37 protein-coding genes and 1 pseudogene are annotated in these 42,199 nt (G+C 60.4%); 14 read left to right on the forward strand and 24 right to left on the reverse strand.

What is annotated here, in order from left to right:
- On the reverse strand, nucleotides 1–661 hold a 661-nt coding region (locus GSQ77_RS13355; RefSeq protein ID WP_158902783.1), incomplete at its 3' end, for a TetR/AcrR family transcriptional regulator.
- 238 nt (nucleotides 662–899) lie between these two features.
- On the opposite strand from GSQ77_RS13355, the gene GSQ77_RS13360 reads away from it, so the two are divergent.
- Nucleotides 900–1,442, forward strand: a complete 543-nt coding sequence (locus GSQ77_RS13360) for a hypothetical protein (protein WP_158902785.1) — start codon at nucleotides 900–902, stop codon at nucleotides 1,440–1,442.
- On the opposite strand, the pseudogene GSQ77_RS13365 reads toward GSQ77_RS13360, so the two are convergent.
- From GSQ77_RS13365 to GSQ77_RS13395, 7 genes and pseudogenes are all read right to left on the reverse strand, one after another.
- Nucleotides 1,405–1,608, reverse strand: a pseudogene (locus tag GSQ77_RS13365) (EamA/RhaT family transporter); the annotation flags it as partial. The gene GSQ77_RS13360 and the pseudogene GSQ77_RS13365 sit on opposite strands and share 38 nt — an antisense overlap.
- 13 nt (nucleotides 1,609–1,621) lie before the next feature.
- On the reverse strand, nucleotides 1,622–2,434 hold the full coding sequence (locus tag GSQ77_RS13370; RefSeq protein ID WP_216854890.1) for a transporter substrate-binding domain-containing protein: 813 nt from the start codon (nucleotides 2,432–2,434) through the stop codon (nucleotides 1,622–1,624).
- A gap of 174 nt (nucleotides 2,435–2,608) precedes the next feature.
- Nucleotides 2,609–3,322, reverse strand: a complete 714-nt coding sequence (locus GSQ77_RS13375; protein ID WP_158902787.1) for an aspartate/glutamate racemase family protein — start codon at nucleotides 3,320–3,322, stop codon at nucleotides 2,609–2,611.
- 87 nt (nucleotides 3,323–3,409) lie between these two features.
- A complete protein-coding gene (locus GSQ77_RS13380; RefSeq protein ID WP_158902789.1) occupies nucleotides 3,410–4,522 on the reverse strand; it encodes a porin in 1,113 nt (370 codons plus the stop codon).
- A 104-nt stretch (nucleotides 4,523–4,626) separates the two neighbouring features.
- Nucleotides 4,627–5,523, reverse strand: a complete 897-nt coding sequence (locus GSQ77_RS13385; RefSeq protein ID WP_158902791.1) for a polysaccharide deacetylase — start codon at nucleotides 5,521–5,523, stop codon at nucleotides 4,627–4,629.
- A gap of 33 nt (nucleotides 5,524–5,556) precedes the next feature.
- Nucleotides 5,557–6,873, reverse strand: coding sequence for an MFS transporter (locus tag GSQ77_RS13390; protein WP_158902793.1), 1,317 nt, complete (start codon nucleotides 6,871–6,873; stop codon nucleotides 5,557–5,559).
- A gap of 73 nt (nucleotides 6,874–6,946) precedes the next feature.
- On the reverse strand, nucleotides 6,947–8,083 hold the full coding sequence (locus GSQ77_RS13395; RefSeq protein WP_158902795.1) for a M20 family metallopeptidase: 1,137 nt from the start codon (nucleotides 8,081–8,083) through the stop codon (nucleotides 6,947–6,949).
- A 143-nt stretch (nucleotides 8,084–8,226) separates the two neighbouring features.
- Here GSQ77_RS13395 and GSQ77_RS13400 point away from each other — a divergent pair, with 143 nt between their 5' ends.
- The gene (locus GSQ77_RS13400) at nucleotides 8,227–9,171 is read left to right on the forward strand and encodes a LysR family transcriptional regulator (protein WP_158902797.1); all 945 of its coding nucleotides are present in this window, start codon (nucleotides 8,227–8,229) and stop codon (nucleotides 9,169–9,171) included.
- Between the two features lie 89 nt (nucleotides 9,172–9,260).
- On the opposite strand, the gene GSQ77_RS13405 is transcribed toward GSQ77_RS13400, so the two are convergent.
- The 10 genes from GSQ77_RS13405 to GSQ77_RS13450 all read right to left on the reverse strand — a co-directional run bounded on the left by GSQ77_RS13405 (nucleotide 9,261) and on the right by GSQ77_RS13450 (nucleotide 22,990).
- Entirely contained in the window at nucleotides 9,261–11,882 is a 2,622-nt protein-coding gene (locus tag GSQ77_RS13405) for an EAL domain-containing protein (RefSeq protein WP_158902799.1), read from the reverse strand.
- 57 nt (nucleotides 11,883–11,939) lie between these two features.
- Complete coding sequence (locus GSQ77_RS13410; protein WP_158902801.1) at nucleotides 11,940–12,380, reverse strand: response regulator; 441 nt, start codon at nucleotides 12,378–12,380, stop codon at nucleotides 11,940–11,942.
- Between the two features lie 7 nt (nucleotides 12,381–12,387).
- Entirely contained in the window at nucleotides 12,388–13,791 is a 1,404-nt protein-coding gene (locus tag GSQ77_RS13415) for a CHASE3 domain-containing protein (protein WP_158902803.1), read from the reverse strand.
- Nucleotides 13,792–14,173: 382 nt separating this feature from the next.
- Entirely contained in the window at nucleotides 14,174–15,427 is a 1,254-nt protein-coding gene (locus tag GSQ77_RS13420; protein ID WP_158903043.1) for an MFS transporter, read from the reverse strand.
- A gap of 134 nt (nucleotides 15,428–15,561) precedes the next feature.
- Entirely contained in the window at nucleotides 15,562–16,308 is a 747-nt protein-coding gene (locus GSQ77_RS13425; RefSeq protein ID WP_158902805.1) for a ribonuclease activity regulator RraA, read from the reverse strand.
- A 49-nt stretch (nucleotides 16,309–16,357) separates the two neighbouring features.
- Nucleotides 16,358–18,160, reverse strand: a complete 1,803-nt coding sequence (gene araD / locus GSQ77_RS13430) for an L-arabinonate dehydratase (protein ID WP_158902807.1) — start codon at nucleotides 18,158–18,160, stop codon at nucleotides 16,358–16,360.
- 246 nt (nucleotides 18,161–18,406) lie between these two features.
- On the reverse strand, nucleotides 18,407–19,444 hold the full coding sequence (locus GSQ77_RS13435) for a LacI family DNA-binding transcriptional regulator (protein ID WP_158902809.1): 1,038 nt from the start codon (nucleotides 19,442–19,444) through the stop codon (nucleotides 18,407–18,409).
- Nucleotides 19,444–21,024, reverse strand: coding sequence for an aldehyde dehydrogenase (NADP(+)) (locus GSQ77_RS13440; RefSeq protein ID WP_158902811.1), 1,581 nt, complete (start codon nucleotides 21,022–21,024; stop codon nucleotides 19,444–19,446). The genes GSQ77_RS13435 and GSQ77_RS13440 overlap by 1 nt, the downstream gene beginning before the upstream one ends.
- A 349-nt stretch (nucleotides 21,025–21,373) precedes the next feature.
- A complete protein-coding gene (locus GSQ77_RS13445) occupies nucleotides 21,374–21,886 on the reverse strand; it encodes a DUF1269 domain-containing protein (protein ID WP_158902813.1) in 513 nt (170 codons plus the stop codon).
- Between the two features lie 93 nt (nucleotides 21,887–21,979).
- Nucleotides 21,980–22,990, reverse strand: a complete 1,011-nt coding sequence (locus tag GSQ77_RS13450; RefSeq protein WP_158902815.1) for a LacI family DNA-binding transcriptional regulator — start codon at nucleotides 22,988–22,990, stop codon at nucleotides 21,980–21,982.
- Nucleotides 22,991–23,170: 180 nt separating this feature from the next.
- On the opposite strand from GSQ77_RS13450, the gene GSQ77_RS13455 reads away from it, so the two are divergent.
- The 8 genes from GSQ77_RS13455 to GSQ77_RS13490 all read left to right on the forward strand — a co-directional run bounded on the left by GSQ77_RS13455 (nucleotide 23,171) and on the right by GSQ77_RS13490 (nucleotide 30,694).
- Entirely contained in the window at nucleotides 23,171–23,953 is a 783-nt protein-coding gene (locus GSQ77_RS13455; protein ID WP_254067581.1) for an ABC transporter permease, read from the forward strand.
- A complete protein-coding gene (locus GSQ77_RS13460) occupies nucleotides 23,950–24,819 on the forward strand; it encodes an ABC transporter permease (RefSeq protein WP_254067582.1) in 870 nt (289 codons plus the stop codon). The genes GSQ77_RS13455 and GSQ77_RS13460 overlap by 4 nt, the downstream gene beginning before the upstream one ends.
- Nucleotides 24,820–24,898: 79 nt before the next feature.
- On the forward strand, nucleotides 24,899–25,696 hold the full coding sequence (locus GSQ77_RS13465; protein ID WP_158902819.1) for an ABC transporter ATP-binding protein: 798 nt from the start codon (nucleotides 24,899–24,901) through the stop codon (nucleotides 25,694–25,696).
- Nucleotides 25,697–25,774: 78 nt separating this feature from the next.
- Nucleotides 25,775–26,842 carry an ABC transporter substrate-binding protein gene (locus GSQ77_RS13470; RefSeq protein WP_158902821.1) on the forward strand — a complete coding sequence of 356 codons (1,068 nt, stop codon included), beginning with the start codon at nucleotides 25,775–25,777 and terminating at the stop codon, nucleotides 26,840–26,842.
- A gap of 199 nt (nucleotides 26,843–27,041) precedes the next feature.
- On the forward strand, nucleotides 27,042–28,355 hold the full coding sequence (gene hisD, locus GSQ77_RS13475; RefSeq protein ID WP_158902823.1) for a histidinol dehydrogenase: 1,314 nt from the start codon (nucleotides 27,042–27,044) through the stop codon (nucleotides 28,353–28,355).
- A 40-nt stretch (nucleotides 28,356–28,395) separates the two neighbouring features.
- The gene (locus tag GSQ77_RS13480; RefSeq protein WP_158902825.1) at nucleotides 28,396–29,163 is read left to right on the forward strand and encodes an SDR family NAD(P)-dependent oxidoreductase; all 768 of its coding nucleotides are present in this window, start codon (nucleotides 28,396–28,398) and stop codon (nucleotides 29,161–29,163) included.
- Between the two features lie 26 nt (nucleotides 29,164–29,189).
- A complete protein-coding gene (locus GSQ77_RS13485; protein ID WP_158903048.1) occupies nucleotides 29,190–30,197 on the forward strand; it encodes an alcohol dehydrogenase catalytic domain-containing protein in 1,008 nt (335 codons plus the stop codon).
- A 170-nt stretch (nucleotides 30,198–30,367) separates the two neighbouring features.
- On the forward strand, nucleotides 30,368–30,694 hold the full coding sequence (locus GSQ77_RS13490) for a DUF4148 domain-containing protein (protein WP_158902827.1): 327 nt from the start codon (nucleotides 30,368–30,370) through the stop codon (nucleotides 30,692–30,694).
- Between the two features lie 60 nt (nucleotides 30,695–30,754).
- On the opposite strand, the gene GSQ77_RS13495 is transcribed toward GSQ77_RS13490, so the two are convergent.
- Both GSQ77_RS13495 and GSQ77_RS13500 read right to left on the reverse strand, forming a co-directional pair.
- On the reverse strand, nucleotides 30,755–32,164 hold the full coding sequence (locus GSQ77_RS13495; protein ID WP_158902829.1) for an MFS transporter: 1,410 nt from the start codon (nucleotides 32,162–32,164) through the stop codon (nucleotides 30,755–30,757).
- Between the two features lie 147 nt (nucleotides 32,165–32,311).
- Nucleotides 32,312–33,595, reverse strand: coding sequence for a DUF2242 domain-containing protein (locus GSQ77_RS13500; protein ID WP_158902831.1), 1,284 nt, complete (start codon nucleotides 33,593–33,595; stop codon nucleotides 32,312–32,314).
- Nucleotides 33,596–34,269: 674 nt separating this feature from the next.
- Here GSQ77_RS13500 and GSQ77_RS13505 point away from each other — a divergent pair.
- Nucleotides 34,270–34,902: a DUF1007 family protein gene (locus tag GSQ77_RS13505; RefSeq protein ID WP_158902833.1), complete on the forward strand. Its 633-nt coding sequence runs from the start codon at nucleotides 34,270–34,272 to the stop codon at nucleotides 34,900–34,902.
- Nucleotides 34,899–36,086, forward strand: a complete 1,188-nt coding sequence (locus tag GSQ77_RS13510; protein ID WP_158902835.1) for a nickel/cobalt transporter — start codon at nucleotides 34,899–34,901, stop codon at nucleotides 36,084–36,086. The genes GSQ77_RS13505 and GSQ77_RS13510 overlap by 4 nt, the downstream gene beginning before the upstream one ends.
- Nucleotides 36,087–36,089: 3 nt before the next feature.
- Here GSQ77_RS13510 and GSQ77_RS13515 read toward each other — a convergent pair whose 3' ends face one another.
- From GSQ77_RS13515 to GSQ77_RS13530, 4 genes are all read right to left on the reverse strand, one after another.
- Entirely contained in the window at nucleotides 36,090–36,881 is a 792-nt protein-coding gene (locus GSQ77_RS13515) for an energy transducer TonB (protein WP_158902837.1), read from the reverse strand.
- Nucleotides 36,871–37,272 (reverse strand): biopolymer transporter ExbD, encoded by a 402-nt coding sequence (locus tag GSQ77_RS13520; RefSeq protein ID WP_158902839.1) that lies wholly within the window; start codon nucleotides 37,270–37,272, stop codon nucleotides 36,871–36,873. Before GSQ77_RS13520 ends, GSQ77_RS13515 begins: the two co-directional genes overlap by 11 nt.
- Nucleotides 37,269–37,877 carry a MotA/TolQ/ExbB proton channel family protein gene (locus GSQ77_RS13525; protein WP_158902841.1) on the reverse strand — a complete coding sequence of 203 codons (609 nt, stop codon included), beginning with the start codon at nucleotides 37,875–37,877 and terminating at the stop codon, nucleotides 37,269–37,271. The genes GSQ77_RS13520 and GSQ77_RS13525 overlap by 4 nt, the downstream gene beginning before the upstream one ends.
- 119 nt (nucleotides 37,878–37,996) lie before the next feature.
- The gene (locus GSQ77_RS13530; RefSeq protein WP_158902842.1) at nucleotides 37,997–40,204 is read right to left on the reverse strand and encodes a TonB-dependent receptor; all 2,208 of its coding nucleotides are present in this window, start codon (nucleotides 40,202–40,204) and stop codon (nucleotides 37,997–37,999) included.
- A gap of 322 nt (nucleotides 40,205–40,526) precedes the next feature.
- On the opposite strand from GSQ77_RS13530, the gene GSQ77_RS13535 reads away from it, so the two are divergent.
- Nucleotides 40,527–41,330: an alpha/beta hydrolase gene (locus GSQ77_RS13535; RefSeq protein WP_158902843.1), complete on the forward strand. Its 804-nt coding sequence runs from the start codon at nucleotides 40,527–40,529 to the stop codon at nucleotides 41,328–41,330.
- A gap of 27 nt (nucleotides 41,331–41,357) precedes the next feature.
- Nucleotides 41,358–42,199, forward strand: an 842-nt coding sequence (locus GSQ77_RS13540) for an efflux RND transporter periplasmic adaptor subunit (RefSeq protein WP_158902844.1), incomplete at its 3' end; no start/stop codon positions are given.

A 42,199-nucleotide genomic window follows, 5' to 3' on the forward strand; every position in this document is an offset into this window, starting at 1 on the left:
CAGCCTCCACCAACGCGTAGGTATCGCTAAACGTGCCGGTGGCTTGCGCGATACGCTCCAGGCGATTATCCACCAGCAACGCCGTGAGGCCGTGCACATAAGCCCACGCCGCAGTAATCGCGACAGCGTGTGGTGCGCTCAATGCCGAAAAGGCGTCGGCATCGCGAGGCTCGCTGCTTGCGGCCTTCTGGCCGAACACGCCCGCGAGCGCCGATGAAGACACTTGGAGGGCCTCGGCCAGCGAGGGTTTTTTGAAGTCGAGCAGCTCATTGCGCGACATCAACCGGAACAGGTCCGGATTCTTGCGCCCGAAATCGACATAGCCCATCGCGATGGCCTTGCGACGCGCTTTGGCCGGTTCGACGCCGCGCGCGCGCTCAGCCATTTCGGCCGCCAGCCGCAAGTGGCCGATCGCGGCCAGCTCGCTGAATATGGCCGCGGTGTCGCCAAAATGGTGTTTAGGCGCGGTATGGGAAACGCCGGCTTCGCGGGCGATGGCTCGCAGTGTCAGGCCCGGCAGTCCGTCGCGCCGCAAGACTCGCTCAGCCGCTTCGAGCAACGCGGAGGGCAGCGAGCCATGGTGATACGGACGGCTGGCAACGGCGACGCCAGTGCCGCGGGGTTTGCGGCTGACCGGCTTGGGGATTACGGATTGCGTCATATAGGGTCCGGCAGCCGGGAAGTCTTGAGAGATATCGTGGCATGCTCGTTTGAATGTTTCCAGTGTAAAAATATGTTGACGAAGTTTTGTCCTTAAGTCAAAATCTTTCCATCGTAAAGATTGACTGAGAAAAATGGTGAACGCCGTATCGGGTGCCCGACGGTTTTCACAGCGACAGGATCGCGGCTGCAGATTGAGCGTCGCGCGCGGGCATAACAAGGAAGCGAGGGAGTGAAAGATGGGAATCTTATTGGCGTTCGCACCGTTTATCGTCTTCGTGATCGTGGAACGATTGTTCGGCGTATCGGCCGGTCTTGCCGCCGGCGCTGTCGTCTCGGCGGGCATGTTGTTGCGCGATTGGCTTACGCCGGGGCGCACCGTGAAGATATTGGAAGTGGGCACCGTGATTCTGTTTGGCGGTCTCACGGTCTATGCGTTCATGACCGACGCGAACTGGTCGATCGCAGCGGTGAGGTTACGCGTGGACGCCGGCTTGTTGATCATCGTTCTGGCGTCCATCGCGCTGCGTCGTCCGTTCACACTGCAATATGCGAAGGAGGAGGTTGCGCGCGATTTGTGGCAAACCCCGCGGTTCGTGCATGTCAACTACGTGATCACGACGGTGTGGGCCGCCGCGTTCGCAGCGATGGTGATCGCGGATCTGGTGATGACCTACGCAACTACACTGCCGCATTCGGTCGGAATCGTGGCGACCATCGTGGCGCTATACGCGGCGGTGAAATTCACCGCATGGTATCCGCAGCGCGCACAGGCGACTTGATCGTCATGGCGGCAACGCCCGCGACCACGCAGGCCAGTCCGATCCAGGCCGTCGCCGATAGCGATTCATCAAGAAAAACCACCTCGATTGCAACGCTGATGGGCACGCGAAGATAGGCCTGCGCTGTCGTTCCTATCGAGCCCAGCGTTTGTACCAATCGAACCCAGAATGGACGGCGCTTATTGGCTTGCAGCGGCGATCGGTTCATCCTGCAGACCTGCCGCGTCGAACGCGCGACGCACCGCGCCCGAAGTTTTGGCGTGTTCCAGGAACGTGCTGACGTAAGCCAGGGCTGCAGGACGACCTGGAGGAACGGCGATCGAAATACTGGTTTGCTGAAACCCGCCGGGCACGATGCGTGAACCCGGCAGTTGCGCCATGATCGGTTTGAGCGTGTCCCGCCCCAGGGCGAGCGCATCGGCTTGACCCGAGCGCATAGCCTCAACCGCCGCCTGGACCGAATCGATCGGTTTGGGCACCGTATGGTGCAGCGTACGCGCCGAGGCACGGATCGTCGTGGTATTGGAAATGCCGACCACGCGCACGCCGGGTTGGTCTACGCCAGCCAGATCGGTGATCTTCGATTGGCCCGAGACCAAGTAGGTACTTTCCACCTGGTAATAGGCGGGTCCAAAGACAACCTGCTGGCGTCGCAACGCATCGACAGGCATGAACGCGACATCGACCGCGCCGGAGTGGGTGGCTTCAGTGCATGCGCCCGAATTCGGAAACACCACATAGGTCACAGGAACGCCAAGCTCGTGTGCAAGGTCCGCGCCAAGATCGACCGTGACGCCATGAACCGCATGGGTCGTAGGATCCTTCGCGACGAAGAACGTGCCAGCATCGGGGGCTTCGACCACGCCGACTCTCAAGGTTCCCGTCGGCGCTATCTCTTTCAGAGGGGCTGCTGCGACGCACAAACTCGTGACGCCCAGCAGGCTGATCATCGTAACGGCACTCGCAACTACACGCGTAACGGGTTTCTTCATCGCAGTTCCTTATCCATTTTGTACGCCAGGCGGCGCGATTTTTTTTCTGGTCGGATAATTGGCGGCTTCGTTCGCCGACCCAGGCTCCTCGCTGCTCAGATACTACACGAGCAAACTTGCACGCAGGCCATCGCTATCGGGTCGGCTCGGACTGCGCTTTGGGGTCGCTTTACTTCACGCGTCATGACCCGCTTGCAACCAGTACGCGACACACGCGCGCGCGAGCGCGCGGTTCGGATCCACCGCTATCGGCAGCAGTGCCGAGGCGATGCGCTTAAGTCCAATCGGGACCTCCGTGCAAGCGAGCACAAGTTTGGTCGCGCCTCTATCGACCAAGCGTTGGGCCGCAGCGTCCAGCAAGCGACCGCCGACGTCAAATTCGCCTCGCTTGATCGCATAACACCCAGGCGTGAACAGCGCGTCCATTTCATCGTCGGTATTGCCCAGCGTGCGCATGCCATGGGCTTCGAAGCGGGCTTGATACAACCCTGCTTCGAGCGTGCCGCGTGTCGCGATCAAACCGACAGGGCCATCGTGGGAGGCGGATTGCGTCAGGACATCCAGTGTTGCGTCGGCGATATGAATGATAGTCGCCGCACTGGCAGCACTCAACGCATCGAACCAGAAGTGCGCGGTATTGCACGCGATGACGATGCGCGTGGCGCCTACCGCGTTCAGTTGAGCGATGCCTTCTAGCATGGCCGGCAGTGGCGATACACCTGTGGCCGCCAGCGCCTGTTGTCGATCGGGAATTTGCGGCACGTTCCAGGCGACCACGGGCACGTGATCCTGATCACGCGAAGCGACCGTTTCCTCGATAATTTTTTCCATCAGATCCACTGTTGCCAGTGGCCCCATGCCGCCCAGGATTCCAATCAAAGGTTTCATTCAGTTAACTATCCATTCTTTCGGTCGCAAACACATACCAAGCGATAGCCAAACAGGCCAGCGCAAACGCCAGTATGCATCAGCGCTTCAGAATGCGTGAAATATGCCTAACTCGACGCCAAGCTGATTCTGACCCGGCAGGGTATTTCCGCCGGAGTCTACCGCGAGAGTGCTATTTGCCGAATTCTTCACATAGCTGCCGTTCGCATATAGGAACGTGCTTTTGGATAACAAATACTTCACCTCCACTACGGAGCTGAATGGCTTGACATCTTTGCCCGGTACCACGGTCTGGTAAAGCGCTCCGACCAAAACCCATTGCGTGGAAACTTGTTGCCGGAAACCAGTCCAGAAGAGGTTGGCATTGATGGAACTGCCGGCGTAGTTGACCTTCAGAAGACGATAGCCGGCGTAGAGGGTGGTTCTGTCGAACCTATAGCTGCCGGTGGCGATATAGCGCTGTGCCCGGTCTGCGGTCGTGGACGGCTGTGCCGTCAGCGCGGTGTCGATCGCGGTCAAGCCCGTGCCGGCTGCGGCTAGCGGGCCATGCAAATTGTCGTACAGGAACTCGTAGCCGATCGCCGGGCCGGCGTAGTGCACCGCAAATGCCAAGTCCTTGGATTGGCTCGACGCGCCCGACACGCCGCCGACCGGCGCCCCGAGCGTGTCGTAGCCGAGGCTATAGAATGCGTCCACAGTGAACTGGCCGATGATACGTTGATAGCGGATCGCATTGTCGCCCCGGGCCGACACACCCGGATCCTGTGTCGGCAGCGAATACAAGCCATAGGAGGCCGGGTCGAACAGGTTCCCCATCTGGTACATCGGGTTGTATTCCCGGCCTACCCATAGTTCGTTGCCATTTCCGCGAAAGCCCACGGTCGCTTGCCGCCCGTATTCGCGTCCGTTGAGCGCCAACGTGCCGTTGCTGGGGCTGATACCGGCCTCCAACGTGAAGGTCGTGGCGTACCCGCCGCCGATATCCTCGACACCTTTGATGCCCCAGCGTGATGCCTGGATGTTGCCCGATGACGACTGAATCAACGTTTTATTGGTCTTGTTCGCGTTGGTCAAGTACTCGACCCCGGTATCGAGAAGACCGTATAAGGTGACGCTGCTTTGCGCGTGGGCGCAGAGCGTGGCGCAACCCAAGAATAGGGTGCCCGCCCGGGCATACGTGCTGAATCTGGCGGCCTTCATAATATTCACCTTATAATTAGTACGACTATATATAAATAAAATATTGACTTGTACTGAAGCCGAAGATGCGAGGATGTTTCTTTATCGTCGATTTCGTTTTCGATTCAAGCGGAATGCGTCTTGACCCAGTGCGCCACGTCCTGATGTCTCGCAAACCACACGCCCGGAAAACTGGAGGCTGCTTTGATAATTTCCTCGAGGATCCAGATCCTCGAACGGTGACCGATGATGTGCGGATGTAGCGTCAGTTGGAACAACCCGCCATCGGCATAGGCGCGCTCGAATTCGCGGATGAATATGTCCAGCACGGTTTCCGGTGAGGTGTAGGGCCGCAGCGAGGCAAAGCGATTCATCGCCAGATAGGGAGAGTCGTCGCGTATCCATTCCACCGGTATTTCCACGATCCCCGTGGGCACACCAGCTCGGTCGAGCTCATGGCAGTCGTCGTCCGACATCAGCGACGAGTCATACAGCAAATCCATTTCGACGATGATGTCTAGCGTGTGGTCGCTAAAATCCCATGACGGCGTTCGTACGCCGACCGGACGTTGGCCGCAAATCTTGGTGAGCGTGTCGCTCGCGCGCAGGAACAGTTCGCGTTCGGCAGCATAGGGCAGCGTCGAATTCAGTTCATGGATCCAGCCATGCAGCGCAATTTCATGTCCCGCATCGGTCAGTTGCCGCTGTTCTTCAGGGTGCAGGCTTGCCGAGACGGCCGGCACAAAAAAAGTCGCTGGGGTAGAGTAACGCTCCAGCACCTCGATGATGCGCGGCATCCCGACGCGGCTGCCGTAGTGGCCGGCGCACAGGCGACCGATCGAGCGGCCTCCCTCGCGAAGTTCGCTGGTTTCATGGTCCGAATCGAACGAAATCGCGACCGCGCAGCGAGCGCCCCCTTTCCACGAACGTGGCCGCAGCGAGCGTCCCGCTCTGACTCGATGTACGAGCCCCTGCCAGTGTTCGTCCGTCCATTGCCATGGTTGTACTGCAGATGCGGTCATCAAAGAGTCCTTCTGTTAGGTTTGTAAAATTCGTTACCGCAGACGCTTGAGTCCGGTCTCGGGCAAGCTCGCCAACGTGAGCATCGAGACGACTGCGGCCGCGATGACACAAAACACAGGCGATATCGGCGAATGCGTTTGTTCGATCAGCAAGGTGGCCACAAACGGCGCGAAGCCACCGAAGATCGCCACACCGATGCTGTAGCCCACCGACATGCCCACCGAGCGATTACGCGTTGAGAATATTTCCGCAATCGCGGCCGGCGCCGGTCCCGAATACGCGGACAGCACGATGCCGAACACGACCTGCACGGCGATCACCGCACCGAACGAAGCTCCCGAGAGCAGCACATGCACCAGCGGATAGGGCAGTACGATCAGCATCAGGCAGCAGGCGATCAGCAGCGGCTTGCGGCCGATGCGATCGGACAGCGCTCCGGTGAACGGGATACAGACGATCAACACCAGCAAGCCTATGCTGTCGGACCACAAAGCCTGGCTGCGCGAAAGATGCGAATACCGGACCAGGTAGGTGGGCATGTAGTGAAGCAGGATGTAGTGCGAGACCACCCAGACCACGGTAAAGCCGATTGCCTGCATGATCTTTTTCAACTGCGGTTCGCGATGCGGCGAGGGGTGCTCAAGGGTGGCGCGCAGGGTTGCATTCTCAACCACATTTCGGCGCATATAAAAGCCGATTGGACCAATCAGGCCGCCGATCAGGAACGGGATGCGCCATCCCCAGCTCTCGAAGCTCGCGCCAGACAGCGCACTGCTAAACGAGGCGGCTACCGCCGAGCCCAGCAACGTGCCTCCGACTGTCGTGACCTGTGCAAAGCTTGCGTAGACGCCGCGTCGGCCGTCGGGCGCCCATTCGACGAGGAACGCGTTTGCGCTGCCCCATTCGCCGCCGGCGCTGAACCCCTGCAAGAGACGCGCAAGCAACATCAAGATCGAAGCGGCAATGCCGATGTCCTCATAGGATGGAATCACACCGATCGCGATCGTACTGAACGCCATCAGAATGATGGTCATCGTTAATGCACCCTTGCGCCCTCGGGTATTGGCCATGTGCCCGAACCACAGGCCGCCGAGCGGGCGCATCAGGAAGCCGACACCGAAGATGGCGAACGTGCCGAGCAACGCTGTCAAACCGTCGCCCTTCGGAAAATAATGGCGCGCGAGGATCGGTGCGACAAATGCATAGACCGAAAAGTCGTACCACTCGAGGATATTGCCGATCGCCGCGGCAAACACGGCGTGTAGGGCCGCCTTTTTTTCCGGCTTCGAGATGCGGACGTCGAGCGCCGCATCGGCAGGTCGCTGCGGCGAAAGAGAGTTCTCGTTCATGTACGCGTTCTCGTGAGGGCGCTAAAAAGTGGGAAAAAAAGAGGTTGGGAGCGGGGAGCGGAACATCCCGCGCTCACTCAAGCTCAGCGAGCAGACGTGTCCAGAAATCCAGGCGCGGCATGACGCTCGATGCCAGGAAAAACTCATTGAGCGTGTGAGCGCCACTGCCATCGACACCGAGCCCATCAAGCGTAGGCACGCCAAGCGCGGCGGTGAAGTTGCCATCGCTGCCACCCCCTGTCAGGGGAACATCTTCTAGTTCGAAACCCGCTTGTCTGGCATGCAAGCGGGCGATGTCGAGAAGGGCGGCGGTTTGCCGGCTCTTCTCGTACGGTGGCCGGGTCACCACGGCGTCCACTTTGACGGACACGTCCGGATTTCTGCTGCGCAAGCCTCGCATTGCAGTCAGCACGGACTGTCCGGCATCTGCGCTCGCGACACGAAAATCCACCTGGAGCGTGCAGGTGTCGGGCACCACGTTGGCGCCGGTGCCTCCGGCAATGACGCCGACATTGACCGTGGTCTGCGCCGCGTAGTCAGTCAGCGCCTCGAGGTCGATAATGTGGTGCGCCATTTCGGCGATCGCGTTGCGTCCCCGAGCGTGGTCGATGCCGGCATGGGCGGCGCGCCCAGTGACCGTGATCGTCGCGCGCCCCACGCCTTTTCTGCAAGTCACGCATTTGCCGCCATTGCGCGCCGGTTCGCAAACCAGCGCGTAACGTGCACGCTTGCCAAACTCGGTGGTTGTTTCTCGTGAGAACTTGCTGCTTATTTCCTCGTCAGGAATAAACAATATTTCTACCGGCAGTTGCGTGCCCGATCCATTCAGGGTGGTTGCGAGCGCGCGCAGCGCTAGATAGGCGCCACCCTTCATGTCGTAGCCGCCCGGGCCGTACACGCGGTCGTCCTCGATGCGATAGGGCGTGCGCGCGAGCGTGCCGTGCGGGTGCACCGTATCGACATGAGTGAGGACCAGGATGCCTTCACGCTCATCGTCCAGTGCGCGATTCGACACGACCAGGACCGGTGCGCAACCTTGCCCCAAGGGGATTCGACGAACGCCGAGGCCCGCATTCAGCGCTTGCTCAGCGATGATGTCCTGCAAGCCTTCGACGGCGCGGGCGTCATGCGAGGGTGATTCATGACGTACCCAGCGGCCGATGTCTTCAAGCACGTCGGCAAGTGTGGCGGGGTCGCGAAGAGACTTCATGGAGAACCGTCCTGAATCGAATGCGTTGATTATTCAGGGAGTCTCGTATGCGAACAATGCGTTCAAAAATAACTTCCGTATAAATTCTATTTATGTTTTCATCGGTCACGATGCGTGCATGCACGCGCAGGCCCGGGACCCCGATGAAGCACAACGATCTAAACCTTCTGACGTATTTGGACTTGCTGGTCAAGCACGGCAGCGCGACACGTGTCGCGGAAATCATGGGCGTGAGCCAACCGGCGGTGAGCGCGGCAATCCGCCGGCTTCGCGCGATGGCGGACCACCCGTTGTTCGTGCGTTCGGGGCGCGAATTGACGCCGACGGCCTACGCAACATCGTTGCAAGAACAATTTGCGCCGTTGTTGAAGCAGTGGAATCTGCTAATTGCCGGCAAGGATGCGTTCGATGCGGGCAGCTCTGAGCGCGGGTTCACCATCCTTGCGTCCGATTACACCCAGTATCTGTTTCTTCCCTTGCTGGCCCGGCGGCTCGCGCGCCGAGCGCCCGGGGTAACGCTCAAGGTGATTCCGTCCAACCCCTATCGCGGAATGCAACTGGTCGAGCAACAGCAAGTGGATCTGGGTATCGGTTATTACCGTAGTGTGCCGCCGCAGTTGACGCGTCGCGCGATTCTGGAGGAGCAGGCGGTATGCATCATCGCCAAGAGCCATCCGGCTTTGGACGCATTCGATGCGCTCGCGTACACCACGTATCCGCATATCGCGATCGCATCGGAAAATGTGGCCTATAGCGCGACGCTGGAGCAGGCCTTGGCCGCGCACCGGATCAAGCGCCGCGTCGCGATCGTCATGCCAAGCTATGTTTCCGCGGCGCATATCGTCGAGCAGACTCAGTACATCGCAACGCTGCCGCGCAGCATTGCCGAGGTCGCTGCGAAGACCAGCGACATCGTAATCCGGCCCTGTGTTTTTCCGCTGCCGACGCTCGATTTATCGATCCTTTCACATTCCGAAGCACTCACGGACGCGGGGAATCAATGGTTTCAAGGGTTGGTCGCCGAATGCGCAACGGAGATTTCGTCGGGATGGGCGACGAGTTTTGGCAGTACCGATGCGCGGGTTTGAGGCCCGCGCTTGCGCCGGGCTTGACGCTGCGATTGAATGCTCAGGTTCAGGCTCAGGTTTAGCGCCTGAAGATCTCAGGCGCTGCAAGATCACAAAGAACGACGCTGCGCCCGTACACGCCGTGGAAGCTTGTCCTCGATCAGCTCGGGCGGTAGCCCGGGGCTGAAGATATACCCCTGGATTTGATCGCATCGCAGCAGGGTAAGCAGGCGCGATTGTTCCTCCGTCTCCACACCTTCGGCGACCACCTTCAGTTCGAGCGAGTGCGCCAGCGAGATCAGCGTCGACACGATGGCCAGATGTACCGAGCTGGTCGCCATGCCCTGGATGAAAGAACGGTCGATCTTCAATACGTCGACCGGCAGATGCATGATGTTGCTCAGCGACGAATAACCGGTGCCAAAATCGTCGATCGCTACCGTAATACCCATGGCGCGAAGCTCGGCAAGTTTCGCGATATTTTCAGCCATGTCTTCCATGAAGAGGCTTTCGGTAATCTCGATCTCGATCTCGATGTCCATGCCTTCGTTCTGCACCCAGTCCAGGGTACGCAGGAAGTTGCTGACGAAATGCCGTTGACGGATTTGCAGTTGCGAGACGTTCACGGCGATCCGTGGCGGATCGATGCCGCGCGAAACCCACTCGCGGTACTGTTCGTGCACGCGGGCGATCACCCAGTTGCCAACGTCCACGATGAATCCCGTTTCCTCCAGCACGTGGATAAATTGGCCCGGTGCCACGAGGCCAACGCCAGGCTCATTCCATCGGATCAGCGCTTCGAGTCCGACGATCTCGCCACTCGCGAGGTCGATCTTGGGCTGGTAGTGGAGAACGAATTGCTCCTCGTTCAATGCGCGTCGCAGGCGGTTCTCGATCGAGAGTTTCTCGGCGACCTGCGCGTTCATCTCGGCCGTGTAGAAGCGGTAGCGCGCTTTCCACGTCTTGGCATCCTTCAACGCGGCTTCGGCATTACGCAATAGCGTATCGACATCGGTGCCATCCGACGGAAAGAGCGCGATGCCGGCCCTCACGGAAATGCGTATGTCCTTGTCCACCAACTTCACCGGTGTAGCCAGGCAGGCGGTGAGGTTGCGTTCGAGCAGGTTGGTGACCTCGGCAATGCTCCAGCAGTCCTTCACGACCATGGCGAAGCAGTCGGCATTGATGCGCGCCAGGTAACCGGGGTCCAGGATGGTGCCCTGGATGCGGTTTGCCACCTCGCGCAGCAGTTCGTCTCCTGCGCTGCGTCCCAACGTAGCGTTGATATTCCTGAATCGCTCCAGGTCGATCAGCACGATCGCAATTTGCCGCTGCCCGAAGCCTGTCTCCTGCAAGATCAACTGACCGAGCCGGTCCTGGAACAGCGCGCGGTTGGGCAGGCCGGTCAGAGGATCGTAATAGGCGAGGTAGTTGAGTTGTTCGTCCTTGTCGAAATGGTCCAGCGCGAACGAGATATCTTCGCCCAGTTCAGTCAGCAGCCGCTGTTCCTCGTCATTGAATACGTCGACGCGAGTCGCGCAAAAGCAGAGCACGCCGATGATACTGTCCTCGACAAGCAGTGGCACTACGAATAACGAGCGATAACCTTGCGCGAGAGAGAAGTCGTGCCAAGGCGACGGCGGCTCGTCATCGAGCAGGTCGTTCGACAGTGCGCTGAGCTTGGTCCTCAGGGCGGTGGCCGCGACGCCGCGTCCTTGCGCAATCTCCTTGTCGAGATTGAACCGGATTGCCTGCAGGCCCGCGTGCTGCACGCCTGCCCATGCCTGTGGCGCGACCTCGCGCGTGGCAGGATCGAGCATGCCGACCCAGGCGGCAGCAAAAGGGCCGTTCTCGACGGCGATGCGGCAGGCTTCATCAAGAAATTGTTGGCGGTCGCGAATCCGCACGATCGCCATATTGATGCCGCTGACTACCGTGTGTATGCGGCTGAGCCGAGCGAGTTGCTCTTCCTGCGCCTTGCGCTGCGAGATGTCGCGGATCACGCTCGACACCCACAGTCCGGTTTCCGTCTTCAGCGGACTCAAACTGACTTCAGCCGGAAACTCGGTGCCGTCCTTGCGTTGGCCGCAGATCTCGAACCCAGACGGGCGACGCCCCGGTTCCGCCAAGCTCTTGTCGTCGCCGACCATCAAGTCGTGCCATTGCCGAAAGCGCAGCGGAATCAGCATTTCGCTGGGTGCGCCGATGATTTCGCTGCGCTCGTAACCGAACAGCAGCTCGACCTGCTCGTTGACGATCTCGATGCGGCCGTGCTCGTTGACCACAACCATGGCGTCGGGCGCGAATTCGATCAGGTCGCGAAAGCGCAACTCGGCCTGGCGGCGCGCGACTCGCACACTGACGTCATTGACCGCGCGGCGCACGGCGGGGCCCAGGCGCACCAGGTTCGATTTGAGGACATAGTCGGAGGCGCCCCCTTTCAACGCGTCGATCGCGGTCTGGTCGCCGATCGTGCCCGACACGAAGATAAACGGCAATTCTGGATAGTGCCGGTGTGAAAGCGCCAATGCGGATAACCCGTCGAACTTCGGCAAGGTAAAGTCGGACAGCACCACATCCGGTTTGAACGTCTGGAGTTCAGCCAGGAAATCCTCACTGGTCTCGACGCGCCGGGCTTCCACACTCATGCCGCTGCGGCGCAGCTCGCGCACGGCCAGTTCAGCATCGGTGGCCATGTCCTCGACGATAATTATTCTGATCGGTTCGCCCACGCTCGACTCCGGTAAAGCACGCTACGCGTCATCCTGCGGTTCATCAGTGATGGCTCATCAATGACTCAGCTTGTTGACCAACATCCAGTAGAGCCCGGCGTCGCTGACTACCTGGTCGAACTGCTCGAAGTCGACGGGCTTGACGATATAGCTGTTGGCGCCGAGACGGTAAGTGTCCACGATGTCGCGCTCTTCGGCCGACGACGTCAGCATCACGACCGGCACGAGGCTCAATTCCGGATCCTGTTTGATACGGCGCAGTACCTCGATACCGTCGACTTTGGGCATCTTGAGGTCGAGCAGGATCAACCGTGGCATGCTTTTTTCACGGGTGCTGAAGCTGCCTTCGTAGAATAGAAAATCGAGCGCCTCGCGGCCATCCTTGACCCAAATCAGGTTGTTCGCCAGACCTCGTGTACGCAACGCCCGGATCGCCATCTCGGCGTCGGTGGGGGTATCTTCGACCAGCAAGATATCGACTTGGATGTACTCAGCCATCTTTTCCTCATTTTTGTGGAAACGCGAAGAAGAACGTAGCGCCTTCGTCTATCGTGCTCTCGGCCCAGACGCGGCCTCCGAGTCGCACGACGATGCGATGCACGATCGCCAGACCGACGCCCGTGCCGGGAAATTCATCGGCACTATGCAAGCGTTGAAATACGCCGAACAATTTGTTGTAGTACTGCATGTCGAAACCCACGCCGTTGTCGCTGATCGAATAGACGGTCTCGGTTCCCTGGTTTTCTCCTGAGATGCGGACCACGGGCTGGTCCCGTTTGCCGCTGTACTTGATGGCGTTGGAGATCAGGTTGGTCCATACCTGTTGCAATAGAGACCGGTCGCCCCAGGTCGGCGGCAGCGTATCGACCACGATGTCGACGTGGTCGTGCTCGGTCCTGCGTCTAACCTCTTCGATGATGTGATCGACCACGCCTTTCATATCGATCTCGGCCGCGGCGATCGGTTTGCGGCCGAGCCTGGAGAAGGTCAGCAGATCGTCGATCAGCTCGCCCATGCGCTTGCTGTTGTCGCGTATCACCTTGAGCAGGCGCAGCGCCTCGGCATCGAGCTTGTCGGCACAGTCTTCCTGCAACATGCGTGCATAGCCGGAGATGGCGCGCAAGGGGATACGCAAGTCGTGCGATACAGAATAGCTAAAGCTTTCGAGTTCCTTATTGGTGGCTTCCAACTGACTTGCGTGTTGAACGAGCGCTTTATTCATTTCGAGCACGGTTTTGTCGGCCGACTGCCGTTGACGACTTTCACGTAATAGCAGCCAGAAGGCACCCACCAACATCAGGAATGCCACTGCGGTGCCGAACACGATCAGGAGTTTGGTTTGATGCGCAACCTGCGCTGCCTCGCTGGAGCGTTGCGCAAGCAAACCTTTCTCGACGTCTTCCATCACCGTGATCTCCGTTCGCACGCCGTCGAGGATGGCGCGCGCCTGACTGGAGGCGACGTAGGCAATGGCTTGATCAGGGTCGGTGCTTTCCTTGCGCAGTTGGATTTCCGCTTCGAGATCGGAAAATACCGTCGCGATCATGGCTTCGAGCGTCGTGATATTACGCAATTGCTCCGGGTCGTCCTGAAGCAAGGCTCGTGCCGATTTGATTCGGGCCGGCACAAGGTTTTTGGAGGCGGCGTACGCCGTCAGCAGTGTCGGTTGGCCGGAGATGACGAAGCCGCGTGCAGCGGTTCGCGCGTCTCTCAATACCGAGAGCGTTTCTTCCAGATTGGAGCGGACTTGATAGGTGTGATCGACCCAGTGGGCACGATCTTGAAAGACGTCGATGCTGGTGAGCGAGAAGCCCGTGATGACGGCCAGCGCCACCAGCGCGGTGACTATACCGAATAGCGGTATTTTGGATTGCCAGAATTGATGACTAGACGATACGATCGACTTCATCGGCCTCACCAGGTAGCGGCTAGTTAGTTAGTCTATTTATGCCGGAAATACTATCATAGGTATTCGCATTTAAAAGGGTAATAATTTCGTCGCGACTTATTAAGGAAACGCGACAACCTAACACTAATAGCCACAGGAAGTGGGCAAAAAGAAACAGGCAGGACCCGTGGATACTAAGCGTACGGGTTTATATGGAATTGACGCTTTATTGTTTTATCACGCGCCAATTTCAAAATGTGCCGCATCGAAAATAGGCGGCCCACAATATAACCGGGTTCAAATGTCCCGACTCCAACGGGGCCGCTCTGTATATCGACTCAAATATATTGGCTCAAAAGCGCCGGTCAAAACCGCAGATGAAGCGCACGGTTCAAAGCGCGGATCAAGACAGCGCCGGCTCCAGTGGTTTCTTATGCGTGAGCCGTTCACGACGCATAATCAATAAGGTGATTACCGCGAAAATCAGCAGGCAGGTGGCCGGAACCATCATCGGCACCCGCGTGCTGCCGCTGATTTGACGCGCCCACGGCACGATATTTTGCGCAACGAAGCCGCCCACATTGCCCAGCGAATTGATCGCGGCAATCCCGGCTGCGGCGCGCGCACCGGACAGGAATTTTGGCGGTAGCGTCCAGAAGCAGGGCAATAGCAGATACATGCAGGGCGCGCCAAAACACAGGGCAATGAAGCGCAGCGTGTTGGTGGGCAGCAGGACGCTGCCCAGGAAGCACGCCATGCCGATCAGCGCAGCCGTCAGCATCGCGACCAGTGTGCGGTTGCCCTTTTGCAGATGTCGCGGCAAGAACACCAGCGCGATGGTCGCGAGCAGCCACGGCGCGATATTGATCAACCCATTGACGGTGTTGGTCACGCCGAAGCCCTTCACGAGCGTGGGCAGCCAGTAGCTCACGCCGTACACCGACATAGACAGCATCATGTAGAAGAACGACATCCACAACACGCGCGGGTTGGCGAGCACACGAAACGCGCTGCCCTCGTCGCCCGGCGAGACCTTCGGTTTGCTTTCGTCGATCTTCGCGGTCAGCCAGTTCTTTTCGGCAAGCGAAAGAAACTTGGCGTGCATCGGCGAGTGCGGCAAGTACCGCAACACCACCACGGTCAGCAGAATGGAGGGGATTCCGGTAATCAGAAATACCAACTGCCAGCCCTGCATGCCGAACAGCCCGGCCTTATCGAGCAGATAGCCGCAGATCGGTGCGCCCACCATGTTGCCCAGGCTGCTGCCCACGGTAAAGTAGCCCAGCATGCGCACGCGGTGCTGGTGCGGGAACCACAGCGTCAGGTAATAGATCACGCCGGGATACAGGCCGGCTTCCGATGCCCCGAGCAAGAAACGCAGCACATAGAACATCGTCGCGTTTTGCGTGTAGGCCAGCAGCACCGTGACCACGCCCCAGGTCAGCATGATGCGGGCGATCCAGCGCGGCGCGCCGTAGCGGTGCAGCATCACGTTGCTCGGCACCTCGAACAGCAGGTAGCCGATAAAGAATAGCGACGCGCCCAGCCCATAGGTCACTTCGCTCATGCCGAGGCTGTCGAGCATCTGCAGCTTCGCGAAGCTGATGTTCGAGCGGTCGATGTACGCCACCAGATAGAGTAAGCCCAGCAGCGGCATCAGCCGCAGTGCTAGCCGATTGATCAGACGTTGTTCGTTGACAGGGGTATCCACAATGTCTCCTGGTCACGCCTCGGTCGTGTCGCCGAGGACGTTGTTTTATATGTTGCTTTTTATATTGGCAACGAACAGTGCTAGCTCCGCTCGGCCTTCCATGTCGCGTAATCGGCGAGCGTTTGTTCGTTGGGCGGATACAGGCCCGGCAGTGCACCGCCGGCTTCAATGCGCAGCGTCACATAGGCTTCCAGTTGCTCTTGCTCTTCGGCGGCGGCGGCCACCTCTTCGGCCAAGTGACGCGGCACCACGACCACACCATCCGAGTCGCCCACGATAATGTCGCCCGGATACACCGCCACGCCACCGCACGCGATCGGCAGGTTCAGGTCGACCGTGTGATGGCGTACGAGATTGAGCGGAGCGCTGGCGCCTGCGCAGAACACCGGCAAGCCCGTGGCCGCGATCGTCGCGGCGTCGCGCACCGGGCCGTCCGAGACCATCCCCGCGACTTCACGTGCGCGCAGACGTGCCGCCAGGATAGACCCGAGCGAGCCGACCGAGCGTTCGCCGCGGCAGTCCTGCACGATCACGCTGCCGGCCGGGGCGGTTTCCACGCCCTTGCGCTGCGGGTGATTGGGGTCCTGGAATACGCCGAGGTGGTCGATGTCTTCGCGCGCCGGAATGTTGCGCATCGTGAAGGCCGGGCCGACCAGGTTGGGCGTGCCGGCAGCCGGCGGCGTCAAAGGCTTCACGCCTTGCAGGAACACATTGCGCAGGCCTCGCTTGAAGAGTTGTGTCGTCAGCGTGGCCGTGCTGACGTGGCGCAGTTGCTGCAGCGCTTTCGCGCTGATTTCGTCAGAAGACGAGCCAGAAGATGAGGTCATCGTAATTACCTTGAATGTCGTGATTAAAAGTCGCGTGCTCGGGCGACGCTTAGTGGATCTCGGGTTCGGATTGCGGGCCCTCGATCGCACCGGCGCCTTGCTCGATCGCAGGCTCTTCGAGGAAGTCGAAGTCGCAGCCGTGGTTGGCCTGTGTAACGTGGATCTGATGCATCACGCCGTAGCCGCGCTCGAAGCGCGGTTTCGGTGCGACCCATGCAGCACGGCGCGTCGCCAGTTCCTCGGGGCTCACATCGAGATGCAAGCGCCGATTCGGCACGTCGAGTTCGATGAAGTCGCCGTCGCGTACCAGCGCCAACGGGCCGCCGACAAACGATTCGGGCGCTACGTGCAGCACGCACGCACCGTAACTGGTGCCGCTCATGCGCGCGTCGGAGATCCGCACCATGTCGCGCACGCCTTGCTTGAGCAGCTTCTGCGGAATCGGCAATTGGCCCCACTCTGGCATACCCGGTGCGCCGACTGGGCCCGCGTGTTGCAGCACGATGACCGATTCGACCGTGACGTTCAGCGCGTCGCTATCGATGCGCTCGGCCATGTCGTTGTAGTCCTTGAACACCACGGCGGGGCCGCGATGCTTGAGCAAGTGCTGTTCCATCGCGGCCGGTTTGATGACTGCGCCGTCCGGGGCGAGATTGCCGCTAAGCACGGCGAGGCCGCCACTGGGCACCAGCGGATTGGCGCGGCGGCGGATCACGTCGTCGTTGAAGATCTGCGCGCCCTCGATATTTTCGCCCAGCGATTTGCCGTTCACGGTGGGCCGGCTGCCGTCGATCAATTCGCCGAGTTCGGCCAGTAATGCCGGCAAGCCGCCGGCGTAGAAAAAGTCTTCCATCAGGTAGCTGCCGGCAGGGCGGATGTTGCCCAGCACCGGCGTCTTGCGCGCCAACTCGTCAAAGCGCGCCATCGTCAGCGGAATGCCGGCGCGTCGCGCCACGGCGATCAAATGCACAACGGCGTTGGTCGAGCCCGACATCGCGAGCACTGTCGTCACGGCGTTATCGAACGACGCCGCGCTGAGCAGGTCCGACGGCTTCATATCTTGCCAAACCATCTCGACGATGCGCTGCCCGGTGAGCGCGGCAAACTGCGCGTGCCGCGAATCGGCGGCCGGAATCGATGAGAAGCCGGGCAGCGTGAGGCCCAGCGCTTCGGTTGCACTGGTCATGGTGGAGGCGGTGCCCATCGTCATGCAGTGGCCAGGCGAGCGCGCGATACCGTTTTCGATGCCTTTCCATTCGGTTTCGGTGAGATTGCCGGCGCGCAATTCGGCCCAGTACTTCCACGTGTCGGAGCCGCTACCGAGCGTGCGGCCGTTCCAGTTGCCGCTGAGCATCGGGCCGGCAGGCAGGTAGATCGCAGGCAGATCCATGCTGATCGCGCCCATCAACAGGCCCGGCGTGGTCTTGTCGCAGCCACCCATGAGCACGCAGCCGTCGAAAGGGTAGGAGCGCAACAGCTCCTCGGTTTCCATGGCCAGGAAATTGCGATACAGCATCGTGGTCGGCTTCTGAAACGGCTCGGCCAGCGTCATCACCGGCATTTCGACGGGAAAGCCGCCTGCTTGCCAGATGCCGCGTTTGACTTCTTCCACGCGCTGCTTGAAATGCGTATGGCAGGAATTGATTTCGCTCCAGGTGTTGACGATCGCGATGACCGGTTTGCCCAGGTATTCCTGCGAGGCGTAGCCCATTTGCGCGGTGCGCGAACGGTGGCCGAACGAGCGCAGGTCGTTTACGCCATACCAGCGATAGCTACGAAGCTGTTCGGGGGTCTTCCGGTTGGAGCTCAATTGAATATCCTCAAAATGTTGGGAATTTGGTAACGTTACCATCTGGGCCTGAAAAGAAGCCGGACAGCACCGGAGCGGTGGATGGTATCGTTAACATCCATCCGTCGGTAATTAGGGAAAATGACTAGATTGCGCCGCTTGGAGACGCAAACCCGGACGCAAACCCGGACGCAAACCCGGACGCAAACCGAGGCGTAAATGAGGGCACAAGCGAGGGCACAAGCGAGGGCACAAGCGAGGGCACAAGCGAGGGCACGGGGAGTTCGAAGACTGCAAGATAGAGCGCGCTCAAGTGGTGCCGCGCTCGATGAGGGAAAAGCCGACATCGAGAACTGGCAAGCTACCTTCACCGGCCAAGCGTGCGATGAGTGCGCGCGCGGCGCTCTCGCCAATCCGTTTGCCGTCTACGCGGACCGTGGTCAGCGCTGGTTCCATCTCGGACGCGAATTCAAGGTCGCCAAAACCGCACACCGCGAGTTCGCCCGGCACGGTGCGACCGAGCGCCGGGGCTTGTCGAGCGACGCCCAACGCGAGCAAGTCTGAACCACAGAACACCGCGTCGACCTCGGGGGCCATGTCCAACAAACGGGTCAACGCGGATTTGCCAGCGCTCACCGAACTTGGCGGTGTCCCCAGGATTTCCGGCACGCTCACGCCTGGACCGAAGTGTTGTTTCAGTCTTTCGATAAAGCCCGCACGCCGAGCTTGCGCGCGCGTGTCATTGGCTGAAATTAACGCGGGATGACGCCGACCCGAGCGGATAAACGCGTCCGCCACCGCTGAACCGACCTTGCGGTGCGAGAACCCGACCAGCATGTCGATCGGGTCCGCCGTCAGATCCCAGGTTTCGATAATCGGAATGCCGATATTGGATAGCCGCGTACGCAGGCCCGACGTATGCGTGACGCCCGTCAACAGTACGCCCTCGGGGCGTCGGCTGAGCATCGCGTCAAGTAGCTGGTCTTCGTTGACGTCGCTATAGCCGCTCAGCCCGAGCATGACCTCGTAGCCTGCGCGTGCCATCGCATCGCTGAACGCCTGGATGCTTTCGGAGAACAGCGAATGAGCGATGGTCGGCACGATCGCGGCCACCAGCCGCGAGCGAGACGAAGACAGGCCACCCGCGAGGCGGTTCGGTACATAGCCCAGTTGGGCAACCACGCCGCGCACGCGGGCGAGCGTATCGGGCGCGACGGTTTCAGGCTGATTGAAAACGCGCGACACCGTAATGGCAGACACGCCGGCAGCGGCTGCCACGTCGGTGATGCGCACGCCCTTGATACCGCCGCGCGATTTGCCCAGCGGCTTTTGCGCGGCAGCCTTCATCAGGCGTGTCCCAATTGGCCGTCCACGAGCCGCCACACACCGAGCGGATTACCGTCCTGCAACGCTTCGGGCAGCAAAGCGGCAGGCAAGTCCTGATAGCACACGGGCCGCAGGAAGCGTTCGATCGAAGTCGAGCCCACCGACGTGACGCGGCTATCGGAGGTGGCCGGGAAGGGGCCGCCATGCACCATCGCATGACACACTTCGACACCGGTCGGATAGCCATTGGCCAGAATGCGGCCGACCTTGCGTTCCAGAATCGGCAACAACGAGCGCGCCAGCGCTGTATCTTGCGCATCCAGTTGCAAGGTTGCGGTCAACTGGCCTTCGAGATGCTCGGCCACGCTCAACATCTGCGCTTCGTTTGCGCAGCGGATCACGATCGATACCGGCCCGAACACTTCGTTATGCAGCCCGGGTTTGCTCAGGAAAGTCGGCGCATCGACGACAAACAGCGCCGGGCGTGCTTGCACCGGGCCGCTCGCGGCTACGCCTTGCGCGGCCGCAGCACCCGCTTCCTTGCTCAGGCGCGCGACGCCTTCCTGGTAAGCGGTCTGGATGCCCGCCGTCAACATGGTCTGCGACGGTTTTTCACCGACAGCCGCTTTGGCCGCCTCGATGAACTGGCTCAAGGGCTCGCTGTCCAGCGCGATCAACAGGCCCGGGTTGGTACAGAACTGTCCCGCGCCCAGCACCAGCGAATCGACATAGGCGCGCGCCATAGCGGCACCGCGTGCTGCGAGTGCCGCCGGCAACGCAAACACTGGGTTGATGCTGCTCATTTCCGCATACACGGGAATTGGTTCCGCGCGGCCAGCGGCAATGCGCATCAGCGCCAAACCGCCGTTGCGCGAGCCGGTGAAGCCGACTGCCTTGATCGCGTCGTGGGCCACCAAGGCGGAGCCCACCGCAAATCCCGCGTCGACCAGCAGCGAGAATACGCCAGCCGGCAAGCCGCAATCGGCCGCCGCCTGTTGAATCACGCGACCGACGAGTTCCGATGTGCCCAAGTGCGCCGAATGCGATTTGACCACCACCGGGCAACCGGCGGCCAGTGCAGCGGCAGTGTCGCCGCCGGCTACCGAGAACGCGAGCGGGAAGTTGCTGGCGCCGAATACGGCCACGGGCCCAAGCGCGATTTTCTGCATGCGCAGGTCGGAACGCGGCAACGGCTGACGTGCGGGCAAAGCCGGGTCTATCGTGGCGTCCAGCCAGCGGCCTTCGCGCGCCAGCGAGGCAAACAGGCGCAATTGGCCGACGGTGCGGCCGCGCTCGCCTTCCAGCCGGCCCTTGGGCAAACCGCTTTCGGCCTGAGCGCGTTCGATCAGTGTATCGCCGAGCGCGAGGATGCCGGTGGCGATGGCTTCGAGGAATTTCGCACGGGTTTCAAGCGGGGCGTGGCGGTACGTGTCGGATGCGGCGCGAGCCAATTCGCAAGCACGCGCGACCACTTCGTCGCTGGCGCTGGCAAATTCGGGTTCAGCGATTTCGCTGCCGGAATTGGGATTGAACGCGCGCAGCGTTTTGCCTGTGCCGCGCAGCGCTGCGCCGTCTATCAGTATGTCGCCGGTAATTTGCATGATTTTCCTTGGGGGCGGTGGTGAGACGATTCTGCTGAATAGCCCCGGTTCAAAGATGAGGATGGTAGCGTTACCACCGATTTTTGTCACTAACCGTGGCGTGACGGGCCCGGGAACGGCGCTTTGCAGGGGGGGCTGCCTACCTGGGAAGAGGCGAGATCAAGTGGCGGAATAAGAACGAGGCTAGGGCGGGATCCGGGGCGTAGCCGCGCTGCAAGCCGAGCATCGGGCTGAACCGAGCGGAACCGAGCTGAGACGGCTGAGGCGAGGCCGAAAAGCAGCAATGGGCGGTGTTTTTTTCAACTATCCGCCCATCGGCCGATTCAATGAAGCCTCGTCTGTGTCGAACTTATGGGAACGCCGGAATATGCGGTTCCACGCCGCAAAACCGGATTTCGGGGTGGCGTTTGGTGATCAGCTCCTCGATTTCCTTGGTCCGGCGCAACGGCAGGTCGACGATCAACAACACGCCGCCATTCTCGACTTCGGCCACGAACGCCTTGAGTCGCGAATTGGGAATCGCCGCGCCGGCCATGCCTGATACCCAGGCGCCGAATAGTGCGCCGGCCAGAGCGGTCATCAAGATGGTCTCGGTGCGCAGCTCGAAGCCGCGGGGCGGATACAGCAGCATCAGCACGCCCCCGAGCAGCCCCAGTGCCGCGCCGAGCAGCATGCCAACCTCGGAGCCGTGTATCAGGTCCGTTTTATCGAGAAAACCAGCCTCGGGGACATCCTTCAGATGCGTGTCGTCGTTCGCCCAAAATCGCATACGCTTTTCGTTGACACGTGCAAGCAACAACTCGTCCAACGTCTGATGCGCACTCGTTGCGTCGGGAAGCAAAAAATAGAGTCGGCGTTTCATGATGACCTCGCTGGGGACAATCGCCCAAGTAGTAGCCTACGCCATCTCTGTCAATTAGCAAGGCGCGCGCTTCGATTTGTCGCGCGGTTGCCGCTACGTTTTTTTCGGCGGGGCGCTGGTGCCGCGCACGACCAGCTCGATCGGCAAGCACTCGCTTTGCGGCGGCGCGCCGGTAGCAAGCCATTGCAACAGGACCATTGCGGCACGCTGGCCAAGCTCATGCGTGGGCAAATGTATGGTGGTGAGGCTAGGCGTGACTTGCGACGAGATCGGTAGATTGTCGCAGCCGACGATGGACAACTCGCCGGGCACGTCGACGCCCATGGCACGCGCCTCGAACAAGCAGCCCAGAGCGAGTGCGTCGTTGCCGCAAAAAACGGCAGTCGGCCGCGGGTCCAGGCTTAGCAACGCTTTGAGCCCGGCGTGGCCGCCCTCGAAGCCGAAGGGCTGTTCGAGAACGTACCCTTCGGGCAACTGACACCCATTTTGGTGAAGCACCTCGCGGAACCCTTCGACGCGATTTCGGGCCCGATCGTTATGCAGAAAATGCCCAGAAATCACGCCCATGCGTTTATGGCCCAAGGCCAGCAAGTGCAGGGCAGCGAGCCGACCAATCAGGTGGTTATCGAAACCGATCGACGGTTGCAGTTCGGTTTTCGACCACGTCACGAGCAGCGGCACCCGGCTCGCGTGGATCAATTCCCAGGTTTGCGGCGCATGATCCGTTCCTACGACAAGCAAGGCGTCGATCGAGCGTTCCAACAGCGCCCGGACCAGATCCTGTTCGGCGGCCGGATTGTATTCATGTGCGGCAATCAGCAATTGATAGCCGGATTGTGACAAGGTGGTCTGCAGACCCTGGACGGCCCGCGCGAAGATCGCGTTATCGAGAGTCGGAACCACTGCGCCTATCGTGTGGGCTCGGCCCGACGCGAGCGCACGCGCCGAGCCGTCAGGCACATAACCTAGCGCGGCAATCGCTTCGCGTATGCGCAACTGCGTATCGGGACGCACGAGGGCGGGGTTGGAGAGGGCCCGCGAGACGGTCGCAGTGGACACACCCGCGCGGGAGGCGACATCTCGGATGCGCGAGCGTGGAATCATTGCGCACCTTGTATAGGGAACATCAATGTCACTGTTTTCATAATGGTAAGTACTGCCGAGGGCACGCCTAGCGTAAACACTAGCTTGAGCATTAGGAAATAATGCCATACTTTGAATGAAAGCGGTTACATCGTCACACATACGCTACACCTTCTGATTCGATCGATAAGAGGCCGGCCGGTGCGAGTACTTAGCTATTCTCCACGCGCGTGGGTCAGTGTCATGACGCTGGCCGGCGCGCTGTTTCTCTGGTTTGCGGCGACGAGTCTGACGGGCTGGATCAACCCCGTCGTTTTCCCCACGCCTTCCGAGACCTGGGCGTCCCTCGTGCAGATCACCACCACGGGCTACGCGGATGGACGACTCGACCAGCACATCGTGCAGAGCATCAAGCTCGTCATGCTCGGGTTTGGGACGGCCGCCGTCATCGGTATGCCGCTCGGTTTGTGGATGGGCCGTTCGCGCTATGCCGAGGCATTTTTCAATCCTGTGTTTACATTGATCCGGCCGATTCCGCCGTTGGCGTGGATACCGTTGGCGATCGTGTGGCTCGGGTTGGGCGATGCAGCCAAAGTCATGGTGATATGGATGGCGGCGGTCGTGCCGGTGGTGATCAACAGTTTCGCCGGCGTGCGCTCGATACAACCGCAACTGATCGAAGCCGCGGAAATGCTCGGTGTGCAACGCGGCCGATTTGTGCGGGAGGTCATGATTCCTGGTGCGCTGCCGATGATTTTTACCGGCTTGCGGCTTTCGCTGCAATCCGCGTGGACGACGCTGGTTGCCGGTGAGTTGATCGGCTCCGTGCGTGGACTCGGCCATGTGTTGACGCAAGGCTCGCTGGACATCTTTCCGTCGATGATCCTTGTGGCGATGCTGGCCGTGGCGTTCTGTGGCTGGTTGATGACATGGGCATTGGGCTGGCTGGAAAGACGCGCGATGCCGTGGAGGACTTTCTTGTGAAGAGCGTCGACCTCGTGGGGCGCAAGACCGCGCCGGCGCACACCAGCGCCAAGCGTCCTCGTGCGGCTGTGCTCGATAATTATCCGTACGTGCGCGGCGCACTCGCATACTGGAGCCTTTCCATTGCCGGTCTCACGACGTTTTTTGGCATCTGGTGGCTAGCGGCGGCGACCGGCGTGGCACCACCGCAGTTCTTGCCGACGCCGCTTGTCGTTGCGGAAAAATTCGTGCAACTGCTAAATCAACCGTTTGCCGGTTATACGCTGCAAGAGCATCTGTGGTCCAGCCTGCAGCGTTATTTGATGGGCTTCGGTCTCGCCGTCGTACTCGGCGTGCCACTGGGACTGTTGATGGGGTGGTTCCGCCGGCTCGACTACGTCGTCGCGCCACTGTTCGAAATACTCCGATTCATTGCTCCTATCGCGTGGGTTCCATTTGCGGCGCTTTGGTTCGGCACTGGCATCGGCGGTCCGGTGTTGATTATCTTCGCGGGTGCGTTTCCGCCTTGCGTGGTCAATGCTTATCGGGGCGCAAAGTTTGTCGATGCCTATCTGGTGGAGGCCGCGCGCATGCTCGGCGCATCCAACCGCATGATAGTGCTGGAAGTACTGCTGCCCGCCGCGATGCCTTCAATCATGGCAGGCGTCAGAGTGTCGGCGGGTCTGGGCTGGATGTCCTTGGTCGGGGCTGAACTGATCGTCGCGTCCAGCGGCATCGGCTACATGATGGTGCAGGCGCAGAGCAGCATCAATACCGCCATCGTCATGAGTAGCATGATCGCGATTGGCGCTGTGGGCGGGGCGATAGACCTGTTGTTGCGAAAAATCGAAACGCTGGCGATGCGCAATCGGCGCCGCACAAGATGAGTCATCGTCGCCACGAAATAGACGATCGTCGCAGCGATGGGTCGCAAGCAAGCCATTAACGAATACACGGATACCGTCCATGAGCAACATCGTGTTTGAGAATGTGTCTCGTGTTTTTCAGCGCAGCGGCAGCGACTTGCTCACGCTCGACGGGATTTCCCTGGAGATCCACGACGAGGAGTTCGTTGCCATCGTGGGCCCCTCTGGTTGTGGCAAAACCACCTGCCTGCGCATGGCCGCGGGCCTGGAGTTCCCATCGTCGGGCTCGGTGTCGGTGGCTGGGCGGCAAGTGAAACGGCCGGGCCCCGATCGAGCCGTGGTGTTTCAACAGTTCGCTCTGTTTCCGTGGAAGACCGTGTGGGAAAACATCGACTTCGGCCTGCGCAGCAGGGGTTTGTCGAGCCAGGAACGGCGCACCATCATCGAGCGGTACGTCCAGTTGATGAATTTAACCGGCTGCGAATCCGCTTTTCCGCATCAGCTATCGGGCGGCATGCAGCAGCGTGTCGCTATCGCGCGAGCCTACGCGCTGGACCCGGGCGTGCTGCTCATGGATGAGCCGTTCGGTGCGTTGGACGCGCAGACTCGGGTCGTGATGCAGGAGGAACTCGTGCGCCTGGCGCGTGTGAGCCCGCGCACGGTGTTGTTCATCACGCATGCGGTCGAGGAGTCTGTGTATCTTGCCGATCGGGTGGTCATCATGACAACGCGCCCCGGTCGGGTAAAGGAAATCATCGATGTAAAGACGGTTCGCGAAGCTCATCATTGGGATCAGTACACGAAGATCGAAGATGTCATGGACCTGGAGTCGTTTGTGCATTTGCGTACGCACATCTGGAAGTCGCTACGCGAGGAACATGCAGGACGCGATCATTGAGCCGATACATTCAGTTGCGCCGAGTTTGCCCGAGTTGCTTGAGTTACCTAAGCCAGTATAAAAAATCAGGAGGAGATCATGCGAATTTGCCGCAATCTGTTGGGGGGAGCGACGCTGTTGGCCGCCATGACCGTGGCTTGCGCTCCGGTTGCCGCTGCTGCTGCCGTTGCCGACTTAACGCCGATCAAGGTCAGCTATCAGCCCGCGTTGTATTGGGCGCTGCCGTTCTACGTTGCGACGGAAAAAGGCTGGTGGGCCGAGGCGGGTCTCAAACCTGAGTTCTCGATCTTTCCCGCCGGGGTGCCTCAAATGGCCGCTTCCGTATCGAAGTCGTGGGACGTCGGCGGCACAGGATCGGTGCCGGCCGTACTCGGTTACCAGCGCTTTGGAATCAAGACGATAGGGCTGACCAACGATGAGTCGCAGGCCAACATGTTGGTGGCCAGCAAAGCACGCTTTGCCCAGGTACAGAAGAACCCCGCCTTGCTCAAAGGCCAGACTATCGTGTTGACCTCGAATTCGACCGGCGACTACGCGGTGCAAGCCTGCCTCAAGAAGTATGGTCTGCTGAAAAGCGACGTCACGCTGAAAAACATGGGACAAGCGGAAATCGTGTCGGCGCTGTCTTCGGGCAATGCCGATTTCGGTGGTGTCTGGGCGCCCAACGATTACACGCTCGAGGAAAAAGCCGGCGTGGAAACGTTGTGCACGGGCAAGGATGGAGGTGTGGTCGTGCCGGGCGCGCTCGTCGTGCGCAGCGAATACGCTAAGACTCACCCCGAGGAAGTTGCCAAGTTTCTTGCGGTATACCTGCGTTCGTGGGCGTGGATGCAAAGCCATCGTCGCGAGTCGATTGCATTGATGAAGAAATTCTACGAGCAAGGCGGCGTGTCCATCTCCGAGGCATCGATGGCCGAGGAGTTCGATACGCGCCCGACCTTCAATCTCTCGCAGCAACTGAAGGCGATGGACACGTCCAAAGGAACCTCGGACATGGACACGTGGTTCACCCACATCGCGACCTTCATGCACGACTCGGGCTCGTTGAATACGGTGCCAGCCGCGCATGATTACATAGACGACAGCTTTATGAAGAAGGTACAGGGCGACCCGAAACTGGCGGCGTTTGCAACCCAGGCAAAGTGACTCGCGAAGTGGCTTGCGAAATGGCTCGCGAAGTGGCTCGCGAAGTGGCTCGTTCAAGCAACGATCTGGTCCGCGGGCTTAGGTAACGGGGGAGGTAACGAGCTATACCGCGGGGTGGGGAAGCTGAAGGCCGGTCAGCCGGCCTTCTAAAAATCTAGCAATGTAAGCGGTTTCATTTTTATGAAATGAGGAGGGCGTCATGGCTATGAGCTATCTGAAGAAAGCGATCAAAACCGCAGAAGCGGAAACTGCGACCGCACAAAAGGTCGTGACCGAAATGCTGCACGAAATCGAAACGCGCGGGGAAGTCGCCGTGCGCGAATATGCGAAAAAACTCGACGGGTGGGATGGCGACATCATTCTGTCGGCCGCCGAAATCGAGCGCAGGACCCAGGAAGTGCCAGCCGGTGTGCGCGCCGATATCGAGTTTGCTGCAAAACAGGTCTATGACTTCGCGCTCGCGCAGCGCAGGTCACTCGAAGAGTTTTCCGTCGACCTCTATCCGGGCGTGACCGCCGGGCAACGCGTGATTCCGGTGAACGTCGTAGGTTGCTATGCGCCGGCCGGACGCTACGCGCATATAGCGTCGGCCTACATGGGCGTGGCGACCGCAAAAGCGGCGGGCGTAAAAACCATCATCGGCTGCTCGAGCCCGTTTCGCGGCGCGGGGATCCATCCCTACATACTCTATGCGTTCCAATCGGCGGGCGCCGACGTGATCATGACACTGGGCGGCGTGCAGGCGATTGCTACGATGGCCCACGGTCTGTTCACAGGCAAGGTTGCAGATGTGGTGATCGGTCCGGGCAACAAGTTTGTTGCGGAAGCCAAGCGCGCGCTGTTCGGCAAGGTCGGCATCGATGTGTTTGCAGGGCCCTCCGAGGTCGCGGTGATCGCCGACCACACGGCCGATCCGGCGCTCGTGGCTAGCGATCTATTGGGTCAGGCAGAGCACGGGCACGAATCGCCCGCATGGTTACTTACGACATCGCGAGCGTTGGCCGAGGAAGTCCTGAAGCTGATACCGCTCATGATAGAGAAACTGCCACCGACCGCCCGTGATGCTGCGGGCTGTGCATGGCGCGATTATGGTGAGGTCGTGGTCTGCGACACAGTCGAGGAAGTTGCCGAAATCTCCGATCGCTATGCGCCCGAACACCTGGAAGTGCATGCGGAAAACCTCGATTGGTGGTTGGCCAAATTGACCTGCTATGGATCGCTGTTTCTTGGCGAGGAGACGACCGTTGCGTTCGGCGACAAGACCAGTGGCCCAAACCATGTGCTGCCTACCAAAGGGGCTGCACGCTATTCCGGCGGTCTCTCGGTGCACAAGTTCATGAAGACGCTCACGTGGCAACGCATGACGCGCGACGCGACGCGACACATCGGCGAGGTCACGGCGCGTATTTCGCGGCTGGAGGGCATGGAGGCGCACGCGCGTACGGCGGACGACAGGCTGCATAAATATTTTCCGCAAGAGCAGTTTGAAAAAGGTGCGCCGGTCATCGTGTGAGGGGTGGGTACCCGGATTGCCATCAGTGGGAGATCTTGCCATGGACATACCCAAGCTATTCGATCTGCACGGACGTACTGCGCTTGTCACCGGCGCCAATTCGGGTATCGGCGAGGCAATGGCGGGTGCACTGGGTGCGGCTGGTGCGCGCGTGGTTCTCGCCGCGCGTCGTGTCGACGCATTGTCGACGGCTGTCGAACGTATGCATGCGGTGGGCATAGACGCGAGTTTTATCGCCTGCGATTTGTCGGACCCTGAGCGCGCGAAGCAGTGTGCACAGCGTGCATTGGAAACGAACGACACAGTGGATATTCTCGTCAATGCAGCCGGCGTGAACTTGCGACTGCCGTTTTCAGACGTGAGCGTTCAAGCGTGGAATCGGCAACTCGGCCTCCACCTTGGCGCGCCGTTCTTCTTGACCCAGGTGCTCGCGCCACACATGCAAGCACAAGGCTGGGGCCGCATTGTCAACGTTGCGTCGCTACAGTCGTACCGCGCCTTTCCCAACAGTGCGCCCTACGGTGCGGCCAAGGGCGGTGTGTTGCAATTGACGCGTGCGATCGCGCAGGAGTGGTCGCGCTACGGGATCACGTGCAACGCGATCGGCCCAGGCTTTTTCCCGACCGCCTTGACCGCCGCGGTCTTCGACGATGTCGAGCTGGCAAACCATCACGCCACGCAGACTTGCATCGGCAGAAACGGCGCGCTCGAGGATCTCACTGGAGTCACGGTGTTCCTGGCGAGCGAGGCCAGTGCCTACATCACTGGACAGATCATCATGGTCGATGGGGGCTACACCGCCAAATGAAGGAGCTGCACATGAATGCGTCGAACATGCGGGCTTTGGTCTACACGAAAGTCAACGAAATCGAACTACAGGAGCGTCCTTATCCGGATCTGGTCGATGGCGAGGTGATACTCAAGATTGATGCGGTGGGCATATGCGGCTCAGACATGCACGCGTATCACGGGCACGACCCGCGGCGTGGCCCGGGGCTGGTGCTCGGTCATGAGTTTGCGGGCACGATTGCCGAGAGCCGCGCACCGTATTTGCCGCCAGGCCGGCGGGTGACCGGCAACCCGCTGATCACGTGCGGTTACTGCGACTACTGTGTGCAAGGCCGTAACAACCTTTGCTCCAACCGCACCATGGTCGGCATGACACGCCCCGGCGCTTTCGCACAATACATGTCTATTCCTGCGAGCAGCATCGTTGAAATTCCCCAAGACATGCCGGCCACGCACGCCGCTATGACCGAACCGGCGGCCACCGCCTTGCACGCGATCAATCTATCGGCCCGCGCGATGACGCGACCATTGCCCGAATGCCATGTGCTCGTCATCGGTGGCGGCGCCATTGGCTTGCTCGCCGCGCTGCTGTTGCGCTCATACGGATGCACGCGCATCGTGATGGCGGAAACCAATGCATTGCGACGCACTTCCGCCCAAACGCATGCGCATTGCGAAGCGTACGATCCACTCGAACGCGGCCCGCAGGAGAATCACTTCGATTGGGTGATAGACGCGGTAGGCGCCAAACGCACGCGCGATGCCGCGTTTGTTGCGATAAAACCGGGCGGCGTCATCATGCATATCGGCCTGCAGGATAAGGCCAGCGAGATCGATATGCGCAAACTGACGCTTGCTGAAATCACATTGCTTGGCACCTACACCTACACGACAGCTGATATGCGCGCGACAGTTGCCGCGCTCTACAGCGGTGCCTTTGGCGATTTGAGTTGGGTGGAGGAAAGGCCGATGGCACAAGGGGCCATGGCATTCATGGACCTCGACAAAGGGCGCACGGCGTCCAGCAAAGTTGTGTTATTGCCGCAGGTGTAACGTGTGGCTGGCGTAGCTTGCACAAAGCCGATTACATCAAAATCCGAAATAATTCATTCTCTTGGCGGTCCTTAATCTTTGGTCATCGAGCACATACACTGGCTTCCATCGACGCAGCAAACAAACCCAGCGTCCTTGAAAACTTTTTAACCGATGATTGGAGAACTCTCATGAAGACCAAACTTTTTGCCGCATTGTTGCTCTCGAGCGCCTTTATCGCCGCCCCGGCTTTTGCGGGTGGCAACCACGCTTCCGAACAAGCCGGTGGCCGTTCATACAACCAGGAAACGACGTACCCGCTGGCTCAAAGCAGCACCGAAGCGGTGCCGCGCGCTGAAGTCAGGGCTGAACAGGCACAAGCCCAAACGGTGGCGGGTAATTCTTCGTACAACGGCGAAACAACCTACCCGGCGATCGGCGGCACGACTGCAAAGACGGGCGTGGTCGTGGCTTCCAACAAAGGTCACTTCTTCGGTTTCCGTCATGCATTTGACTAAGCGGATCGCTCTTCGCCGGCGGTTCTACCCTCAGGTAGAAGCCGGCGAAAGCTGAGCGCATCAAGCTTGCGCGCCTTTCTTACCGTCGAAAGGGTTGTCCGCGAACATCCGCATCAGACTCGCAATACTGGCCACTCCCGCGAATACCGCGCCCGTCGCGAGCGCGAGGGTTGGGCCACGAGCGGCGGAGAGTGTGAAACACAGTGCCACCAATGCCGCACCGATCGTCTGACCCATCAGGCGTGCGGTAGCGACTATGCCGCTCGCGCTTCCGCTGCGATGCGGCGGTGCGCTGCTCATGATGGCTCTGAGGTTGGGCGCCTGAAAAAATCCGAAGCCTGCACCGCACACACCCATGCGCCAGACGATGTTGAACACGCTAGGGTGGGGCGGCAGCAACGCCAGCAACACCATGCCAACGCAAAGCGCACTCAACCCAATGCCGCCCAGCGCGGCCGGTGAATATTTGTCAGATAGGCGGCCAGCGATCGGCGCCATCAGCCCGACTACCACGGGCCACGGCGTCATCAGGAAACCGGTTTCGACCTGCGAACGGCCCAATGCCGTTTCGAAATAAAACGGCAAGGAAACAAACGCCAACCCTTGTGCCGCGAAAGTGCAGACGGCGGTCACGGAGGAAAGCGCGAACATCGGACGCCGAAACAAATCGACCGGCAGCATCGGCGCCGGATGTCCGGCCTGGCGGCGCAGCAGCAGCGCGCCGAACACCAGCGCGCCCGCCAGTTCGATCAGCACCGTCTTCGCATCGACCTGATGGGCGGCTTCGCCTAGCGCGAGAATCAGCAAGCTGAACGTGCCCACGTTGTAGAACGCGACCAGTGCATCGAAGCTGTGGCTGGCCCGCGAGGTGTGAGGCAAGACGCGCAGTGCGAATATCAGCGAGATCACGCCCAAGGGCACGTTGATCGCGAAAAGCCAGGGCCATGTGCCCACCGCCAAGATCACCGAAGCGATGGTCGGACCGATGGCGAACGCGATAGCCACGACCATCGCGTTGAGACCCATACCTCGTCCCAGCAAGCGCTTCGGGTAGATGAAGCGCAGTAGCGCCGTATTGACGCTCATGACGCCGCTCGCACCTATTCCTTGTAGAACGCGTGCTGCGGTAAGGGTCGGCAGCGACCAGGAAAGCGCACAAGCGAGTGACGCCAATGTGAAGAGCGCAAGGCCGCCTAGAAAGATGCGGCGATAACCGATGATTTCGCCCAGCGCGGCGAACGGCAACAGGGTGGCCACCATCGCCAATTGATACGCGTTGACTACCCAGACCGACGCCGCCGGGCTGGCTTGCAGGTCGCCGGCAATGGTGGGTAGCGCGGTATTGGCAATCGCCGTATCGAGGGAGGCCATGCCAACCGAGATGGCAAGTGCCAAGACTGCCCAGCGTCGCGCGTCTGCGGGCAAACCGTCCGCGGTGGGGGGTGGAGCGGCATTTGCCGTGATGGACATGCTGAGACTCTCCGCGAGCGCATAGAAAGCCGACTAGTCTAGCAGCGTGTGAGGGTTTTTGCCGCGATAGGGGGTGTGAGTGGCGAGATCAAGCTCGGTGTAGGCGCGAGGTAGGCATACACCGAGTAGGCGTGGTCGCCGAGAAAATTATTTTGTCGCGGCGCTGCTGGAGTCAGGAGCCGCGTCGGTGGGTTGGGCTGCGGGTTGGGCTGATTCAGCAGTAGTGGTCGCGAGGGTGGATGTTGTCGCAGACGCAGTAACGTCACTCGAACCGGTCGTCGTATTGGACACGGATGTCGCGGCTAAAGAGGCGGAGGCGGCAGGCGCAGAGGCGCCGGCTGCAGGGGCTGCGGCCGTAGTTGCAGAGGTGCCGTCTGCGGAGTTGGTAGCCGGAGTCGCGGACGCGCCAACTGCGGGAACGGGAACGGCAGCCGCCGGTGCAGAGGCGCCCGTCGGAGCCGATGCGGCCGCGGGCGCGGAGGCACCTGCCGGTGCGACCCCCGAGGCGGACGCCGCAGTAGGCGCCGATGCTGCGGCCGGAGCGGACGCGGTGGCCGGGGCCGCAGCGTGGGGCGCGGCGGTGGTGCCGGCCGTGCCCGACGCCGATTGCGCCGCCGCTGCGCCCGCGCCCGCGGAACCATGCCCAACCGTCGTGACAGGCGGTACCACGAACACATGATCCGGCGTAAACACCGCACTCGCCGCGACTGGCGCCGCAGCGCCCGAAGCGGGTATGGCGGGTATAGCAACAGGCGGTAGCGGCATCGGTGGCGTAACGGCCGTGGGTGCAACCTGCGCAGCCTGCTCATGCGCGGGCTCAGGCGCTTTGACCGGTGGCAACGGCAGCACCGGCGGCTTGGGCGTGGCGGCCGTCGGATTCGTCTTGTCGGGCGCGCTAACCAGATAGTAGGTCAGCAGCCCGAAATAGCGTTCGTAGAAAAGGCCGGCCGGGATCGTCTCGCTGGCCACTTTGACCATGGCGTCGTCGCTCGAACCGATCGGCAACGACAAGGAGCCGAACACGCTCAGCCCCACGCTTGCATTGGTGCTGCTCTTTTTCAGCACGTAGCGATCTTGTAATGCATTGACATAAACGGTGCTGTGCTCGCTGACATCGCCCGGCGCGCAAACCACGTGAAATTCGATTACGACATGCGAGTCGTTGTCGGGCTGGAAGTTTTTACTGCCATCGATCGCATCGAAGCGTGTCGATGTGGTGATATAGCCCTGGCTCAACAAGGCCCGCCGCGCCGCTTCGCAAGTTTGCGCCGGGGTACCCTTGAAATCGTGCGCGAAGGGGCTGGTGCCGGTCGCGAACTGTTCCTGGCTATACAGCGGTTTGGGCGGAGTGGAGCAGGCTGCCAGCGTGCCTATCAGCAAAGCTGCGGAACCTGCGAGAGCGGTAAGAGAGAAGCCGAGTTTCATGTGCATGGGGGTAATTCTACGGGGTTCGGCAATTCAAATGGAAGTGGGTGATGACTGGAGTCATCGGCCGGCAGCTATCAGGGTTGAATCGTTATAGAGTTCACGCAAGAATTAACAGGCCTATTTGCCGGATAAAACGGCGGCTGGGCCTCACTCTACACCTGCTTTGGGGCAGCGGGTCGAGGGTCGCATGAAGGGTCGTGCGCGCTCCTGGTGCATCGCTAGTCACGTCAGCGGCACATCGGCGTGCCGAATTATATTATCCAAAGGGCGTTCAGGCGCAAAACGCCGGTGCGATTGTCCCGGAGCACGGTATTATGATGTTATAAAATTTTACAATTGCGGCCGCGGGGAATCCAAGTTGGATGCACAACAGCAGACAATACCGAACTGTACGAAATGCACGCACTACTACATTACTCACGATGCACATTTCCTGCATGGCTGCCGGGCGCACAACTTTAAAAGCGGACAACTACCCCAGTACGCGGTGATCGCCGCTTCGAATGTCGCGTGTCTTGCGTTTGCACCGAAGGCGGCGCGGCCCTCCTGTTGAAAGTACACGGAATTGAAAGCATGGCCCGGTATCATACGCGGCGGCTGTTTGTCGCTTGCTTGCCGCTTGGTGGTAGTAACCATGGATAATCCAATTCGGTCGGTCGACATTTGTGGAGGGGTTTGTGAGGCAAATCAACCATGCGCGCACCCGTTGGCTCCCACGTTGTGCACTGTCGGGAGCGATCCTGCTGGGACAGTTGGGGTATGGTTGCGCGCAGGCCCACCCGCATGTATGGGTCGATTACACGGACGTACTGCAAGGGTCGGGCACGCAGATACAGGCCGTGCAGGAAAAGTGGGTATTTGCCAAAAGCTTTCCGGTGTCCATCGTGATCGATATGACCCACCTGCCGAGATCGGGACCATTGGACGCTACAAGCACCGCCGCGTTCAAGACCCAAGCTTTCAATTCGCTTAAATCGGCAGACTATTTCACGCATCTTTATGTCGACGGCAAGCCGGTCCAGGTCGGGGAGCCGCAGCAGTTCGCTGTTGCCATCGAGAACAGGAAGTTGGTCTATACGTTCCTGCTGCCCTTGATCGCGCCGGTCGACATCAGCCATCACGCGGTTGAACTCGGCATGTGGGACGAAACGTTCTTCGTCGACTACGAACCCGCTGGGGAGGCCATCAGTTTAGCGCCCAGCATGCTTTCCACTTGCAGCGCACAGCCGTTCAAAGACCAACAGCATCCGATTTTCGGCGGAGCGGTATTTCCCCTTGCAGCGAAACTGACCTGCGGTGCATCCAAATGAAAAAACGGTTACGGCTATTGCTGCTGCGTTTCGGCTACCGGGGAGGCCGCATAAGGAGCTGCATGAGTGGCGGCATGCTGGCTTGCTGGATCACCTGCATGCTGGTGTTGCCTCAGTCGGCTCACGCGACGGATGTTTTCGGTCGCAGCGACGACGGCAGCGCCGCGGTCCAGGAGGCGCCGGCGCATGCGTGGGCGATGCCGCAGCCGCTGCGTGAACTGTTGGTCAAGGGGATCGAGATCCAGGGTGTGTTGAACGAGAAGCTGGCCGATGCGCTAGAGGATGTACGCGACGGCGCGAACCCTTGGGCGCGCTGGATCATCATCCTGGCGGCCTTTACCTACGGCATTTTGCATGCATTGGGACCGGGACACGGCAAGCTCGGAGTGGCGGCATATCTGGCGTCGCATCGCGCCCGCGTCGCTCACGCCGCTTGGTTGAGTGCTTGGGCGGCGCTCGCGCAGGCACTTTCGGCGATCTTCCTGGTGCTCGCGTTTGGGCAATTTTTTCATCGCGAACTCAATACGGTTTTGACCCGCGCAGCCGATCTCGAGCTGGCCAGCTATATCGCGCTGTTTGCGGTGGGGGCCTGGACGCTGTGGAGCGTAGGCACGCGCCGCGATTGCTGCGATATCAGCACGCGCATGCAATGGCCCGATGCCGCGCGTTCACGCGAACTCGATGCGGATGCAGATGCGGCTACGGACGGCGACGGTGGTGCCGCGCTGCGACCTGGAACGTATCTCGCGCACGCAATGCGCCCCGCTGCAGTTCGTCTGTCGCGGCGGCCGGTTGTCCAGTCGGCCCGTTCAAGCGCGCGCTCCCAGGCCAGCGGTCGGGTCTGGATCGTTCGGCAGATCTTTTTTACCGGCCTGGCGCTCGGTATTCGGCCCTGTGCCGGGGCCTTGTTCGTACTGCTTTCGGCGCTCGCATACGGTGTGTTTCTTACCGGCGTGCTTGCCGCGCTGGCCATGGCCGTTGGGGTGGCGCTGACGGTATTGCTGATTGCGCTGGCCAGCCTCGGCGTGAATCGCGCATTGACTTCGCGCGCGCAGCGTCGCGGACAGTCGGTTGAACGCGTGCGGCGTGTGCTGGCGTTGAGCGGCGCCGTCTTTATCGTCGGGTTTGCCGGGCTGCAAAGCTTTCTGCTGCTGGCGGGGATGGTGGCGCCTTCGTTGAGTTAAGTACTAGTTCACGTTGAAATGAACACGTACGTCGAGTTGGCTTTCGACTGCGCGGCCCTTCTCTTGTGCGGCGACGAAGCGCCAGTTGCGCAAGGTCTGAAGCACCCGCTGATTGAGTCGGGGGTTGGGAGTGGGCTTCAGCAACTGCACTTCGACGCTGCCATCGATGTGGATCGTCAAGCGCACGAGTGCAACCGCCGACAAGCCCAGTTCGCGCAGATCGTCGGGTACTTCGGGCAGCGGCTGCGCGATCGGGTAGGCCGCGGTGCTCTTCGCCTGCGTCGATGCTGCAGGCTCAGGGTTGGTCGGCGGTGTGCTCGGGACCGTAGCGGTTTGCGGTGCAACCGCGCTCGGGCGAGCATCTTGAGCCGCGGGGTGAACATCTTGCGCAATCGGCTGGACAGCTTGCGCGGCAGGAGCGGGCGCTAGCTGCTGCAGCGGTACCACCGGGACGCTGCGCTTTTGCGGGGATGCTGTCGTCGGCTTGGGCTTGATAGCGGGGCGTTGGGTGGGAGCCGGCGGCTGCAGTACAGGTTTGCGCAACTGCGTTTCGTTCGCGGCGGCAGGCTCGGGCAACTTCGATCGTGACTCCGACGGCAGCTCGACCAAGCGCAGTTCGATAGGCGGGATCAGTGGGGCAGCAGGCGCCGCATCGACGAGCGCTGGCGTGCTCGCTAGCCGGACCACTTGAGCGAGCGCGGCCAGCCATACGAATGAACTGACGATTAGCGCCGCAGCCCAATATCCGTGTCTGAAAGCCCAAGCGCGGCGAGTGCGGCCGATCTTAATCGTCACGGCGTACCGCTATCATGAAATGCGCAACGCCGGCCTTGCGTGCTTCGAGCATCGCATTGATGACTGCGCCATGGCTGGCATTTTCGTCAGCGGCTATCATCACCGTCGCATCCGGACCCAAATGGCTCTTCAGTACGCTGGCTAATTTGTCCAGATCGACGGCTTGGCGGTTCACGAACAGATGACCGGTGCGATCAACCGACAACGTGGGCGGCAATTCGCTTTGCACCGCCTCGGCACTGCCTTGAGGCAAATCCAGTTTGATGCTGTCCAGACGCTGCATGGACAGCGAGGCGAGCATGAACGTCGCGAGCAGGAAGAACATCACGTCGATCATCGGAATGATTTCGATGCGACCGCGTCGCGACGCTCGAGAGCGTTTGAACTTCATACTGGATTGGCCTTGCGTTCACGGTCTAGGCGCTCGACATTGAGTCGGTGGTTGCAGAACGATTCGAGTTCGTCGATCAGGTTGTCGGTATGACGCGCGAGATAGTTGAAGGCAAACAACGCCGCGAGCGCGATGACCAAGCCGACTGCGGTCGCGATCAGCGCCTGGGCCACACCGCCGGTCACGCCGGTCGGGTTGACCAGGCCATTGCCGCCGATCAACTGGAACGAATGCATCATCCCGACTATGGTGCCAAGCAAACCGAGTAACGGCGCGGCAGTAACGATGGTTTCCAGTACCCACAGACCGCGCTTGAGTTCACGGTCTATCTGCGCCGCGACCGCCTCGATCTGCGCTTCTGCCCACCATTGCGGTTGGTGCGCTGTTTCGTGCAAGGTGGTGGTGATACGCCGGTACACATGGGCTTGCGGCAAGCCGGAAAAATCGTCCGACGCGCGCACGCTGCGCGGCACGCTGGCATAGCGCAGCAGCACCAACGCGCGCTCGATCATGATGGCCAACGCGATCACCGCGAGTGCTGACAAGGGATACATCACCCAGCCGCCCAGGCGTAAGGCCTCGCCGACGGCGTTGCTTTCATGCATAAATGGATTTCCGATTGGGACTATTCAACATTGACTCGGATCGATTCGAGTCGAATCGTCACGTCACGCTTGCGTCTCGTTCATGGCCGCGATCAGTTTCGACGCGGCCCGAACGAAGATCAGAAGTGCTTGGTGATTCCGGCATAGACAGCTCGCTGCGGACCGAACTGCGGCGCGCCGACCCCAATGCCCGAGCCGTCGCGCAATTCATAGTCGCGCCCGAAGGTATTGAGCACCAGTACGCGGACGTCGACCTTGCCAACCAGCGGCTCGTTGAAATGCCGGATCGCGCCGAGATTGACGGTTGCATAGAGCGGCAACTTGTCGGTATTGGCAAAGCCGCTGCGCAAGCCGCTACCGACCACGCCGTCAAAAGTAAACGTGTTCTGGCCAATATTCCATGCACCGCCGAACGACGCAGTGACGCGCTGGTCGTGGTCGAGATAGACCCAGTTATTGGCGATGAATGAGAGTTCCGCCGGCGTGAAGTTGAATTGCGCCGAGTCGATGTCTTCGCCTTGAGCCTTGCTGTAAGCCACGTTCAAATAAGCAGAGACGTTGTCCTTCTTGTAGTTGCTGGTCAACTCGAAGCCGTAGACGCGGCCCTGCGCATAGTTGAAGGCGCTGAAAATCAGCGCGGTGCCGAACTGGCCTTCATCGATCAGATTGGTGGCCTTCTTATAGTAAGCGTCCACCCCGACCGTGAGCGTGGGGGTCAACTGTTGCGATATCCCAAGGTCGAAGTAATGGCTGCGTTCCGGCTGGACCGGGTCGTTCTGCGAACTCGCGCTCTGGTTGGTGGTGCCATTGAATTGACTGATGGTGCCCTGCGAGACGAGCTCCAATGGAGGCGGCGTGAAGTAGCGCGCGTAGCCGGCATGGAAAGTCGTCGACGAGGTCAACTTGTATAGCAGGCTGGCGCGCGGGCTCAACTGACTAGCCGTGACGAACTCGTCCATCCTGTCGTAGCGCAAACCGTAATTTAGCGTCAAGCGCGGATTGACCTTCCATTCGTCCTGCAGGTAAGCGGCATAGATCTGGCCGGTTTTGCCCGTAGCGCTATTGATGGTCTCGGGCTGATCGGAGATCTGATTGCCCTCGTCGTCGACCGGGAATACGGAAACGCTGTCGCGAAAACTGGCCTGTTCCTGTTCCAGCATGATCCCGCCACGCAGTGTGTGACTGGGCGTGAGCCGATAGGTCAAGTCGCTTTGCACGCCGAACGCGCGGTTACTGTGGAAGTCTTGCGAGGCCACGCCATTGAACAGCAGATCGCCGACCGGGTCGGGGTTGAATTGCGTGCGCGAGTAGCGCATGAAGGCGGCCACCTGATAATCGATCGCGTCGCCGTCGGTGCCTTGCAAGGCCAATACCGAGAAGTTGGTGAGTTCGGACTGGGTCTCGTTGAGATTGGCCGAGTCGAACGTCGAATTGCCATTCAGCGTGAAGTTGGTCGGCAAGCCTGGCGTGTTGGGCAACTGAAACTGATTGCTGGTCGTGCCGAAGAGCAGACTGACGCGCGTCAACGGGTTGAGTAGATAAGACATGTAGCCGAACGCATCGCCGTCGCGCGTATGGTCGTGCAGCGGGTTGCCGTTCGAGGTCGGTGCTTCGATACCGAGGTTGTTCTCGCCGAGCGAGCCGCTGAAGTAATAGGATAGGGCGCCTTGGGAACCATAGACATCTGTGCTCGTCTTGAGCGTCTGGTGGCTGCCACCGAAAACGCTGACCGATCCACCGTTGCCGGTATCGCCCGATTTGGTTCTGATGTCGACTACGCCGGCGGTCCGATCGCCGTATTGCGCCGGCAGCGCGCCGGTAAGCAAATTGACCTGATCGATGATGCGGGTGTCGAACGATTGCCCGAAGCCGCTGATAGGTTCCGGAATGATGACGCCATTGATTCGGTACTGGAGGTTGGCGTGATCGCCACGCACGTGCACTTGCCCAAACGAGTCGTCGGCGACGCCCGGCGCTTGAAGCAGCAACTGGTTCAACGGCGTGTCCTCACCCTGCGGTAGCGCCGCAATGTCAGCCTGCGTGAAGCGATAGACGCTGCTACTGGCTTCCGGCAATAAAGCGTTGCGCGCCTGGTCGAGTCGGCTTGCATTGACTTGCACATCCACTGTGTCGGGATGTGCGATGGCGGTCGGCGTAGGCGTCGTGGTGAGTGCTGTCGGTGGTGTTGTTGTTGCTGTTGTTCCCGCTGTTGCTGGGGGAACCGTCACGGCAGGCGTGTTGGCAAGTGGATCGGCGCAAGCGTAGCTGACGAAGGCTTGAGCGGCTAGCAAAAGCGCTGCGTGGGTAGTAAGGCGGCGGTAGTTCACGGTTTGGACTTATTGGAAAGGAACGGGTCGATGAGGCGCTGTGGGCTCAAGGGTCGGATTGGAAAAGAGATGTTATAACATTACAAAATATGACGCAAGCGGCCCGTTGTTGCGCTGCACGAATCTGTTTAAGCAATATTCGATGCGTCCCGCGCAACTATTCTGGTCAAATTCACAATAAAAGTCGTTCCCGTGAACCCATTGTTCGCTCGGGCTGAATTATGTTTTCCGATTGAAGGGCTTTATCCGGTGTTTCGTAACCCGCAGAATTCGTCCCACTTCGTCAAATGAGATAAATGCGAGCGGGTTGCGCGACTCCATCATGGCTGCAACGTTAGAAATTGAAGAGATTCAGATCGACGGACATGCACAGCGGATCCCCTTGCGGGTGTATCGGCCGCTGCGTGCCGGGGCGAGTTTGCCCATCGTGCTGTATTTTCATGGCGGCGGTTTCGTCAAGGGTAGTCTCGCCGATGATGAAACGGCCGCCCTATACATTGCCCGGCATACACCGGCTTTGGTGGTTTCCGTCGGCTACTCGCTGGCGCCCGAGTATCCATTTCCGGCGGCATTGGAAGACGGGTATCTGGCGGCGCTGTGGGCACTCGCGCACGCTCACGTGTATCATGCGGACCCTCGCCGTCTCGGGGTGGCGGGCCATGACGCCGGTGGCAACCTGGCGGCTTGCCTGTCGCTGATGGTCAGGGACCGCGGTGACTTCGCCGTCGTCGCGCAAGCTCTGCTTGCGCCACTGCTCGATCCGAGTATGACGCGGGTGGCCGATGAGCGCGGCATGGTTTCGGACGTGGAGCTGTGCGACTGCGCGCAGTTTTATCGCGCCTACCTGCCCAAGGTGTCGCAGCGTTTGCATCCGTATGCGGCGCCTATCGAGTGTCGGCGCTTGGCCGGCTTGCCCTCTGTGATGATCGCCAGTGCCGAGCACGACATTCTGCATCTCGAAGCCGAACGGTATGCCCAGGCGCTCATCGCCGCAGGCGTGCACACGCAGATTACCCGCCACCGCAACGTCTCCCATTACGGGCTGGTTTCACATCAGCCCGCGCTCGATGACGTTGCGGCTTTCTTCAAGCGACGACTGGCCGATCCGGCTGGTGAAACCCATTAACAATAAATCTCCAAGAGGAACACCGACATGCTATTGAAACGCAAACAAATTTATGTCGCGGTTGCGGCAATCCTGATCGTGGCCGGGGCCGGTTCGTTGGTCGCGCTGCATGACGGCGGGGACGGGTTTGGGCTCGATACCGCGCACGCTGCCGATGCGCCGCCGCCGGCACCCGAGGTCGACGTGGCCACCGTCGTCTCCAAGAGCATCACCGACTGGCAAAGCTATTCGGGTCGCCTGCAAGCGGTCGATCACGTGGATATCCACCCGCTCGTGCCCGGCACCATCATGGCGGTGTACTTCAAGGACGGCGCGTTGGTGAAGAAGGGCGATCCGCTGTTCTTGATCGACCCGCGTCCCTATGTCGCCGCTGTCGATCAGGCCGCAGCACAAGTAGCGGCCGCGAAGGCACGCGCCAGTTTCGCCACCACCGATTTCGCGCGTGCACAAAAGCTGATTACCGACAACGCGATCGCCAAGCGCGACTTCGATCAGAAGTCGAATGCCGCGCTCGAAGCCACGGCCGACGTGAAAGCGGCCGAGGCCGCTTTGGAGAGCGCGCAGGTCAACCTGGGCTACACGCGCATCACTGCGCCGGTGTCGGGGCGCATGTCGCGTGCCGAGATGACACTGGGCAACGTCGTGGCTGCCGGCGTGAGTGCGCCGGCGCTGACCACGCTGGTGTCGGTGTCGCCGATGTACGCGGCGTTCGATGTCGACGAACAGACCTATCTGAAGTATTTGAGCCACGACAGCAAAGCGGCGGTGCCGGTGCGCCTGGGGCTGGCCAACGAGACCGGTTACTCGCGCCAGGGCAAGATCTCCTCGGTCGACAACGTGCTCAACACCAGCTCGGGAACGATACGCGT

The sequence above is a fragment of the Burkholderia sp. L27(2015) genome (assembly GCF_009765705.1).
In the GTDB taxonomy this organism is placed as follows: Bacteria; Pseudomonadota; Gammaproteobacteria; order Burkholderiales; family Burkholderiaceae; genus LMUX01.

Coding starts and splice junctions, on each gene's coding strand:
- GSQ77_RS13360 (WP_158902785.1), top strand. CDS start 900: ATGGGAATCTTATTGGCGTTCGCACCGTTTATCGTCTTCGTGATCGTG.
- GSQ77_RS13370 (WP_216854890.1), bottom strand. CDS start 2,434: ATGAAGAAACCCGTTACGCGTGTAGTTGCGAGTGCCGTTACGATGATC.
- GSQ77_RS13375 (WP_158902787.1), bottom strand. CDS start 3,322: ATGAAACCTTTGATTGGAATCCTGGGCGGCATGGGGCCACTGGCAACA.
- GSQ77_RS13380 (WP_158902789.1), bottom strand. CDS start 4,522: ATGAAGGCCGCCAGATTCAGCACGTATGCCCGGGCGGGCACCCTATTC.
- GSQ77_RS13385 (WP_158902791.1), bottom strand. CDS start 5,523: ATGACCGCATCTGCAGTACAACCATGGCAATGGACGGACGAACACTGG.
- GSQ77_RS13390 (WP_158902793.1), bottom strand. CDS start 6,873: ATGAACGAGAACTCTCTTTCGCCGCAGCGACCTGCCGATGCGGCGCTC.
- GSQ77_RS13395 (WP_158902795.1), bottom strand. CDS start 8,083: ATGAAGTCTCTTCGCGACCCCGCCACACTTGCCGACGTGCTTGAAGAC.
- GSQ77_RS13400 (WP_158902797.1), top strand. CDS start 8,227: ATGAAGCACAACGATCTAAACCTTCTGACGTATTTGGACTTGCTGGTC.
- GSQ77_RS13410 (WP_158902801.1), bottom strand. CDS start 12,380: ATGGCTGAGTACATCCAAGTCGATATCTTGCTGGTCGAAGATACCCCC.
- GSQ77_RS13415 (WP_158902803.1), bottom strand. CDS start 13,791: ATGAAGTCGATCGTATCGTCTAGTCATCAATTCTGGCAATCCAAAATA.
- GSQ77_RS13420 (WP_158903043.1), bottom strand. CDS start 15,427: ATGCCGCTGCTGGGCTTACTCTATCTGGTGGCGTACATCGACCGCTCG.
- GSQ77_RS13425 (WP_158902805.1), bottom strand. CDS start 16,308: ATGACCTCATCTTCTGGCTCGTCTTCTGACGAAATCAGCGCGAAAGCG.
- araD (WP_158902807.1), bottom strand. CDS start 18,160: ATGGTAACGTTACCAAATTCCCAACATTTTGAGGATATTCAATTGAGC.
- GSQ77_RS13435 (WP_158902809.1), bottom strand. CDS start 19,444: ATGAAGGCTGCCGCGCAAAAGCCGCTGGGCAAATCGCGCGGCGGTATC.
- GSQ77_RS13440 (WP_158902811.1), bottom strand. CDS start 21,024: ATGCAAATTACCGGCGACATACTGATAGACGGCGCAGCGCTGCGCGGC.
- GSQ77_RS13445 (WP_158902813.1), bottom strand. CDS start 21,886: ATGAAACGCCGACTCTATTTTTTGCTTCCCGACGCAACGAGTGCGCAT.
- GSQ77_RS13450 (WP_158902815.1), bottom strand. CDS start 22,990: ATGATTCCACGCTCGCGCATCCGAGATGTCGCCTCCCGCGCGGGTGTG.
- GSQ77_RS13465 (WP_158902819.1), top strand. CDS start 24,899: ATGAGCAACATCGTGTTTGAGAATGTGTCTCGTGTTTTTCAGCGCAGC.
- GSQ77_RS13470 (WP_158902821.1), top strand. CDS start 25,775: ATGCGAATTTGCCGCAATCTGTTGGGGGGAGCGACGCTGTTGGCCGCC.
- hisD (WP_158902823.1), top strand. CDS start 27,042: ATGGCTATGAGCTATCTGAAGAAAGCGATCAAAACCGCAGAAGCGGAA.
- GSQ77_RS13480 (WP_158902825.1), top strand. CDS start 28,396: ATGGACATACCCAAGCTATTCGATCTGCACGGACGTACTGCGCTTGTC.
- GSQ77_RS13485 (WP_158903048.1), top strand. CDS start 29,190: ATGCGGGCTTTGGTCTACACGAAAGTCAACGAAATCGAACTACAGGAG.
- GSQ77_RS13490 (WP_158902827.1), top strand. CDS start 30,368: ATGAAGACCAAACTTTTTGCCGCATTGTTGCTCTCGAGCGCCTTTATC.
- GSQ77_RS13495 (WP_158902829.1), bottom strand. CDS start 32,164: ATGTCCATCACGGCAAATGCCGCTCCACCCCCCACCGCGGACGGTTTG.
- GSQ77_RS13500 (WP_158902831.1), bottom strand. CDS start 33,595: ATGCACATGAAACTCGGCTTCTCTCTTACCGCTCTCGCAGGTTCCGCA.
- GSQ77_RS13510 (WP_158902835.1), top strand. CDS start 34,899: ATGAAAAAACGGTTACGGCTATTGCTGCTGCGTTTCGGCTACCGGGGA.
- GSQ77_RS13520 (WP_158902839.1), bottom strand. CDS start 37,272: ATGAAGTTCAAACGCTCTCGAGCGTCGCGACGCGGTCGCATCGAAATC.
- GSQ77_RS13525 (WP_158902841.1), bottom strand. CDS start 37,877: ATGCATGAAAGCAACGCCGTCGGCGAGGCCTTACGCCTGGGCGGCTGG.
- GSQ77_RS13535 (WP_158902843.1), top strand. CDS start 40,527: ATGGCTGCAACGTTAGAAATTGAAGAGATTCAGATCGACGGACATGCA.